At 71.6% G+C, this 57,671-nt stretch carries 47 protein-coding genes, 1 tRNA gene and 1 pseudogene (1 of these 49 running past the window's edge); 25 read left to right on the top strand and 24 right to left on the bottom strand.

Features of this window, described 5'->3' with window-relative positions:
• Window positions 1-56: 56 nt before the first annotated feature.
• Window positions 57-1,169, bottom strand: a complete 1,113-nt coding sequence (locus IE272_RS10505; protein ID WP_006126041.1) for a LacI family DNA-binding transcriptional regulator — start codon at window positions 1,167-1,169, stop codon at window positions 57-59.
• A 405-nt stretch (window positions 1,170-1,574) separates the two neighbouring features.
• On the opposite strand from IE272_RS10505, the gene hisC reads away from it, so the two are divergent.
• From hisC to IE272_RS10530, 5 genes are all read left to right on the top strand, one after another.
• A complete protein-coding gene (gene hisC / locus IE272_RS10510) occupies window positions 1,575-2,654 on the top strand; it encodes a histidinol-phosphate transaminase (RefSeq protein ID WP_050359880.1) in 1,080 nt (359 codons plus the stop codon).
• A 259-nt stretch (window positions 2,655-2,913) separates the two neighbouring features.
• A complete protein-coding gene (locus tag IE272_RS10515; protein WP_050359881.1) occupies window positions 2,914-4,425 on the top strand; it encodes a cytochrome ubiquinol oxidase subunit I in 1,512 nt (503 codons plus the stop codon).
• Window positions 4,426-4,441: 16 nt separating this feature from the next.
• Window positions 4,442-5,443: a cytochrome d ubiquinol oxidase subunit II gene (cydB, locus tag IE272_RS10520; RefSeq protein ID WP_007453850.1), complete on the top strand. Its 1,002-nt coding sequence runs from the start codon at window positions 4,442-4,444 to the stop codon at window positions 5,441-5,443.
• 87 nt (window positions 5,444-5,530) lie between these two features.
• Complete coding sequence (gene cydD / locus IE272_RS10525) at window positions 5,531-9,058, top strand: thiol reductant ABC exporter subunit CydD (protein ID WP_190006694.1); 3,528 nt, start codon at window positions 5,531-5,533, stop codon at window positions 9,056-9,058.
• 101 nt (window positions 9,059-9,159) lie between these two features.
• Window positions 9,160-10,866, top strand: coding sequence for a sensor histidine kinase (locus tag IE272_RS10530; protein WP_050359883.1), 1,707 nt, complete (start codon window positions 9,160-9,162; stop codon window positions 10,864-10,866).
• Window positions 10,867-10,989: 123 nt separating this feature from the next.
• On the opposite strand, the gene IE272_RS10535 is transcribed toward IE272_RS10530, so the two are convergent.
• Complete coding sequence (locus IE272_RS10535; protein ID WP_056702175.1) at window positions 10,990-11,847, bottom strand: HAD family hydrolase; 858 nt, start codon at window positions 11,845-11,847, stop codon at window positions 10,990-10,992.
• Between the two features lie 148 nt (window positions 11,848-11,995).
• Here IE272_RS10535 and IE272_RS10540 point away from each other — a divergent pair, with 148 nt between their 5' ends.
• The gene (locus IE272_RS10540) at window positions 11,996-12,898 is read left to right on the top strand and encodes an LLM class flavin-dependent oxidoreductase (RefSeq protein ID WP_050359885.1); all 903 of its coding nucleotides are present in this window, start codon (window positions 11,996-11,998) and stop codon (window positions 12,896-12,898) included.
• A gap of 29 nt (window positions 12,899-12,927) precedes the next feature.
• On the opposite strand, the gene IE272_RS10545 is transcribed toward IE272_RS10540, so the two are convergent.
• From IE272_RS10545 to IE272_RS10560, 4 genes are all read right to left on the bottom strand, one after another.
• Entirely contained in the window at window positions 12,928-13,470 is a 543-nt protein-coding gene (locus tag IE272_RS10545; protein ID WP_050359886.1) for an RNA 2'-phosphotransferase, read from the bottom strand.
• Window positions 13,471-13,670: 200 nt separating this feature from the next.
• The gene (locus tag IE272_RS10550; RefSeq protein WP_190006696.1) at window positions 13,671-14,618 is read right to left on the bottom strand and encodes a MerR family transcriptional regulator; all 948 of its coding nucleotides are present in this window, start codon (window positions 14,616-14,618) and stop codon (window positions 13,671-13,673) included.
• Window positions 14,615-16,387 (bottom strand): SDR family oxidoreductase, encoded by a 1,773-nt coding sequence (locus tag IE272_RS10555; RefSeq protein WP_050359888.1) that lies wholly within the window; start codon window positions 16,385-16,387, stop codon window positions 14,615-14,617. The genes IE272_RS10550 and IE272_RS10555 overlap by 4 nt, the downstream gene beginning before the upstream one ends.
• A complete protein-coding gene (locus tag IE272_RS10560) occupies window positions 16,384-17,244 on the bottom strand; it encodes a M24 family metallopeptidase (protein ID WP_056702183.1) in 861 nt (286 codons plus the stop codon). Before IE272_RS10560 ends, IE272_RS10555 begins: the two co-directional genes overlap by 4 nt.
• Window positions 17,245-17,607: 363 nt before the next feature.
• Here IE272_RS10560 and IE272_RS10565 point away from each other — a divergent pair, with 363 nt between their 5' ends.
• From IE272_RS10565 to IE272_RS10585, 5 genes are all read left to right on the top strand, one after another.
• Window positions 17,608-18,603, top strand: a complete 996-nt coding sequence (locus IE272_RS10565; protein WP_056702185.1) for an ABC transporter ATP-binding protein — start codon at window positions 17,608-17,610, stop codon at window positions 18,601-18,603.
• Window positions 18,593-19,501 (top strand): ABC transporter permease subunit, encoded by a 909-nt coding sequence (locus IE272_RS10570; RefSeq protein ID WP_190006697.1) that lies wholly within the window; start codon window positions 18,593-18,595, stop codon window positions 19,499-19,501. The genes IE272_RS10565 and IE272_RS10570 overlap by 11 nt, the downstream gene beginning before the upstream one ends.
• Window positions 19,498-20,409 (top strand): ABC transporter ATP-binding protein, encoded by a 912-nt coding sequence (locus tag IE272_RS10575; RefSeq protein WP_190006698.1) that lies wholly within the window; start codon window positions 19,498-19,500, stop codon window positions 20,407-20,409. Before IE272_RS10570 ends, IE272_RS10575 begins: the two co-directional genes overlap by 4 nt.
• A 30-nt stretch (window positions 20,410-20,439) precedes the next feature.
• Complete coding sequence (locus IE272_RS10580) at window positions 20,440-21,159, top strand: ABC transporter permease (RefSeq protein WP_050359893.1); 720 nt, start codon at window positions 20,440-20,442, stop codon at window positions 21,157-21,159.
• A 302-nt stretch (window positions 21,160-21,461) separates the two neighbouring features.
• Window positions 21,462-22,157, top strand: a complete 696-nt coding sequence (locus tag IE272_RS10585; RefSeq protein WP_190006699.1) for a hypothetical protein — start codon at window positions 21,462-21,464, stop codon at window positions 22,155-22,157.
• Window positions 22,158-22,227: 70 nt separating this feature from the next.
• On the opposite strand, the gene IE272_RS10590 is transcribed toward IE272_RS10585, so the two are convergent.
• From IE272_RS10590 to IE272_RS10630, 9 genes are all read right to left on the bottom strand, one after another.
• Window positions 22,228-23,043 (bottom strand): HAD family hydrolase, encoded by an 816-nt coding sequence (locus tag IE272_RS10590; protein ID WP_056712002.1) that lies wholly within the window; start codon window positions 23,041-23,043, stop codon window positions 22,228-22,230.
• Window positions 23,040-24,317: a serine--tRNA ligase gene (serS, locus tag IE272_RS10595; protein ID WP_190006700.1), complete on the bottom strand. Its 1,278-nt coding sequence runs from the start codon at window positions 24,315-24,317 to the stop codon at window positions 23,040-23,042. Before serS ends, IE272_RS10590 begins: the two co-directional genes overlap by 4 nt.
• Window positions 24,318-25,014: 697 nt before the next feature.
• Window positions 25,015-25,950: a prephenate dehydratase gene (pheA, locus tag IE272_RS10600; RefSeq protein ID WP_050359897.1), complete on the bottom strand. Its 936-nt coding sequence runs from the start codon at window positions 25,948-25,950 to the stop codon at window positions 25,015-25,017.
• Between the two features lie 152 nt (window positions 25,951-26,102).
• Window positions 26,103-27,449 carry an iron uptake transporter deferrochelatase/peroxidase subunit gene (gene efeB, locus IE272_RS10605; RefSeq protein ID WP_190006701.1) on the bottom strand — a complete coding sequence of 449 codons (1,347 nt, stop codon included), beginning with the start codon at window positions 27,447-27,449 and terminating at the stop codon, window positions 26,103-26,105.
• 5 nt (window positions 27,450-27,454) lie between these two features.
• Complete coding sequence (locus tag IE272_RS10610) at window positions 27,455-29,377, bottom strand: copper resistance CopC/CopD family protein (protein ID WP_190006702.1); 1,923 nt, start codon at window positions 29,375-29,377, stop codon at window positions 27,455-27,457.
• A gap of 11 nt (window positions 29,378-29,388) precedes the next feature.
• Complete coding sequence (locus IE272_RS10615; protein ID WP_190006703.1) at window positions 29,389-29,835, bottom strand: copper chaperone PCu(A)C; 447 nt, start codon at window positions 29,833-29,835, stop codon at window positions 29,389-29,391.
• The gene (locus tag IE272_RS10620) at window positions 29,832-30,491 is read right to left on the bottom strand and encodes an SCO family protein (RefSeq protein WP_050359901.1); all 660 of its coding nucleotides are present in this window, start codon (window positions 30,489-30,491) and stop codon (window positions 29,832-29,834) included. Before IE272_RS10620 ends, IE272_RS10615 begins: the two co-directional genes overlap by 4 nt.
• Window positions 30,492-30,536: 45 nt before the next feature.
• Window positions 30,537-31,283: a YcnI family copper-binding membrane protein gene (locus tag IE272_RS10625; protein WP_050359902.1), complete on the bottom strand. Its 747-nt coding sequence runs from the start codon at window positions 31,281-31,283 to the stop codon at window positions 30,537-30,539.
• 149 nt (window positions 31,284-31,432) lie between these two features.
• A complete protein-coding gene (locus tag IE272_RS10630) occupies window positions 31,433-32,296 on the bottom strand; it encodes a hypothetical protein (protein WP_190006704.1) in 864 nt (287 codons plus the stop codon).
• A gap of 293 nt (window positions 32,297-32,589) precedes the next feature.
• On the opposite strand from IE272_RS10630, the gene IE272_RS10635 reads away from it, so the two are divergent.
• On the top strand, window positions 32,590-33,111 hold the full coding sequence (locus tag IE272_RS10635) for an ATP-binding protein (RefSeq protein WP_050359904.1): 522 nt from the start codon (window positions 32,590-32,592) through the stop codon (window positions 33,109-33,111).
• A gap of 36 nt (window positions 33,112-33,147) precedes the next feature.
• Here the strand turns inward: IE272_RS10635 and IE272_RS10640 are convergent, their stop codons facing one another.
• Both IE272_RS10640 and IE272_RS10645 read right to left on the bottom strand, forming a co-directional pair.
• Window positions 33,148-34,626: an aminopeptidase P family protein gene (locus tag IE272_RS10640; RefSeq protein WP_050359905.1), complete on the bottom strand. Its 1,479-nt coding sequence runs from the start codon at window positions 34,624-34,626 to the stop codon at window positions 33,148-33,150.
• 138 nt (window positions 34,627-34,764) lie between these two features.
• Complete coding sequence (locus tag IE272_RS10645) at window positions 34,765-36,252, bottom strand: PP2C family protein-serine/threonine phosphatase (RefSeq protein WP_190006705.1); 1,488 nt, start codon at window positions 36,250-36,252, stop codon at window positions 34,765-34,767.
• A gap of 623 nt (window positions 36,253-36,875) precedes the next feature.
• On the opposite strand from IE272_RS10645, the gene IE272_RS10650 reads away from it, so the two are divergent.
• On the top strand, window positions 36,876-37,619 hold the full coding sequence (locus tag IE272_RS10650; protein WP_050359907.1) for a bifunctional DNA primase/polymerase: 744 nt from the start codon (window positions 36,876-36,878) through the stop codon (window positions 37,617-37,619).
• Between the two features lie 251 nt (window positions 37,620-37,870).
• A complete protein-coding gene (locus tag IE272_RS38645; protein ID WP_229897261.1) occupies window positions 37,871-38,557 on the top strand; it encodes a hypothetical protein in 687 nt (228 codons plus the stop codon).
• A gap of 305 nt (window positions 38,558-38,862) precedes the next feature.
• On the opposite strand, the gene IE272_RS10660 is transcribed toward IE272_RS38645, so the two are convergent.
• The 3 genes from IE272_RS10660 to IE272_RS10670 all read right to left on the bottom strand — a co-directional run bounded on the left by IE272_RS10660 (window position 38,863) and on the right by IE272_RS10670 (window position 41,582).
• Window positions 38,863-39,828, bottom strand: coding sequence for a DUF5926 family protein (locus IE272_RS10660; protein WP_050359908.1), 966 nt, complete (start codon window positions 39,826-39,828; stop codon window positions 38,863-38,865).
• A 173-nt stretch (window positions 39,829-40,001) separates the two neighbouring features.
• Window positions 40,002-40,661 (bottom strand): ATP-binding protein, encoded by a 660-nt coding sequence (locus tag IE272_RS10665; RefSeq protein WP_079044210.1) that lies wholly within the window; start codon window positions 40,659-40,661, stop codon window positions 40,002-40,004.
• Between the two features lie 84 nt (window positions 40,662-40,745).
• Window positions 40,746-41,582, bottom strand: a complete 837-nt coding sequence (locus IE272_RS10670) for a glycerophosphodiester phosphodiesterase (RefSeq protein WP_098891012.1) — start codon at window positions 41,580-41,582, stop codon at window positions 40,746-40,748.
• 201 nt (window positions 41,583-41,783) lie between these two features.
• Here IE272_RS10670 and IE272_RS10675 point away from each other — a divergent pair, with 201 nt between their 5' ends.
• Both IE272_RS10675 and IE272_RS10680 read left to right on the top strand, forming a co-directional pair.
• Window positions 41,784-43,502 (top strand): trypsin-like peptidase domain-containing protein, encoded by a 1,719-nt coding sequence (locus tag IE272_RS10675; RefSeq protein ID WP_190006706.1) that lies wholly within the window; start codon window positions 41,784-41,786, stop codon window positions 43,500-43,502.
• 86 nt (window positions 43,503-43,588) lie between these two features.
• A tRNA-Ser gene (locus tag IE272_RS10680) sits at window positions 43,589-43,675 on the top strand.
• A 187-nt stretch (window positions 43,676-43,862) separates the two neighbouring features.
• On the opposite strand, the pseudogene IE272_RS10685 reads toward IE272_RS10680, so the two are convergent.
• Both IE272_RS10685 and IE272_RS10690 read right to left on the bottom strand, forming a co-directional pair.
• A pseudogene (locus IE272_RS10685) lies at window positions 43,863-44,036 on the bottom strand (UTRA domain-containing protein); the annotation flags it as partial.
• Window positions 44,037-44,164: 128 nt separating this feature from the next.
• Entirely contained in the window at window positions 44,165-45,379 is a 1,215-nt protein-coding gene (locus IE272_RS10690; protein WP_190006797.1) for an amidohydrolase family protein, read from the bottom strand.
• Window positions 45,380-45,480: 101 nt separating this feature from the next.
• Between IE272_RS10690 and IE272_RS10695 the strand changes: the two genes are divergently transcribed.
• Entirely contained in the window at window positions 45,481-45,945 is a 465-nt protein-coding gene (locus tag IE272_RS10695; protein WP_007453917.1) for a MarR family winged helix-turn-helix transcriptional regulator, read from the top strand.
• Window positions 45,946-46,281: 336 nt separating this feature from the next.
• Here IE272_RS10695 and IE272_RS10700 read toward each other — a convergent pair whose 3' ends face one another.
• The gene (locus IE272_RS10700; RefSeq protein WP_190006707.1) at window positions 46,282-47,241 is read right to left on the bottom strand and encodes a bifunctional DNA primase/polymerase; all 960 of its coding nucleotides are present in this window, start codon (window positions 47,239-47,241) and stop codon (window positions 46,282-46,284) included.
• A gap of 335 nt (window positions 47,242-47,576) precedes the next feature.
• Between IE272_RS10700 and IE272_RS10705 the strand changes: the two genes are divergently transcribed.
• The 8 genes from IE272_RS10705 to IE272_RS10740 all read left to right on the top strand — a co-directional run bounded on the left by IE272_RS10705 (window position 47,577) and on the right by IE272_RS10740 (window position 55,546).
• Window positions 47,577-47,891 (top strand): hypothetical protein, encoded by a 315-nt coding sequence (locus IE272_RS10705; RefSeq protein WP_073867247.1) that lies wholly within the window; start codon window positions 47,577-47,579, stop codon window positions 47,889-47,891.
• Between the two features lie 246 nt (window positions 47,892-48,137).
• Window positions 48,138-49,382 carry an acyl-CoA dehydrogenase family protein gene (locus IE272_RS10710; RefSeq protein WP_190006708.1) on the top strand — a complete coding sequence of 415 codons (1,245 nt, stop codon included), beginning with the start codon at window positions 48,138-48,140 and terminating at the stop codon, window positions 49,380-49,382.
• Window positions 49,379-50,371, top strand: a complete 993-nt coding sequence (locus IE272_RS10715; RefSeq protein WP_229897262.1) for a bifunctional MaoC family dehydratase N-terminal/OB-fold nucleic acid binding domain-containing protein — start codon at window positions 49,379-49,381, stop codon at window positions 50,369-50,371. Before IE272_RS10710 ends, IE272_RS10715 begins: the two co-directional genes overlap by 4 nt.
• A gap of 1 nt (window position 50,372) precedes the next feature.
• A complete protein-coding gene (locus IE272_RS10720; protein WP_190006709.1) occupies window positions 50,373-51,416 on the top strand; it encodes an acyl-CoA dehydrogenase family protein in 1,044 nt (347 codons plus the stop codon).
• Window positions 51,413-51,850, top strand: a complete 438-nt coding sequence (locus tag IE272_RS10725) for a MaoC family dehydratase (RefSeq protein ID WP_190006710.1) — start codon at window positions 51,413-51,415, stop codon at window positions 51,848-51,850. The genes IE272_RS10720 and IE272_RS10725 overlap by 4 nt, the downstream gene beginning before the upstream one ends.
• Entirely contained in the window at window positions 51,847-53,013 is a 1,167-nt protein-coding gene (locus IE272_RS10730) for a lipid-transfer protein (protein ID WP_050359920.1), read from the top strand. Before IE272_RS10725 ends, IE272_RS10730 begins: the two co-directional genes overlap by 4 nt.
• A 170-nt stretch (window positions 53,014-53,183) precedes the next feature.
• Complete coding sequence (locus IE272_RS10735) at window positions 53,184-53,747, top strand: SigE family RNA polymerase sigma factor (protein ID WP_030077401.1); 564 nt, start codon at window positions 53,184-53,186, stop codon at window positions 53,745-53,747.
• Between the two features lie 146 nt (window positions 53,748-53,893).
• A complete protein-coding gene (locus IE272_RS10740; protein WP_190006711.1) occupies window positions 53,894-55,546 on the top strand; it encodes a long-chain fatty acid--CoA ligase in 1,653 nt (550 codons plus the stop codon).
• Window positions 55,547-55,672: 126 nt separating this feature from the next.
• Here IE272_RS10740 and IE272_RS10745 read toward each other — a convergent pair whose 3' ends face one another.
• On the bottom strand, window positions 55,673-57,671 hold the final stretch of the coding sequence (locus tag IE272_RS10745) for a PAS domain-containing protein (protein WP_190006712.1). It continues 2,162 nt past the right edge of the window; 1,999 of the gene's 4,161 nt are visible here — the last part of the coding sequence; its start codon lies beyond the right edge, outside the window — the gene reads right to left on this strand; its stop codon occupies window positions 55,673-55,675.

Consider the following 57,671-nt stretch of genomic DNA (forward strand, 5'->3'; position numbering starts at 1 on the left):
GTGGTGAATCCGGGCGCACGTACGGTTCACCGGCCGATTGGTCCGAAAAGAGCCGATCAATCCCCGCTGGGGGAGCGCGGCGCGCTGACCGTGGTGCGCGGTGGACGTCGTTGCGAGGAGGTCCGGACGATGAGCTCCGTCGGTATGACCTGCTCCACCGGCCCGTCGTGCTCGACCCCTTCGATGGCGTCGATGAGGAGCTGGACGACGGCCGTGCCGATGCGGCGGGGCTTCAGCGAGAGGGTCGTGATGGGCGGCTCGGTGGCCGCGTACACGGTGGACTCGCTGCAGCAGACCAGCAGCAGGTCCTCGGGGACCCGCAGCCCGTACCGTCGTGCCGCCGCGAGGAGATCGGTCCCGTTGGGGTCGAAGAGCCCGTAGACCGCGTCGGGGCGGTCCGGGCGGGCGAGCAGCCGGTCGGCGGCGACCGCCCCCGCGCACGGATCGTGGGCCGGGTAGGACTCGTAGACGGGATCCTGGCCGACCCGCTCGCACCAGTGGAGGTAGGCGGTGGTGGACAACCGGGTGTACGTGTCGGTGGTGTTGCCGGTCAGCAGGCCGATACGGCGCGCTCCGGCGGCGGCGAGATGGTCGAGGAGGTCGAGCACGGCGGCCCGGTGGTCGTTGTCGACCCAGGCGGTGACGGGGAGCGTCCCGGCCGGCCGGCCGTCCGAGACGACGGGCAGCCCCTGGCGGACGAGTTCGGTGACGACCGGGTCCTGGTCGGAGGGGTCGATGACGACGGTCCCGTCGAGCGCGACGTTCGACCAGACGTCGTGCCGGGAGGTGGCGGGAAGGATGACGAGGGCGTAGCCGCGGGCGAGCGCCGCGGAGGTCGCGGCTCTCGCCATCTCCGCGAAGTACGCGAATTCGGTGAAGGTGAAAGGTTCATTCCCGTACGTGGTCACGGTCAGGCCGATCAGACCCGACTTGCCCGTACGGAGGGTTCGGGCCGCGGCGGACGGGCGGTAGCCCAGGCGCTCGGCGACCTCGCGGACATGGCGGCGGGTGGCGTCCGGGAGCCTGCCCTTGCCGTTGAGCGCGTCGGAGACAGTCGTGATCGAGACTCCGGCCGCGGCGGCCACGTCACGGATCCCCGCCCGTCCTGGCCGGCCGCTGCGCCGGGGGGTCTCCGTCCGGCTCACCTGGTGCTTCCCTGCTGCTGTCATGGCGAGCCGATAGTAGGGCTCCGAGGGGTGGTCGGTCCGGTCGCATATGCGCACGTTGACAGGCACGTTTCTGCAAGGTCACTACCCATCAGAATCCTTATAATGCAAGGCAGTTGGCCGTTGTTGCATATGTGTTTCAGGTACTGAAGGGCGGCAGCCTGCTGAATGTGCGATGTCTCGAAGAGGTCTCAACTCACCACTTCGGGGGACGCGCGCCACGGCGCGAGCCACCGGCGCGCGCCGGAACGGGAAACGCTCCCCCCGTGCGAGGCGCCGGACCGGCCCCGTGCGAGGCCCCATTACCGGGCACTGCGGTCGATTTCCCGCTCGGGCCATTCGCAGCGGGGCCCAATCCTCATAAGGTGTGCAGTATTGCTGTGAACGGACGGTCGAGGAGGACCTGCGGTGAGCGAGACGAGCCCCAAGCTGCGCGCCGAGCTGGACGGCGTTCCCGCCTATGTGCCGGGGAAGCCGGCGGCGGCCGGCGGACCGGTCGCGTACAAGCTGTCCTCCAACGAGAATCCCTATCCGCCGCTGCCGGGGGTACTGGAGTCGGCGCTCGCCGCCGCGGGGAACTTCAACCGCTACCCGGACATGGCGTGCACCGGCCTGATGAACGAGCTGGCCGACCGTTTCGGTGTGCCCCTCGCGCATCTCGCCACCGGCACCGGGTCGGTGGGGGTGGCCCAGCAGCTGCTCCAGGCCACTTCCGGACCCGGCGACGAGGTCATCTACGCCTGGCGGTCCTTCGAGGCGTACCCGATCATCACGCAGGTCAGCGGCGCGACCTCGGTGAAGGTCCCGCTGACCGACGGTGAGGTGCACGACCTCGACGCCATGGCCGGGGCGATCACCGACCGGACCCGGCTGATCTTCGTCTGCAATCCCAACAACCCCACCGGCACGGTGGTGCGCCGGGCCGAGCTGGAACGGTTCCTCGACCGGGTGCCGAGCGATGTGCTGGTGGTGCTCGACGAGGCGTACAAGGAGTTCATCCGCGACGCCGACGTGCCGGACGGCATCGAGATCTACCGGGACCGGCCCAATGTGGCGGTGCTGCGGACCTTCTCCAAGGCGTACGGTCTGGCCGGGCTGCGGGTCGGCTTCGCGGTGGCCCACGAGCCGGTGGCCGCGGCGCTGCGCAAGACCGCCGTCCCCTTCGGGGTGAGCCAGCTCGCCCAGGACGCGGCGGTGGCCTCGCTCCGCGCGGAGGACGAGCTGCTGGGCCGGGTGGGCTCGCTGGTCGCCGAGCGCACCCGGGTGAGCGCGGAGCTGGTGCGCCAGGGCTGGACGGTGCCGGAGTCGCACGCGAACTTCGTCTGGCTGCGGCTCGGCGAGCGGACCCTCGACTTCGCCGGGGCCTGCGAGCGGGCCGGAGTGGTCGTGCGGCCCTTCAAGGGTGAGGGCGTCCGGGTCTCGATCGGCGAGAACGAGGGCAACGACCTCTTCCTGAAGGCGGCGGAGGCGTTCCGCGCGGAGCTGTAGGCCCCGCACGCGCCTGTACGGCCGGGTGGCCCCGGACCTCGATCGTGAGGTCCGGGGCCCTTTGCGTGGGTGCCGGGGGCCGGTTTCGGGGGCGGGGGCCGAAAAGGGGTACCCCCGGCGAAGGGTCCGAAAGCGTGTGCGCCATAATTGCTTGTGAATGTGAACGCGTTCACAAGCGTGCCCTGCTTCCTCCCGTAATCGGTCGGATCAAAGGGGCATAGTGCCGGTATGACCACGGCGATGTAAGGAGACTGACGACGTGGACCTCGCTCTGGCGCCGGAGACCCTGGCGCGATGGCAATTCGGCATTACCACCGTCTACCACTTCCTCTTCGTCCCCCTGACGATCTCTCTCGCCGCGCTCACCGCCGGCCTGCAGACCGCCTGGGTGCGGACGGAGAACGAGAAGTACCTCAGGGCGACCAAGTTCTGGGGCAAGCTGTTCCTGATCAACATCGCCATGGGCGTCGTCACGGGCATCGTCCAGGAGTTCCAGTTCGGCATGAACTGGTCCGACTACTCGCGCTTCGTCGGCGACATCTTCGGCGCTCCGCTCGCCTTCGAGGCGCTGATCGCCTTCTTCTTCGAGTCCACCTTCATCGGGCTGTGGATCTTCGGCTGGGACAAGCTGCCGAAGAAGATCCACCTCGCCTGCATCTGGATGGTCTCGATCGGCACGGTCCTCTCCGCCTACTTCATCCTGGCGGCCAACTCCTGGATGCAGCACCCGGTCGGCTACCGGATCAACGAGGAGCGCGGCCGCGCCGAGCTCACCGACTTCTGGCGGGTGCTCACCCAGGACACCGCGGTCACCCAGTTCTTCCACACCATCACGGCGGCGTTCCTGGTCGGCGGGGCCTTCATGGTCGGCATCGCCGCGTTCCACCTGGCCCGCAAGAAGCACATCCCGGTGATGCGGACCTCGCTGCGCCTGGGCCTGATCACCGTCGTGGTCGCCGGACTGCTCACCGCCGTCAGCGGCGACAGCCTCGCCAAGGTCATGTTCCGGCAGCAGCCGATGAAGATGGCCGCCGCCGAGGCCCTGTGGGACGGTCAGGAGCGGGCGCCGTTCTCGATCTTCGCGTACGGGGACGTCAGCAAGGGCCACAACTCCGTGGAGATCTCGCTCCCCGGGATACTGTCCTTCCTCGCCAACAACGACCCGAACTCCTATGTCCCCGGCATCAACGACATCAACAAGGAGTCGCAGGAGAAGTACGGGCCCGGCGACTACCGTCCCAACATCCCGGTCGCGTTCTGGAGCTTCCGGTGGATGATCGGCTTCGGTATGGCCTCCTTCGGCCTCGGCCTCCTGGGGCTCTGGCTGACCCGGAAGAAGTTCCTGCTGCCACCGGCGCTGCGGACCGGTGAGGACGAGGTGCCGCATCTGGTCCTCTTCAAGAACAAGGCGCTGAGCCCGAGGCTCACCAAGCTCTACTGGGTCGTCGCGCTCTGGACCCTGCTCTTCCCGCTGATCGCCAACTCCTGGGGCTGGATCTTCACCGAGATGGGCCGCCAGCCGTGGGTCGTCTACGGGGTGCTCCAGACCCGTGCGGGGGTCTCCCCCGGTGTCTCGCAGGGCGAGGTCATCACCTCGATGATCGTCTTCACCCTGCTGTACGCGGTGCTCGCCGTGATCGAGGTGAAGCTGCTCGTGAAGTACATCAAGGCCGGGCCGCCGGAACTCACCGAGAACGACCTGAACCCGCCCACGAAGATCGGCGGGCACGACGAAGAAGACGCCGACCGGCCCATGGCCTTCTCGTACTGAGCACAGGAGCTGAGAGATGGAACTCCACGACGTCTGGTTCGTGCTCATCGCCGTCCTCTGGACCGGCTACTTCTTCCTGGAGGGATTCGACTTCGGCATCGGGGTCCTCACCAAACTGCTGGCCCGCGACCGCAAGGAGCGGCGGGTCCTGATCAACACGATCGGTCCCGTCTGGGACGGCAACGAGGTCTGGCTGCTCAGCGCCGGCGGCGCGACCTTCGCCGCCTTCCCCGAGTGGTACGCCACGCTCTTCTCCGGCTTTTACCTGCCGCTGCTGATCATCCTGTTCTGCCTGATCGTGCGCGGCGTCGCCTTCGAGTACCGCGCCAAGCGGCCCGAGGAGCGGTGGCAGACGAACTGGGAGACCGCGATCTTCTGGACCTCCCTGATCCCCGCGGTGCTGTGGGGCGTGGCGTTCGGGAACATCGTGCGGGGAGTGAAGATCGACGCCGACATGGAGTACGTCGGCAATTTCTGGGACCTCCTCAACCCGTACGCGATCCTCGGCGGCCTCGTCACGCTCACCCTCTTCACCTTCCACGGGGCGGTGTTCGCCGGCCTCAAGACGGCGGGCGACATCCGGGTCCGGGCCCGCGCACTGGCGCTGAAGCTGGGGCCGGTCACCGCGGTGCTCGCACTGGGCTTCCTGGTCTGGACGCAGGCCGACAACGGGGACGCCTGGAGCCTGGGAGCCATGATCGTGGCGGTGGTGGCGCTCCTGGCCGCGATCGGGGCCATCGCCAAGGGCCGTGAGGGCTGGTCGTTCGCGTTCTCGGGCGTGACGATCGCGGCGGCGGTCGCGATGCTCTTCCTGACGCTCTTCCCGAACGTCATGCCGTCCTCGCTGAACGACGCCTGGAACCTCACGGTCACCAACGCCTCGTCCAGCCCGTACACGCTCAAGATCATGACCTGGTGCGCGGGCATCGCCACGCCCGTCGTGCTGCTCTACCAGAGCTGGACCTACTGGGTCTTCCGCAAGCGCATCGGCACCCAGCACATCGCCGACGCGCACTGACTCCGCTGAGCTGCCGCGGGCCCCGCGAGGCCCGCGGCAACTCACCGTCCCGCAGCGTTCACCGACCCCGCCGGGGGGATGTTTCACGTGAAACCGATCGATCCGCGTCTGCTCCACCACGCACGCGCCACCCGCCTCTTCCTGGCGGCCGTGGTGGCCCTCGGCCTGGTCGGCGCCCTGTTGGTGATCGCCCAGGCGATGCTCATCGCCGAGATCGTGGTGGGCGGCTTCGAGGGCGGACTCACGGTCACCGCGCTGCGCACCCCCCTGCTTCTGCTCGCCGCGGTCGCCCTCGGGCGGGCGCTCGTCGCCTGGCTCACCGAACTGGCGGCGCATCGCGCCAGCGCGGCCGTCAAGTCCGAACTGCGCGGCCGACTCCTGGAGCGGGCCGCGCGACTGGGCCCCGACTGGCTGACCGGGCAGCGCACCGGTTCGCTCGTCGCGCTGGCGACCCGGGGCATCGACGCGCTCGACGACTACTTCGCCCGCTATCTCCCGCAGCTCGGACTCGCGGTCGTGGTGCCCGTGGCGGTGCTCGCCCGGATCGTCACCGAGGACTGGGTGTCGGCGGCGATCATCGTCGTCACGCTCCCGCTCATCCCGCTCTTCATGATCCTGATCGGCTGGGCCACCCAGTCCCGGATGGACCGTCAGTGGCAGCTGCTGTCCCGGCTCTCCGGGCACTTCCTGGACGTCGTCGCCGGGCTGCCGACCCTGAAGGTCTTCGGGCGGGCCAAGGCCCAGGCCGAATCGATCCGCACGATCACCTCCGACTACCGCCGCGCCACCCTGCGCACCCTGCGGATCGCCTTCCTGTCCTCGTTCGCCCTGGAACTGCTGGCGACCCTGTCGGTGGCCCTCGTCGCCGTCACGATCGGCATGCGGCTCGTCCACGGCGAACTCGACCTCTACACCGGCCTGGTGGTCCTGATCCTGGCCCCGGAGGCGTATCTGCCGATCCGCCAGGTCGGAGCGCAGTACCACGCGGCGGCCGAGGGGCTGTCGGCCGCCGAGGAGATCTTCACGGTCCTGGAGACCGAACCCCGGGCCTCGGGCACCGAGGACGTCCCGGACACGCTGCGCCTGGAGCTGGCGGGCGTGACCGTACGCCACGAGGGCCGCGCCGAACCCTCGCTGGACAGCGCGTCGCTCACCGTGGAGCCGAGGGAGACCGTCGCCCTGGTCGGCCCGAGCGGCGTCGGCAAGTCCACCCTGCTGAACGTGCTCCTCGGGTTCGCCGTACCCGACGAGGGGCACGTCCGCGTCGGGGGCCGCGACCTCGGTGACCTGGACCTCGAACGCTGGCGCAGCCGTATCGCCTGGGTCCCCCAGCGCCCCCACCTCTTCGCGGACACCATCGCCGAGAACGTCCGCCTCGCCCGGCCCGACGCCGACGACGAGGCGGTCCTCACGGCGCTGCGGGACGCGGGCGCGTACGACTTCGTCGCGGCGCTGCCCGACGGGGTGCGGACGGCCCTGGGCGAGGACGGCGCGGGGCTCTCCGCGGGCCAGCGCCAGCGCCTCGCCCTCGCCCGGGCGTTCCTCGCCGACCGGCCGCTCCTGCTGCTGGACGAGCCGACCGCGAGCCTGGACGGCGAGAGCGAGGCGGGCATCGTCGACGCCGTACGGCGGCTGGCCGCCGGGCGGACCGTGCTGCTGGTCGTCCACCGCCCGGCCCTGCTGGCGGTCGCCGACCGCGTGGTGACGCTGGAGCCGCGTACGGGGGGCCCTGCGGAGCCGTACGCGAAGGCGCTCGCGGGCGTCGCCGCCCCGGGGCCCGCGGTACCCGAGCCCCTCGCGGGCGGTGAACTCCTCGACACCCGCCGGGCGGACGCCGCCGACCCCCTCGGGGCGACCGGCAGCCGCCCCGGACAGGTGCTGGCCCGGGTTCGCGAGGCGGCCGGGGCACAGCGCGGGCGGCTGACCCTGGCCCTGCTGCTCGGCAGCCTGGCGGTCGGGTCGGCCGTGGGGCTCATGGCGGTCTCCGGCTGGCTGATCTCCCGCGCCTCCGAAGAGCCGCCGGTCATGTACTTGATGATGGCCGTCACCGCGACCCGCGCCTTCGGCATCGGTCGGGCGGTCTTCCGCTACGCCGAGCGGCTCGTCTCGCACGACGCCGTCCTGAAGCTTCTCGCCGAACTGCGCGTCGCCGTCTACCGGGGCCTCGAACGCATCGCCCCCGGGGGCCTGCGCACCACGAGGCGTGGGGACCTGCTGTCCCGGCTCGTCGCCGATGTGGACGCGCTCCAGGACTACTGGCTGCGCTGGCTGCTGCCCGTGGGCACCGCCGTCGTGGTGGGGACCGCGGCCGCCGGGTTTACCGGCTGGCTGCTCCCGGAGGCGGGCGTGATCCTGGCCGTCGGGTTGCTGGTCGCCGGAGTCGGCGTCCCGCTCGTCAGCGGCGCCTGCGCCCGCCGTACGGAACGTCAGCTCGCACCCGCCCGCGCCGCCCTGGCCACCCGGGTCGCCGACCTCCTCGGCTCCACCGCCGAACTGACCGTCGCGGGGGCGCTGCCCGCCCGGCAGACGCGGCTGCGCGCGGCCGACACCCTGCTGACCCGGATCGCCTCCCGCGCCGCCGCCGCGACGGCACTGGGCGGCGGTCTGTCAGCCCTGGTCTGCGGGCTCACCGTGGTGGCGGCCGCGACCGTCGCCGTCCCCGCCGTGCAGGACGGCCGGCTGTCCGGTGTCGCGCTCGCCGTGGTGGTCCTGACCCCGCTCGCCGCCTTCGAGGCCGTGACCGGGCTGCCGCTGGCCGTGCAGTACCGCCAGCGCGTCGCCCGGAGCGCGGAGCGGGTGTTCGAGGTGCTGGACGCCCCCGTGCCCGTACGGGAGCCCGAGACCCCCGCCGAGGAGCCCGCGTCCCCGTTCCCGCTGGAGGTACGGGGGCTGAGTGCCCGCTACCCGGGGGCCCGGCACGACGCCCTGGCCTCGCTCGACCTGACGCTGACACGAGGGCGGCGCATCGCGGTCGTGGGCCCCTCCGGCTCGGGCAAGACGACGCTCGCCCAGGTCCTGCTGCGCTTCCTGGACGCTTCGTCGGGGACGTACCGGCTGGGCGGCGTCGAGGCCTCGGCGCTGGACTCGGACACGGTCCGGCGTTCGGTCGGGCTGTGCGCCCAGGACGCGCACGTCTTCGACAGCTCGATCCGCGAGAACCTGCGCCTGGCCCGCCCCGGGGCGACCGACGCCGAACTGCGCGACGCGCTCGCCCGGGCCCGGCTCCTGGACTGGGTGCTGGCCCTGCCGGAGGAGCTCGACACCCCGGTGGGCGAGCACGGCGCGCGGCTCTCCGGCGGCCAGCGCCAGCGCCTCGCACTGGCCCGCGCACTGCTCGCGGACTTCCCCGTGCTCGTCCTGGACGAGCCGGCCGAACACCTCGACCTGCCGACCGCCGACGCCCTCACCGCCGACCTGCTGGACGCGACCCGGGGCTGCGCGACGGTACTGATCACCCACCGGCTGACCGGCCTCGACACGGTCGACGAGGTGCTGGTGCTGGACGCGGGCAGGGTCGTGCAGCGCGGACCGTACGCCGAACTCGCCGCCGAGGACGGGCCGCTGCGCCGCATGCTGGAGCGTGAACGGGAGACGGTCGGGGCGGGGGTCCGATAGCGGCGACGGCGCCGGACCGGGCCCCGGACGACCGGCGCCCCTTCAGCCGTCGAGCGCATTCTCGACTTTCGCCCCCTATCGGTACTAACTAGGCTCGGGCCATGGCAGAGCCCGACCCGAAGGACTCCCTCGACGCCGCCACCCGGGCCACCCGCAGCCTCCAGGGTCTGTCCACCGAGCTGACCGCGCGGGTGCCGCAGCTCCTGGAGGCGATGCGTTCCGTCGGCGCCGGGCTGGAGCTGCACTCCACCCTGGACCGGATCTGCGAGACGGCGGCCGAGCTCGCCCACGCCCGGTACGCCGCCATCGGCGTCGTCGACGAGCAGGGCGAGGGACTGTCGGACTTCGTCACCTACGGCGTTCCGCAGGAGGTGGCCGAGGCGATCGGGCGACGCCCCGACGGCCACCGGGGCCTGCTCGGCGCGCTGATCCACGACCCCGCCCCGGTCCGTCTGGCCGACCTGTCCACCGATCCGCGGTCCGCGGGTTTCCCGCCGGGGCACCCCCGGATGCGGACCTTCCTGGGCGTGCCCATCCGGGTCCAGGGGGAGATCTTCGGCAACCTCTACCTCACCGAGAAGCAGCACGGCGCGGAGTTCAGCGACTACGACCTCCACATGGTCCGGGTGCTCGCCACGGAGGCCGGGATCGCCATCGGCAACGCCCGGCTGTACGAGGCGGCGCGGCAGCGGGAGCACTGGATCGACGGTTCGGTCGCCGTCACCACGGCGCTGCTGTCGGGCGGGGACGCGGACGAGGCGCTGTCCGTGGTCGCCGAACACGCCCGCCGGCTGGCCGACTCCGCCGCCGGGATCGTGCTGCTGCCCGCCGGGGAGGGCGGCCTGGAGATCGTCGCCGTATCGTCGGACGACCCCTCGTCCTCGCTCGGCGTGATCATCCCGGCCCGGAGCACCGTGGTGGCGAAACTCCTCGCGGGCGAGGCGGTGTTCATCGACGACTCGGCCACCGACAGCCGGATGATCACCAGGCTGGCCGACCGGTTCGGCCCCAGCATGATGCTGCCGCTCCACAGCGGCGGGCGGGTGCTCGGTGCGCTGGCCACCCCCCGGTCGCGGGGCGCGCGCCCGTTCACGGAGACCGAGCGGACGCTCGCCACCCAGTTCGCCTCCCAGGCGGCGCTCGCGCTGATGATGGCCGAGGCGCAGCGGGACCGGGAGCGCCTCGCGGTGTACGAGGACCGCGACCGGATCGCCCGTGACCTCCACGACCTGGTCATCCAGCGGCTGTTCGCCACCGGGATGATGCTGGAGAGCGCCCAGCGCAGGTCGGTGGTGCCCGAGGTGCGGACCGGTGTGGGCCGGGCGGTCGACGAACTGGACGTGACGATCCAGGAGATCCGCACGGCCATCTTCGCGCTCCAGCAGGAACCGGCCGAGGCCCCCTCGGGGCTGCGCACCCGTGTGCTGCGGGAGATCAACATGGCGGCCGTCCCGCTCGGCTTCAAGCCCTCGCACCGCTTCCTGGGCCCGGTGGACTCGCTCGTCGGTGAGCTGACCGGAAAGAACCTGGTCGCCGCGTTGCGCGAGGCACTCTCCAACGCGTTCCGGCACGCGCGGGCGTCGCTGATCGATGTGGTCGTCGACGCGACGGCGACCCTGCCGGACGGGCGGGGAGCGGTACGGCTCTCGGTCGCCGACGACGGGGTGGGCATCCCGGAGGGCGGCCGCCGCAGCGGACTGCGCAACCTGGCCCGCCGGGCCGAGTCCCTGGGCGGATCGAGCCGGATCGACCCGGGGATCGGGGAGGACGGCGGCGGTACGACGGTGGTGTGGGAGGCGCCGCTGTGAGGGCGGCCCGACGGTGACCCTGCCGGACGGGCGGGGCGGGCCGTGCTTGGCGGGCCGGGCGGGCCCCGCCGGGCCCGCTGGCCGGTCTGCTGGCGTGCTGGCGTGCTGGCGTGCCGAAAGGTTTCAGCGGGTCTCTGCGCGGGCGGCGAGGATCCGCTCGATGACGACCGCCACCCCGTCCTCCTCGTTGGTCGCGGTCCGGCCCGAGGCGGCGGCCACCGCGTCCGGGTGGGCGTTGCCCATCGCGAAGGAGGCGCCGGCCCAGCTGAGCATCTCGATGTCGTTGGGCATGTCGCCGAAGGCGACCACCTCGGCGGGCGAGATGCCGCGCTCGGCACAGCAGGCGGCGAGCGTGGTGGCCTTGGAGACGCCGTGCCCGCTGACCTCCAGGAGCGCCGAGGGGCTGGAGCGGGTGAAGGCGGCCCGGTCGCCGGCCGCCGTACGGGCCAGGGCGAGGAAGGCGTCGGGGGCCAGCTCGGTGTGGTGGGCCAGCAGCTTGAGCACGGGCGCGCCGGTGCCCGGGGCCTCCTCGTGCAGCAGCTTCTCGGCGACCGCCACCGTGGCACCCGGGTCCAGATGGAAGGGCGGGTAGGCCGGTTCGTAGTTGATGCCGGTGGTCATCTCGACGGCGAAGGAGGTGCCGGGGGCCGCCTCGCGCAGGGTGCGTACGACATGCAGGGCTGCCGCGCGCTCCAGCGGCCGTACGGAGAGCAGCTCGCCGTCCGTCCGCAGGTCGGTGACCACGGCGCCGTTGGCGCAGATCGCCGTACCGTGGCTCTGGACGTGGTCGCGCACGACGTCCATCCAGCGGGCCGGCCTGCCGGTGACGAAGAAGACCTCGATCCCGGCCTCCTCGGCCGCCGCGAGGGCCGCGACCGTACGCGCGGACAGCGTCTTGTCGTCGCGCAGCAGGGTGCCGTCGAGGTCGGTGGCGATCAGCCGGGTCACGGCGGGAAGAGGCGTCTCGGTCACTGAGGTCACCGGGCCATTCTCGCCCACAGAGGTGCACGGGCGTGCGGAGGGTCGCACATCTGAGTAGGCGGGACGCTGATCTGCGGAAAAGTCCCCTGGCATATGCCAAGGCCATCGGGCGGTCGTCACGCGTGCGTACGGTCGTAGGCTCAGGGGCATGAGTCCCCGCCTGAGCACCGTGATCCTTCCCGTCCATCGCTGGCACGAGGGCGGTCGCGACCGCTGGCAGCACGCGGAGGAGCTGGGATTCCACACCGCCTACACCTACGACCACCTGTCCTGGCGAACCTTCCGGGACGGCCCGTGGTTCGGGGCGCTGCCCACGCTCACCGCCGCGGCGACGGCCACCGAACGTCTGCGGCTGGGCACCCTCGTGACCTCGCCGAACTTCCGCCACCCGGTCACGCTGGCCAAGGAGCTGATCTCCCTGGACGACATCTCGGGCGGCCGGATCACGCTCGGCATCGGCGCCGGCGGCAACGGATTCGACGCCACCGCCCTGGGCCAGGAGGCCTGGACCCCGCGTGAACGCGCCGACCGCTTCGCCGAGTTCGTCCCGCTCCTGGACCGGCTGCTCACCGAGGACGCGGTGACCGAGCACGGGACGCACTACACCGCGGAGGAGGCCCGCAACATCCCCGGCTGCGTCCAGCGCCCCCGGCTGCCCTTCGCGGTCGCCGCGACCGGGCCGCGGGGACTGAAGCTCGCCGCCCGCCACGGACAGGCCTGGGTCACCACCGGCGACCCCAAGCTGTACGAGAACGGCACCCCGGAGGAGTCACGGGCCGCGCTGCGGGCGCAGAACGAGAAGCTGACGGCCGCCTGCGCGGAGATCGGCCGGGACGCCTCCGCCCTGGACCGGATCCTGCTCACCGGCTTCACACCGGACCGGAACGGCCCGCTGGAGTCCGTGGAGGCCTTCGTCGACTTCGCGGGGCGCCACGCGGAGCTGGGATTCACCGAGATCGTCATCCACTCCCCGATCCCGGACTCGGTCTTCGACGTCGACCCGAAGGTCTTCGAGCGCATCGTGACCGAGGCGCCCGCGCAGCTCGCGTAAGCCCCTGGGTCCCTGGGGCGCGCCCTCTCTCAGCCGCGCAGGCGCAGGAACTGCGGCGGCACGGCGTCGGCGAGCCAGACACCGTTGGCGCTGACCCGGAAGACATGGCCGGCGCGGTGCATCGCACCCGCGTCCACGGTGAGGACGAGCGGGCGGCCGCGTCGGGCGCCGACCCGGGTGGCCGTCTCCCGGTCGGGGGACAGGTGGACGTGGTGGCGGGCCATGGGGCGCAGGCCCTCGGCCCGGATCGCGTCCATCACCCGGGCGACCGTGCCGTGGTAGAGGTACGCGGGCGGTTCGGCCGGCGGCAGGTCCAGGTCGACGGCGACGGTGTGGCCCTGATTGGCGCGGATGCGGCCGCCCTCGACGGTGAAGCGGCGCTTGTCGTTGGCGGCGACGACGTGGTCGAGTTCGGCGCGGGAGAAGGCGAATCCGTGCCGGGCCGCGGCGCGCAGCAGCTCCTCGACCGCCACCCAGCCGTTCTCGTCGAGGGTGAGGCCGATGCGTTCCGGCTGGTGCCGCAGATGTTTCGAGAGGTACTTGGACACCTTGACGGTGCGACGTTCGTCCATGGGTGCCAGAGTGCCCGTGGCGACCGAGTCCGTGCATCCGTATTTCGGCTCGTCGGCTCGTCGGCATGTCGCCTCTTCGCCTCGTCGGTTCTTCGTTCTTCTGCGCTTCTTCGGTTTTTCTTCTCCATCAGGTTTGATCCACAGTCAACTTGAGTTATCCACAGGGTATTTGATGGTTCTGTGGACAACTCGCCTGCGCTTTAGGGTCTTTCGTTAATTATGCCCTTTTTGGCGTGAGTTGCTGTGAGGTCGTCCAACGTGCGTGCCTGTACTTCTCGTTCGGTGGCCGCCGCCACGAAGTCCGCCACTCGCTCCGCACCAACCAGCTCCTGCACGGCCTGTGTTGTCCGAGCCGGGAGCAGCACGGGGCGGGTCGCGTCCTCGGCGATCGCCGTCTCCTCGGCGCCGAGGTGGTGATGCAGATGGCGCGTCGCGAACGTCCGCATGGCGCGGGCCAGTTCGGCGTCCACCGTCTGCTGTGCGAGCGGCCGCAGGCGACGCACGAGCGACGCCGCCTCGGCCGCGTCGGAGTCGGTGGGCGGCCGATGGCCGAGATAGCGGGCGAAGACGTGCTCGGTGGTGAACTCCAGGAAACGGGAGGCGATGTGCTCCACCTGACCGCGAAGTTCCCTCAGATGACCCGAGATCGCGGGCAGCGGGACCCCCGCCCCGTACAACTCGACCGCCACGGCCAGCTCTTGCGGACTCGGTACGAGGAACTCGTCGTCCCGGCCGGGCACCCGTTCCAGCACGCCGAGCTCCACCGCCTCGGCGATGGCCTCGTCGTCCTGCCGGCCGCCGAACCTCGCGTCCAGCTCCCGGCGGCTGATCCGGTCGGCCTCCTCGTCCGTCCACGGGCCGTGCACCTCCGCGACCAGACCGAGCACCCCGCCGAGCCCCCGTCCCGCGTCCCACGCCTCCAGCAACTCCTTGATGCTGGCCAGGGTGTAGCCCCGGTCGAGCAGGTCCGCGATCTGCCGCAGCCGGGCCAGATGGGTCTCCCGGTACACATTGGCCCGGCCGCGCCGCTCGGGCGTCGGGAGCAGCCCCCGGTCCTGATAGGCGCGGATCGTGCGCACCGTGGCCCCGCTGGCGTGGGCCAGATCCTCGATCCGGTACTCGGCGGCCTGTGCCCCGGTCCCGGTCACAGCGGGGGCTTCAGCCGGGCGACGGAGCGCAGCGCCCCGGGGCTCAGCCGGGACAGCAGCCGCGCGCCACGGGCCTCCGGGGTCACCGGAACCACCGCCTGGTTGCGCACGACCGCCCGCAGGATCGCGTCGGCGACCTTCTCCGGCGGGTAGTTGCGCCGTCCGTAGAGCCGGCTCGTCCGCTTCTGCAGCCGCTCCTCCTCCGCCGCGTCGGCCCCCGCGAAGCGCGTGGTGGCGGTGATGTTGGTGTTGACGATGCCTGGGCATATCGCGCTCACCCCGATCGACTTCTCCGCCAGCTCGGCCCGCAGGCATTCGCTGAGCATCAGCACGGCCGCCTTCGAGGTGCTGTACGCGGGCAGCACCCGGGAGGGCTGGAAGGCCGCGGCCGACGCCGTGTTGACGATGTGGCCGCCCTGGCCCCGGTCCGCCATCTGCTTGCCGAAGATCCGGCAGCCGTGGATGACCCCCCACAGATTGACGTCGAGGACCTTCTTCCACTCCTCGCTCGTGGTCTCCAGGAAGGAGCCGGACAGCCCGATCCCCGCGTTGTTGACCAGGACGTCGACGATGCCGTACTCGGCGGCGACCCGGGCGGCGAGCTTCTCCATCGCGGCCTCGTCGCTGACGTCGACCACCTCGCCCCAGGCCGCGGGCGCCCCGATCAGCCGCGCCATCTCCGCGGTCCGGGCGGCCCCTTCCGCGTCCCGGTCCACGGCCACGACCCGGGCGCCCGCCTCGGCGAACGCGAACGCCGTGGCCCGCCCGATCCCGGAGGCCGCGCCCGTCACCAGGACCAGCTGACCGCCGAACCGCTGCGCATAGGGACCCTGCGCCACCGCCTGCTGCGCGGGCGCACCCTCCCGCCCGGCGGACTCGTTCGCGGTGACGAACTCGTCGACCCAGGAGGCCAGCTGGTCCGGCCGGGTGCGGGGCACCCAGTGCTTGGCCGGCAGCGAGCGGCGCACCAGCGTGGGAACCCAGTCCTCCAGCCCGTCGTAGAGCCGCTCGGAGAGGAAGGAGTCCCCGGTCGGCGTGATCAGCTGGACGGGGGCGTGGGCATAGGCGTCCGTGCGGGGCCTGCTCAGCCGGGCGCGGACGTTGTCGCGGTAGAGCCAGGCCCCGTGCGCCGCGTCGTCCGGCAGGGAGGCGGTGGGGTAGTCGCCCGCGGGCACCTTCTCCATGCGCTCCAGGATCCGGGGCCACCGCTTCCCGAGCGGGCCGCGCCAGGCGAGCTCCGGAAGGACCGGCGTGTGGAGCATGTACACGTACCAGGATTTCGCGCCCTGGCCGAGCAGTTGGCCGACCCGGCGCGGGGTGGGGCGGGTCATCCGGCGCTTGATCCAGTGCCCGAAGTGGTCCAGGGACGGCCCGGACATCGAGGTGAAGGAGGCGATCCTGCCCTCGGTCCGGCCGACCGTGACGAACTCCCAGGCCTGGACGGACCCCCAGTCGTGACCGACCACGTGCACCGGCCGGTCCGGACTGACCGTGTCGATCACCGCCAGGAAGTCGTCGGTCAGCTTCTCCAGGGTGAAGCCGCCGCGCAGGGGTTTCGGGGCGGTCGACCTGCCGTGCCCCCGCACGTCGTACAGCACCACGTGCCAGTGCTCGGCCAGCCGGACGGCGACGTCCGACCAGACCTCCTTGCTGTCCGGATAGCCGTGGACCAGCACCACGGTCGGCCGGCCCGCGTCGCCCAGCTCCGCGACGCACAGCTCGACGCCGCCCGTGACCACGCGTCGCTCACGCGCTTGGGACAGATTCACGCCGCCACCTTCTCCTCGGCCCAGCGCCGCACGTGCGGCAGATCGTCGTCCAGCCAGAAGGCACTCTGCTCGGGGTCCCTGGAGTCGGTGACGACCAGGATCTCCTCGAACTTCGCGCCCGTACCCCGGAATCCGAGGTGGGGTTCGACCGCCCACAGGCCCGGCTGCGGCGGGTGGTCGGAGAAGCGGTAGGGGCTCCACAGCGGCGACCAGCCGTCGCGGTGACCGTGCAGGGCGTCACTCACCAGCCCCTTGAGGGCCTGGGTGCCGAACCCGAACACCCGTGGCGACCAACGGCGCTCGGCGACGCGGTCGACCTTGTGGGCGATCACGCCGAAGGGATAGGCCCGGTGTCTGTTCGCGTATCCCTGCGCGGTCATGAGGCGTTCGACGTCCTCGTAGATCTCGCGCAGCGAACGGCGCTCGCGCACCTCCCGCAGAATCAGCTCGCGGTGGGCCTCCAGATCGCCCAGCAGCCTGTCGTGCAGCGGGTTGAGGCCCAGGCACCCCGAATATCCGACATCGGCGGTGAAACCCTTGTACACCGGGGCCATGTCGAGGATGAACGGCATCCCCGGCTCCAGCTTCCGGTCGGTCGGGAAGAACTGCAGCGGCACCTTGAACCCGGCGAACGCCGTGCGGTCCCCGAACCAGGCGAACGGGAGGTGGAACCAGTCGCGCACGCCGCGCTCGCGCAGCCACACGCGCTGCATCCGGGCCGCCTCGCGCTCGGTCACCCCCGACCGCAACTGGCCGGCGACCGCCTCCGCGCAGGCATAGGCCAGGCGCTGGACTTCCCTGAACCCCCGCAGCTCCGGGGCGATTTCGTGCTGCACTGCCGAGGCCTTGCCGGTCATGCCACCGTCCGTTCCCTGCCGTGTGCGGTACGTGCCCGTAACGTGACACTGATGAATGTGACAATGTCCGGCGGCTGCGTCAAGGGGGCTGCACGACCTGTGGACAACCGCGGGCGCCCGTCTGTGGAAAACTCCGCCCCGCTCGCGGGAACCCGTACCGCAGGCTCCCGGACCGCAGGCTCCCGGTGAACCCCGGCCGCGCCGCCCGCCCCGGAGCTCCGGCCTCGTCCTTCGCGGGGTCCCCCTACGGGCGCGTACGCCTGGAGTCTGAGGCGTATCCAGCCGTCAGGGCTGACGACCCCTGTGGTCCGCGCCACTAACGTCATTTCCGTGACAGCCGTAATCGCTACCGAAGCCCTGAGCATGCGGTTCCCCCGCGTGACCGCGCTTGACCGGCTCACGTTGGACATCGGACCGGGTGTGACCGGTCTGGTGGGTTCCAACGGAGCCGGCAAGTCCACACTGATCAAGATCCTGCTGGGTCTTTCTCCCGCCACCGAAGGCCGGGCCGCAGTGCTCGGGCTCGACGTCGCGACCAGCGGCGCCGCCATCCGGGAGCGGGTGGGATACATGCCCGAGCACGACTGCCTGCCGCCCGACGTCTCGGCGACCGAGTTCGTCGTGCACATGGCCCGCATGTCGGGGCTGCCGCCGACGGCGGCCCGCGAGCGCACCGCCGACACCCTGCGCCACGTCGGCCTGTACGAGGAGCGCTACCGCCCCATCGGCGGCTACTCGACCGGTATGAAGCAGCGGGTGAAGCTGGCCCAGGCACTCGTCCACGACCCCCAGCTGGTCCTCCTCGACGAGCCGACCAACGGCCTGGACCCGGTCGGCCGTGACGAGATGCTCGGCCTGATCCGCCGGATCCACACCGACTTCGGCATCTCCGTGCTGGTCACCTCGCACCTCCTGGGCGAGCTGGAACGCACCTGCGACCACGTCGTCGTCATCGACGGCGGAACCCTCCTGCGCTCCAGCTCCACCAGCGACTTCACCCAGACCACCGCGACCCTCGCGGTCGAGGTGACCGACAGCGACACGCACCCCGACGGAACGGGCGCGCTGCGCAAGGTCCTCACCGACGCCGGAGTCACCCTCATCGGCCACGACGGGATCGACACGGAAGGGCTGCCGGGCGCGGGCCACATCCTGCTGATCGAGGCGGCCGGCGAGGACACGTACGACCTGGTCCGCGACAGCGTCGCCGGGCTCGGGCTCGGCCTGGTCCGCATGGAACAGCGCCGCCACCACATCGCCGAGGTCTTCCGTACCGAACAGGGCGGGGCGCACAGCACCGCCGTCCCGGCCGCCGCCGGGGCCGTACAGCAGAAGGGAAGCGGTCGCGATGAGCACTGAGACCGGGACCGCGGCCGGGCGCGACGCCTCCCGGATCCACAACATCGGCTACCGCTCCTACGACGGACCGCGGCTCGGCCGGGCCTACGCCCGCCGCTCCCTGTTCTCGCAGACGCTGCGGGGCTCCTTCGGACTGGGCCGCTCCGCCAAGTCCAAGGTGCTGCCCATGCTGCTGTTCGGCGTGATGGCGCTGGTCGCGGCGATCCTGGTGGCGGTCTCCATGGCCGCCCCGGACGCCAGCAAGCTGGTGGTCAAGTACACCTCGTACGCGATCTACCTCCAGGCCGTCATCGGCCTGTTCATCGCCGCCCAGGCACCGCAGGCGGTATCCAGGGACCTCCGTTTCAAGAGCGTCCCCCTGTACTTCTCGCGGCCGATCGAACGCACCGACTACGTGCTGGCGAAGTTCGCGGCCACCGCCGCCGCGCTCTTCATCCTCACCGGTGCGCCGCTGCTCATCCTCTATGTGGGTTCTCTGCTCGCGAAGTTCGACTTCTCCGATCAGACCAAGTGGTTCGGCCAGGGACTGGTGTCGGTGGCGCTGCTGTCCGTGCTGTTCGCCGGTCTCGGCCTCGTGATGGCCGCGCTGACTCCGCGGCGCGGCTTCGGCGTCGCCGCGGTGATCGCCCTCCTGACCATCACCTACGGCGCCGTCTCCACGGTCCAGGCCATCGCCTGGGAGACCGGTTCGGAAGGGGCCGTGCAGTGGCTCGGCCTCTTCTCGCCGATCACGCTGATCGACGGCGTCCAGACCGCGTTCCTCGGCGCTTCCTCCGCCTTCCCCTCCGGGGAAGGCCCCGGCACCGGCACCGGCGTGGTCTATCTGTTCGTTGTTCTCGCGCTCGTCGCCGGCTCGTACGCCGTTCTGATGCGCCGCTACCGGAGGGTCGGGCTGTGACCACCATCGAGATCGACCACACCTCGCGCTGGTTCGGCAACGTGGTCGCCGTCAACGACGTCTCCATGACCGTGGGACCCGGCGTCACCGGACTCCTCGGCCCGAACGGCGCCGGAAAGTCCACCCTGATCAACATGATGGGCGGCTTCCTCTCCCCCTCGACGGGGAAGGTCACGCTCGACGGCCGGCCGATCTGGCGCAACGAGGACGTCTACAAGAAGATCGGCATCGTCCCGGAGCGGGAGGGGATGTACGACTTCCTCACCGGCAAGGAATTCGTCGTCGCCAACGCCGAACTCCAGGGTTTGGGAGGGGCCGAGGCGCAGAAGGCGCTCGCCACGGTCCAGATGGAGTACGCGCAGGACCGCAAGATCTCCACGTACAGCAAGGGCATGCGCCAGCGGGTGAAGATGGCCTCCGCGCTGGTCCACGAACCCTCGGTGCTGCTCCTGGACGAGCCGTTCAACGGAATGGACCCGCGCCAGCGGATGCAGCTGATGGAACTGCTGCGACGGATGGGGGACGAGGGGCGCACGGTTCTGTTCTCCTCCCACATCCTCGAAGAGGTCGAGCAGTTGGCCTCGCACATCGAGGTGATCGTGGCGGGCCGTCACGCCGCGTCCGGCGACTTCCGGAAGATCCGCCGGCTGATGACGGACCGGCCGCACCGCTACCTGGTGCGCTCCAGCGACGACCGGGCCCTCGCGGCCGCGCTCATCGCCGACCCGTCCACGGCGGGCATCGAGGTCGACGTGACCGAGAAGGCGCTGCGCATCCAGGCCGTCGACTTCGGGCGGTTCACCGAACTGCTGCCGAGGGTGGCCCGTGAGCAGGGCATCCGGCTGCTCACCGTCTCGCCGTCCGACGAGTCCCTCGAATCGGTCTTTTCCTACCTCGTAGCGGCCTGAGTAGTGGCCTGAAAGGAGCTGTGCACCGTCATGTACGACCCCACAGTCGCCCGGCTCACCTACCGGGCCCTGCTCGGCCGGCGCCGCGCCGCCATCCTGTTCGTCCTGCCCGCACTGCTGCTGGTCATCGCCGCGGCCGTGCGCATGTTCGCCGGAGCCGATGACCAGATCGCCTCGGACGTCCTCGGCGGTTTCGCCATCGCCACGATGGTGCCGCTGATCGGCGTGATCGCGGGCACCGGGGCGATCGGCCCCGAGATCGACGACGGCTCGATCGTCTACCTGCTCTCCAAGCCGGTGAAGCGGCCCACGATCATCTTCACCAAGCTGATCGTGGCCATCGCGGTGACCATGGTGTTCTCCGCCCTGCCGACGCTCCTCGCGGGCCTGATCCTCAACGGCAACGGCCAGCAGGTCGCCGTCGCCTACACGATCGCGGCGCTGGTCGCCTCGATCGCGTACAGCGCCCTGTTCCTGCTGCTCGGCACGGTCAGCCGGCACGCGGTCGTCCTCGGCCTGGTCTACGCGCTGGTCTGGGAGGCCCTGTTCGGCAGCCTGGTGCCCGGCGCGCGGACGCTGAGCGTCCAGCAGTGGTCCCTGGCGGTCGCCCAGAAAGTCGCGGGCGACGGCGCGGTGACCTCGGACGTCGGCCTGCCGCTCGCCACGGTCCTGCTGGTCGCGGTCACGGTCGTCGCCACCTGGTACGCGGGCCAGAAGCTGCGGACGCTGAAACTGGCGGGCGAGGAGTGAGGCTCCTGGCCTGAGCCTCGCGAGCCCCGACGACCTCCGCCCTTTCGACCATGGGCGGGGGTCGTCGTACGAGCGGACAGATGTGCGCGTAACCGTACGTTTATCGGGTCGTTGGGCAGGGTGCGTGGAGGCAACTGGAATCCGTGGCGTCGTAGCGATCGTGAAATCGGGGAATGCCGGCACCGGGTGAGGCCCAGCCCACCGGACCGGTCATCGAGTGAGTGGCAACCGTGAGCGTCCTCCACCCCTGAAGCCCGGGGTGTGGGCCGTCCTCGTCGTTCCCTCGCACGAAAGGCACACCCATGCCCACGGAAGTCGCCCTGCTCGAATCGCGCGCGCTGCGCGTGGAGCAGATGGGGCGCGTCGATGTCCTCGACAAGGTGAAAGGCCTTGTCATGCTCCCGGACGGAATTCACGTTCGCACAGAGAACGTGGCTCGTTACTTCGAAGTATCCACAGAGGCCGTGAAGAAGGTGACCCAGAGGCACCGGGCGGAGGTCGAGGAGAACGGCCTCATTCTGCTGCGAGGCTCTGAGCTGCGACTCTTCCATAGGGACATGTTGTCCCTATGGAAGGGGGCGGGGGTGGAAAGTTATCCACAGGCGGCGACGCAATTGACCCTTTACACCCGCCGCACCGTCCTCAACGTCGCCATGCTTCTTCGCGACAGCGACATCGCCCGCTGCGTGCGTACGTACCTCCTCGACGCTGAGGAGGCGCTGCGCACCCGGTACGCCTCCCTCGACCAGCGCGTCACGCGCATCGAGAGCTGCCTCACCGGAGTCGGCAGCGCGCTGCAGGAGCTCGGGCCGGTGCTGGTGCGGATGTCGGAGCGGCTCGACAGTCTGGACCGGAAGGTGGAGGTGACGCACCAGGTGATCGGGGCGATGAGTCTGCGGCTGGCGGACCTGTCGCAGGACGTCGTCCGCCTGGACGGGAGGCTGGACTCCTTCGCCCGGCAGCTGAAGGATCTGCGCCGCCGTAGCGGGCAGCGCTGAGACCGGCGGCCCGGCACCGTGGGAAACGGTGCCGGGCCGCTGTCGCGCTGTCCGGTGGCGGTCGGGCGTGCTACTGCACGGGCGCCGAGCGGAGCAGTTCCTCCAGCACCACCGCGATGCCGTCGTCATCGTTGGACGCCGTGATCTCGTGGGCGACGGCCTTCAGGTCGTCGTGGGCGTTGGCCATGGCCACGCCGTGACGGGCCCAGCCGAACATCGGGATGTCGTTCGGCATGTCGCCGAAGGCGATCGTGTCGGCCGCCTTCACGCCGAGCCGACGGGCGGCCAGCGAGAGACCGGTCGCCTTGCTCAGGCCCAGCGGCAGGATCTCGACCACGCCGGCCCCGGCCATGACCACGTCGACCAGGCTGCCGACCGCCGCCCGAGCGGCGAAGGCCAGCGCGTCGTCGTCCAGCTCCGGATGCTGTATGTAGACCTTGTTGAGGGGGGCGGTCCACATCTCGGTGGCGTCGTCCACGAAGACGTACGGGAGCGGCCCTTCCTGCACCCGGTAGCCGGGGCCCACGAGCACTTCGCCGTCCAGTCCGTCGCGGCTGGCCGCCAGGTGCAGCGGGCCGACCTCCGCCTCGATCTTGGACAGCGCGAGACCGGCGAGCTGCCGGTCCAGGGTCAGCGAGGTCAGCAGCTTGTGCTCGCCCGCGTGGTAGACCTGCGCGCCCTGACCGCAGACCGCGAGCCCCTCGTAACCGAGGTCGTCCAGGATGTGCCGGGTCCAGGGGACCGCACGTCCGGTGACGATGATGTGCGCGGCTCCGGCCGTCGTGGCGGCGGCCAGAGCCTCGCGGGTGCGCTCGGAGACCGTGTCGTCCCCGCGCAGCAGCGTGCCGTCGAGGTCGGTCGCGACGAGCTTGTAGGGGAAGGTCACTTGGCGACCGGTTCCAGGACCTCGCGCCCGCCCAGGTACGGACGGAGCACCTCGGGGACCCGGACCGAGCCGTCGGGAAGCTGGTGGTTCTCCAGGATCGCCACGATCGTGCGCGGTACGGCGCAGAGCGTGCCGTTCAGCGTGGCCAGCGGCTGGACCTTCTTGCCCTCGCGCATCCGGACGGACAGGCGGCGGGCCTGGAAGCCGTCGCAGTTCGACGCGGAGGTCAGCTCGCGGTACTTGCCCTGGGTCGGGATCCACGCCTCGCAGTCGAACTTCCGCGAGGCGGAGGCGCCGAGGTCACCGGTGGCGACGTCGATCACCTGGAAGGGCAGTTCGAGGGCGGTGAGCCACTGCTTCTCCCAGTCCAGGAGCCTGCGGTGCTCGGCCTCGGCGTCCGCCGGGTCGACGTACGAGAACATCTCGACCTTGTCGAACTGGTGCACGCGGAAGATGCCGCGGGTGTCCTTGCCGTACGTGCCGGCCTCGCGGCGGAAGCACGGGGAGAACCCGGCGTACCGCAGGGGCAGCTTGTCGGCGTCGATGATCTCGTCCATGTGGTACGCGGCGAGGGGGACCTCGGAGGTGCCGACCAGGTAGTAGTCGTCCTTCTCCAGGTGGTACACGTTCTCCGAGGCCTGGCCGAGGAAGCCGGTGCCCTCCATGGCGCGGGGGCGGACCAGTGCCGGGGTCAGCATCGGGATGAAGCCGGCCTCGGTGGCCTGCGCGATCGCCGCGTTGACGAGGGCGAGCTCCAGGAGCGCGCCGACGCCCGTGAGGTAGTAGAACCGCGAGCCGGAGACCTTGGCCCCGCGCTCCATGTCGATGGCGCCGAGCGCCTCGCCGAGCTCCAGGTGGTCCTTGGGCTCGAAGCCCTCGGCGCCGAAGTCCCGGATGGTGCCGTGCGTCTCCAGGACGACGAAGTCCTCCTCGCCGCCGACCGGCACGTCCTCGTGGACGATGTTGCCGAGCTGGAGCAGCAGCCGCTTGGCGTCCGCGTCGGCCTCGTCCTGGGCGGCGTCGGCCGCCTTGACGCCGGCCTTGAGCTGTTCGGCCTTCTTGAGAAGTTCGGTGCGCTCCTCGGGGGTGGCCTTGGGAATCAGCTTGCCGAGGGACTTCTGCTCGGCACGGAGTTCGTCGAAGCGGACGCCGGACGACCTGCGCAGCTCGTCGGCGGAGAGCAGGGCGTCGACGAGGTCGACGTCCTCTCCACGGGCGCGCTGGGAGGCGCGAACACGGTCGGGGTCCTCACGGAGCAGGCGAAGGTCAATCACCCCTCCAGGCTACCGGTGCGCGGATCTCGCACTCGAACCGATATTGCTGAGCGTGTCACTTTGACCGAATTGCCGGAATTGATATTTCTGAGGGGAATCCCTGAGGAATCGCGGGGCGCGGAAGGCGGTGTCCATGCCGACGCCCGCGCCGGCGGCGATGTCGATGTCGCGCCGGAGTGGGGAAGGGCGTCAATAACGGCGGTTAACTCCCCTGAACAGGGCAGAAGGTGCGGTCCGCCTTGACGTACCCGCCTTGGGCGGGACGGGAGTTGGGGGACGGCCCGGCCGCTGTTGTCCACAGGGGTCTCCGCCTCGGAATAGTTATCCACAGGCTGTGTGGAAGTTCTGTGGATGCCGGAGGGCATTCTTCCGGAACTCGGACGAAGCCCCGTGGAATCCCCACTCAAACCCGCTCCGCGTGCTCGTTCGGGTGGGAATTCGTCGCCCTAAAGAGTTGATCAAGGGAATTGGGGCGACAAGGGCGCCTCGCACCACCTCGTGGCTCTGTGGACGACTCCGGGACGGCTGGGTTGATTTGTCGACGATGTCGCATTGGGGTGTCGACTTGTCCCCAGGTCGAGAGCCCCCCTGTGGATAACTCTCCGGAGGGCGTGACTATCTGTAGATCGCACCGCTGCGGAGCGCGCAAAGAGGCCGCCCCGGAGGCCTTCGCGCCGGGACCCCTCCTGCGCTTCCGTCAGATCCGGCCGTCCTGGCTGCGCGCCAGCCAGTCGGAGGCTTCCGTGAACGCCGCGTCCGACGTGCCCGCACGCAGCGGCCGCACCTCGTCCGGGGAGACGCCCGCCCGCGGATACGAGCCGAGGAACCGCACCTTCGGGCTGATCCGCCTCAGCCCCATCAGGGCCTCCCCGACCCGTCGGTCCGCGATGTGTCCCTCGGCGTCCACGGCGAAGCAGTAGTTGCCGATGCCCTCGCCGGTCGGGCGGGACTGGATCAGCATCAGGTTGACGCCGCGCACCGCGAACTCCTGGAGCAGCTCAAGGAGGGCGCCGGGATGGTCGTCGCCCAGCCAGATCACCACGGAGGTCTTGTCAGCGCCGGTCGGTGCGGAGGGCCGGGCCGGCCGGCCCACCAGGACGAACCGTGTCTGGGCGTTCTCCGCGTCGTGGATCTCCGTCACCAGCGGCTCCAGGCCGTAGGTCGCGGCGGCGAACTCCCCGGCGAACGCGGCGTCGTACCGCCCCTCCTGGACCAGCCGGGCCCCGTCCGCGTTGGACGCCGCCGACTCCCACAGGGCCCCCGGGAGGTGGGTCGCCATCCAGTTGCGCACCTGCGGCTGGGCGGCCGGGTGCGCGGTGACCGTCTTGATGTCCGACAGCTTGGTCCCCGGCCGTACCAGCAGCGCGAAGGTGATGGAGAGCAGCACCTCGCGGTAGATCATCAGCGGTTCCCCGCCGGCCAGCTCGTCCAGCGTCGCGGTGATGCCGCCCTCGACGGAGTTCTCGATCGGCACGAGCGCCGCCGCCGCCTCGCCGCTGCGTACGGCGTCCAGGGCGGCCGGCACGGACACCATCGGGACGAGTTCCCGGGTGGCGGCTTCCGGGAGCGTGCGGAGGGCGACCTCGGTGAAGGTGCCTTCGGGACCGAGATAGGCGTAGCGCGTGGCTGACATACGGTCACCCTAATGCGCCCCGAGAGCCCTGCCGCGCTGTCTCAGAATGCGGTCGGGAGGGCGCGGTCGGGCCGCGCCCCGAGCGTTCTCCGGCCGCGGCCGGGAGGCGCCCCGAGCGTTTCCCGGCCGCGGCCAGGAGGACGCCGACACCCCTACGACTCCAGCAGCCGCTGTCCCACGTACTCGCCCTCCGCCGCCCCGCCCGGGACCGCGAACACCCCGCTCGCCTCGTGCCGGAGGAACGGCGACAGCGCGTCGCCCCGGTCGAGCTTGCGCTGCACCGGCACGAAACCGCGGAACGGGTCCGCCTGCCAGCAGATGAAGAGGAGCCCGGCGTCCGGAGTGCCGTCCTCCGCGATGCCGTCGTGGTACGAGAAGGGGCGGCGCAGCATGGCGGCCCCGCCGTTCTTCTCGGGCGAGGAGATCCGGGCGTGGGCGTTGTCGGGGATCACGAGCCTGCCGTCCGGGCCGGCCTTGTCGAGGTCCATCTCCGTGGTCTCGGTCCCCCCGCTCAGGGGCGCCCCGTCCGCCTTGCGTCGCCCGATGACCCGCTCCTGACGCTCCACCGGAAGCTTCTCCCAGTCGTCCAGGAGCATCCTGATCCGGCGGACGACCGCGTACGAACCGCCCTCCATCCACTCCTGCGGCTTGCCGGGGGACGCGGGAACGAAGACGCGCCGGTCGAAGTCCTCGTCGGCCGGCTTCGGGTTGCCGGTCCCGTCGATCTGGCCCATCAGGTTGCGGGCGGTCATCGGCCGGGCGGTCGCGCCGGGGGTGCGGTTGAAGCCGTTCATCTGCCACCGCACCCGTGCCGTGCCCGCGGCCTCCTTCTGGAGGGCCCGCAGCGCGTGGAAGGCGACCAGCGCGTCGTCCGCGCCGACCTGCACCCACAGGTCGCCGTTCGACCGCTCGGCGTCGAGGGCGTCGGCGGAGAACGCGGGCAGCGGGTCGAGCGCGGCGGGCAGGCGGGCGGTCAGACCGGTGCGCGCGAAGAACGTACGGCCGAAGCCGAAGGTGACGGTCAGGGCCGACGGCCCGGCGTCCAGGGCGATCCCGGTGTCGTGCCCGGGGCCGTCCGGCCCACCGGCCGCGGGGCGGCCCGCCATCAGCTCCTTCGCCACCGCGGACCAGCGCCGCAGCAGTGCTGCCGCCTCCTTGCGCCCGGCGCCCGCCGCCAGGTCGAAGGCGACGAGATGGCCCCGGGCCTGAAGCGGAGTGGTGATCCCCGGTTGATGTTTCCCGTGAAACATCGCCTCGGTCGACCCGACGGTCGTCAGCGCGGCCGTCTCCTCGGGGCGGGTGGCGGCGTACCCGGCGGCCCCGCCCCCGGCTCCCAGTACCAGCCCCGTGGCGCCCGCCGCGCCCGCCGTGCCGAGCAGCCGCCGCCGCGATACGCCGGTGCCTCGGGCGCTGCCGCCGCCGGGGGAGCCGGGGGTGGCGCCGCCCGGGGAGCCGGTGGCGGCGGTCTCGTCCGGGATCTGCTTCTTGGTCTTGCTCACCGTGCTCAGCCGATCTTCGCGTTCTTGTCGATGGTGACCTGGTCGATGTCCGACGTCCGTACCGTCACGTCGATCTTCCAGTCCCCGGCCATCGGAATCTGTACACCGCTCGCCGTCCAGTGCCCCTCGGCCAGCCGGTTCGGGACGACCGGCAGCGGGCCGATGTCCTTCGACTCCAGGGTGAGGGCCAGCTTCAGCTCGGGGACGTCCATCGGCTCGCCGTCGCTGCCGTCGATCCACACATGCAGATCGTTGGATCCGGTGCGGCCGGGGTCGAGGTCGATGCGGACGGTGCCCTTGCCGTTCCGGCCGCCGGTGTCGAACGGCATGCTCAGGTTGACCGGGCCGCCGGCGGCGGGAGCGCTGGCCGCGGTGGCGCCGCCCGCGGCCTCCTCCTCCGTACGGCCCGGTTCGGTGGACGTCAGCATGGTGGTGACGGCCAGCAGGACGACGGCGACGGCGGCTTCGGCCAGGACCGAGCGGCGCAGCCCGGAGCGCTCCGGGTCGGCGTCCCGTATCCGCTTCTTCTTCGTCGCGGTCAGGACGGCCCGCTGACGGGCCAGTTGCGCGGCGCGCTCGGGGGCGACGTCGTCGGACGCCTCGTCCGGCGCGGTGCTCTCCTCCGCTGCCTTCTTCTTGCCCCCCGACGGGGCGACGGCGGTGTCCGTCAGCCGTCCCGTCCAGCGCCGGGAGAACCAGGCGACCGCGAGCAGGACGGCGATCAGCGCCACCTTGATGATCAGCAGCTGCCCGTAGCGCGTCCCGGTCAGCGCCGACCAGGAGCCGACCTGCCGCCAGGACTGGTAGATCCCGGTCGCGGCCAGGACCACGACGCTGCTGAACGCGACCGCCGAGAAGCGTCGTACGGCGGCGCTCCCGATGTCCGGCGTCCGGTACAGCGCCACCAGGAGCGAGGCGAGCCCGCCGAGCCACGCGGCGACGGCCAGCAGGTGCGCCACGTCCACCGGCATGGCGATGGACGCCTGGATGCCGGTCGAGGCGTGCTCGGACATCGCCCAGGTGGCGGCGATGCCCGCCGCGACCACGCCGCCCCCGACGGCGAGGCCGAAGGTGAGGTCCTTCCTTTCCTGCTCGTCCTCGCGCCGGGCGTACGTGCCGAACAGCACGGCGATGAACAGGGCGGCGGCCCCGAGCAGCAGCAGCCGGGAGACGAGGGCGGCGCCGGGCTTGGTGTCCAGCACGGACTGGAGCCCGGCGAGGTCGAAGGCGTCGGCGAACTTCCCGCTGCCGGTGTACGGGTTGCGCAGCAGCAGCATGACCAGGGTCGCCGCGGTCAGCGTGAGCCAGCCGCGCACCACGAGCCGCTGCATCGGCAGGGCGGACGCGCCGCCCCGCCAGCAGATCAGGACGAACGCGCTGCCGCCGACGAGCAGCACGAATCCGCCGTACGCGGCGTAGCGCGCGATGTCGTAGACGACGCCGACCGGGCCGCCGCCCGCCTCCTGGGAGGACAGGGCCACCGTGGTCTCGGACGGGGCGCCGATGGAGAACGTGAACGCGCCGGAGATGGGGTGGCTGTCGGCGGAGATCGCCTGCCAGGCCACCGTGTAGGTGCCGTCCGGCAGGCCGGAGTGGAGCGCGACGCCGTAGCGGACGGTGCCGCCCTCGGAGAGATCGCGCGGTTCGGCTTCGGTGTCGGCGCGTTTGCCGCTGGGGTCGAGGACCCGGATGGAGTCGTCGCCCACGGCGATGGCCTCGGAGAAGCTGAGGGTGACCTCCTTGGGCGCGGTGTCCACCACCGCCCCGTCCTGCGGGTCGCTCCCGGTGAGGGCGGCGTGCGCGGACGCCGGGCCCGCGCCGGCCAGCAGCAGCCCGAACACCAGGCTGACCAGCGCGGCGAGGAGTGCGGCGGCGGCGACGGGCCGTCGTATCGGGGACGGTCCGGCGTACGGGGCGGTGGCAGACATCGTTCAGTCCCTCACTGCTTCTTCGGGTTGTGGGTGGTTTCCTTCACCGGCAGGTCGACCGTGATGGGGCCGGCCTTCTCGAAGTGCAGCTCGACGGAGACCTTCTCGCCCTGCTTGGGCTTCTGCTTGAGCTTCATGAACATGATGTGGTTGCCACCGCGTTCGAGGTCGAGCTCACCGCCCGCGGGCACCTCGAACGAGGAGACCTTGCGCATCTTCTGGTTCTTCGTCTCGTGGATCGTGACGTCGTCGGAGAGCGGACTGGTCACCGAGGTGAGCCGGTCCCCGGTGTCGCCGTTGTTCTGGACGACGAGGAAACCGGCGGCCATGTCGCTGACGGGCTGCGGCAGATACGCGCCGACGACCTTCAGGTCGGGCGCGCTGTCCGACGAGCACCCGGCCAGCGTCAGCCCCGTGGTGAGGGCCAGGACGCCGGCGAGGGTCGCACGGCGGTTCACGGAGCCTCCCCCTTGAGCAGCTTGGGGAGGTCCTTCGTGTACTCCTCGGCCGTGGTGTCCTCGCCGTAGAGCACATACCCCTCGTCCGTCTTCGGGGAGAAGGCGATGACCTGGGCCCCGTGCATGGAGACGACGGTCCCGTCCTTCTCCTTCTTCGGCGCGTCGATGCCGATGCCGATCTGCCGCGCCCCGGCCTGGATGGTCGGGAAGTCGCCGGTGAGACCGGTGAAGGAGGGGTCCTGGGCGGAGAGCCACTTGCCGAGCGAGGCGGGGGTGTCGCGCTCGGGGTCGGTGGTGACGAAGACGACCTGGAGCTTCTCCTGGTCGGCCTTGGGCAGCTCCCGCTTGGCGAGGGAGATGTTGCTCATGGTCAGCGGGCAGACGTCGGGGCATTTGGTGTAGCCGAAGTAGATGAGCGTCGGCTTGCCCTTGGTCGCCTCGCGGAGGTCGTACTCCTTGCCGTGGGTGTCGGTGAGGACGAGGTTCGGCTTGGTGAACGGCTGGTCGAGGACGGTCGCGGCCTTGTTCTTCGGCGCGGCGCTGACGTCGGCGATGGATGAGGACTCCGCCTTGTCGTCAGCGGTGCCGCAGGCGGAGAGGGCCAGTGCGGCCGCGGCGGCGAACGCCACGGCCGTCACTGCTTTGGTAGTGCGCATGGGATGAGGTGTCCTGAACGTGGTGCGGGTGAGGGAACCGGCCGGTCAGGCCGAGCGGCGACGTCCGGCGAGCACACCGAACGCGATGCCCCCGATGCCGATGACGATGCCGATGATGCCCAGCGTGCGGGCGGTGGTGTCGCTGGACGAGGAGGACGCGACGGTGCTGCTCTTCTCGGACGACGCGTCGGTGTCGGCGGCCTTGTGGTCGTCGGCCTCCTTGGCGTCGTCGGCCGCGCCGCCGTGGTGGTCCTCGGCGGCGGCGGTCAGCTTCAGGACGGGGGCCGGGCTGTCGGGCTCCTCGCCGCCCGCCGCGGGCTCCTCGATCCAGCGGACGACTTCCTTGTTGTCGTACGTCTGGATCGCCTTGAAGACGAGCTGGTCGGCGTCCTCGGGAAGCGCGCCGACGGAGACCGGGAACTGCTGGAAGTAGCCGGGGGCGATCTCGCCCTCGTCCGCGGTCCAGGTCACCTTGGAGACGGCCTCGGTGATCTTCTTGCCGTGCACCTCAAGAGGCTTGTCGAGCTTGCTCTTGGTGATGTCGATCTTCCAGCCGGGGACGGCCTGCGGGGTCACGGACGACAGCGGGTGATCGGCCGGGAAGTTCACTTCGAGCTTCACCGTCGAGGCCTGGTCGCGCTCGTTGGGGACCTTGAAGTTGAGCGTGGCGTATCCGCCCTTGGCGGCCTCGCCGACCGGCTGGACGCTGACGTGGGCGGCGGCCGGGCCGGCGATCAGCAGGACGGTGGACGCGGCGACGCCGCCGGCGAGGGCGATACGGGAAAGCTTCATGGCAGGAATCTCCACAGGGGAAACGGAACACGGTGGTCCGGCGCGCGGGTGCGCGGCGGCATCACGACACCTCGTGGTCCGGTTCCGTGGGCGTACGGTGCACAGGAAGGTGCACGGACGGGTCCCGCGGGTTCGGTGGAGGCGTCGCGTCAGGCTGCGAGGGCGTACGGGGCCGGAGGCCCGCGCCTGATCACCAGATGTTGCAGAGGATCCCCGACGGCCGGTACCGGCACCTCGTCGGAGTGGCGCGGAACGCGCGGACCGGCCAGGAGCTGCTCGCGCGCCCCGGCCCGCAGGGCGCGGACGAGCGCGAGCGCGGCCCGCAGGGACCGCAGCCGGGCCCCGGCCGCCAGCGCCTGGGCGCTGTGGGCGGAGAGCCGGGCCAGTCCGAAGAGGGCGATCTCGCCGCGTCGTAGCAGCCAGCCGGTGGCGAGCGCGACGAGGACGTGGGCCAGGAACATCGGCAGGCTCGGCAGCAGCGCGGACACCGCGGCGCAGACCTGCGCGATGCCGGAGGCGCCGTCCGGGGCCGCCGACGCGGCGGTCCCGACCGCTCCGGCCCCGCCGTCCGCGAGATGACCGTGGGTCCCCGCGAGCGTCGACGGGTCGATGCCGGCGGAGGAGACGATGCGGTGGGCGTCGGTCGCGTTCAGCTGCGCCGGTCCGGCACCGCAGACGAGGCCGGCGGCGAACCGGATGAGCGGGTTGTCGCCGCCCGTGGGCGCGGCGGCGGCCGGGGCCCGGTCGTGGTTGCCGTACGCGAAGAGCATGTGCAGGAGGATCTGCCCGCCGGCCAGCGCGCCCACGATCGACGGAAGGGAGCGTTCCCGTCCGGCGAGGACCGTGGCGAAGCCGAGGATGCCGAGGAATCCGGCGAGCAGGGTCCACGCGGGGACGGGCGCTCCGGCGGCGAGCGCGTGTCCGGCCGCGGACAGCACGACGCAGGCCGCGGTGAACACCGCGGCCCTCATGAGCCGCAGACCGGCTCCGGCGTGTGCGAGAGGCGTGGACATGGCCGGGACATCATCGCACTGCACCCCCCTGCGCCGTACGGCAGGTCCGGAAGATCAGGCTCCGTCCCCAACCGTGCTTGTTGGGCCCGTTCGCGGGGGATGTACGGACCGGGGGCGCGCACCCCGGGGCACCGGACGCACGCCCGGTGACCTGGTGCCGGGCGGGTTTATACACCGGGTGGCCGAAAATCCACATCCGCCGAATGAGGGCTCTCCCACCCGATCCGTGCTTACGAAGTGCCGAGGGCGGCAATACGTATCGATACGTCGAGCCGCAGCCAGGAGGCTGAAAGATGAGCATCTGGTGGTCTCTCCATTTGCGGCGCGAAGCCGCGAGCGTCCCGCTCGCCCGTCGTTTTCTGCTCGGCACCATGGAAACCGCAGGGGTGGATCCGGACATCTCCTTCGACCTGTCGGTCGCGCTCAGCGAGGCCTGTGCGAACGCCGTCGAGCACGGCGGCGACCGTACGGCTCTCGGGGAACCGGGGGATACCGGGTACGGACGCCCTGCCGCGGACTCCGGGCAGTACCGGGTCACGGCCTATCTGGACGGCGAGAAATGCCGTATCGAGGTCAGTGACTCGGGGCCGGGCTTCCCCGCCCGGCGCGCGCTTCGCCCAGCCGCACCTTCCGAACAGCAGCACACCCGGCCCGCGCTTCCCGCGCGGGACGCCGAGGCCGAGAGCGGCCGGGGTCTCGACCTCATCCAGCAGCTCTCGGACCACGTCCAGTTCGGCAACCGGCCGGGCCACGGCGCCGTGGTGCGCTTCGACAAGGTCCTGAAATGGCGCGAGGGCGCGCTGCTCACGGTGTAGTGAGCAGCGCGCCCTCGTGAGAGGTACGGCAGTGGGTCAGCCCTTCAGCCGCGCCATCCAGGCCTCGACCTCGTCGGCCTGGCGGGGCAGCGTGTCGGAGAGGTTCCGGTTGCCGTCCTCGGTGACGAGGATGTCGTCCTCGATCCGGACGCCGATGCCCCGGTACTCCTCGGGCACGGTCAGGTCGTCGGCCTGGAAGTACAGACCCGGCTCCACGGTCAGGCAGACACCCGGCTCCAGGACACCGTCCACGTACGCCTCGGTGCGCGCGACGGCGCAGTCGTGGACGTCCATGCCGAGCATGTGGCCCGTGCCGTGGAGGGTCCAGCGGCGCTGGAGGCCGAGCTCCAGGACCTTGTCCACGTCCAGGTCGCCGAGCAGACCCCACGCGACGAGCTTCTCGGCGAGCACGCGCTGCGAGGCGTCGTGGAAGTCGCGGAAGGTGGCGCCGGGCTTCACGGCGGCGATGCCCGCCTCCTGGGCCTCGTACACCGCGTCGTAGATCTTGCGCTGGAGCGGCGAGAACGTGCCGTTGATCGGCAGGGTGCGCGTCACGTCGGCCGTGTAGAGGTCGTTGGTCTCCACGCCGGCGTCCAGGAGCAGCAGCTCGCCGGAGCGGACGTCGCCGTCGTTGCGGACCCAGTGCAGGGTGGTGGCGTGCGGACCGGCGGCGCAGATCGAGGCGTAGCCGATGTCGTTGCCCTCGATGCGGGCACGCAGGAAGAACGTGCCCTCGATGAAGCGCTCGCTGGTCGCCTCGGCCTTGTCCAGGCTCTTCACGACGTCCTCGAAGCCGCGCGCGGTGGCGTCGCACGCCTTCTGCAGCTCGGCGATCTCGAAGGCGTCCTTCACCAGGCGGGCCTCGGAGAGGTAGACGCGCAGCTCCTCGTCGCGCTCCGCGGTGACCTTGTCGGTGAGGGCGGACTCGACGGACGGGTCGTGCCCACGCACATTGCGGACCGGGCCGGTGGCCTCGGTCAGGGCGGCGGTCAGCTCGCGGACATCCTTCGTGGGGATGTTCAGCAGCTGCTCGGCCTCGGAGAGGGAGTTCCGCCGGCCGACCCACAGCTCGCCCTGGCCGTCGAGCCAGAACTCGCCGTTCTCCCGGTTGGAGCGCGGCAGCAGGTACAGGGTCGCCTCGTGGCCGCCGCCCTTCGGCTCCAGGACGAGAACGCCGTCCTGGGTCTGGTCGCCGGTGAGGTACGCGTACTCGGTGGAGGCGCGGAAGGCGTACTCGGTGTCGTTGGAGCGGGTCTTCAGGTTGCCCGCGGGGATGACCAGGCGCTCGCCGGGGAAGCGGGCGGAGAGCGCGGCGCGCCGGGCGGCGGTGTGCTCGGCCTGGGCGATCGGCTGCAGGCCGTGCTGCTCCGTGTCGGCCCAGCCGGACTTCATGTTGTCGGCGAGCTCGTCGGAGATGCCCGGGTACAGGCCGTTCTTCCGCTGCTTGACCGCTTCCTCTGCTTCGTTCTCCTCGGTCTCCTGCTCCGGGTTCTCCGGGATGAGCTCCTCAGACACGATGTGTTTCTCCTTGAGTACGACACTGGACCACAACCCATCGTACGGGCGTACGGAAGGGGGCACAGGGCCGAAGGACCTCTTACCGGAGAGACCGCCGGCGGATCGGTCGAAGGGGCGGCGGACCGATGTGGGCGGTCAGTCGAAGTGGGCGGCGAGGATCACGACGTCCTCGGCGGAATCGCTCCGGTCGAGGCCGTCGGGGAGCATCGTGCGCAGGACGTGGTCGGCGACGGCCGCCGGATCGTGCCGGTCCGACTTCGGTACGGAGGCGGCGGCGGAGTGCAGCCGGGCGAAGGCGCGGTCCATCGCGTCCCCGGTACGGCGCAGCAGCCCGTCCGTGTAGAGCAGCACCGTTTCGCCGGGTGCCGGGCTGAACTCCACGCTCGGCGCCTCCCAGCAGGCGAGCATCCCCAGCGGGGCGGAGAGTGTGGTCTCGACGAACTCGCAGCGCCGTTCGCCGAGGACCAGGGGCGGGGTGTGTCCGGCCCCGGCCAGCACGACCTTGCGGGCGGCGGGCTCGCAGTAGGCGAAGAGGGCGGTCGCGGTCCGCGCGGGCTCGGTGAGCCGCAGCAGCAGTTCCAGGTCGGAGAGGACGGCGACGGGGTCCTCGCCCTCCATCACGGCGTACGCCCGCAGGCTGGCGCGCAGCCGGCCCATGGCGGCCATGGCGCTCGGTCCCGACCCGCCCACGGAGCCGACGGCGAGGCCGAGCGTGCGGTCGGGAAGCGGCAGCGCGTCGTACCAGTCGCCGCCGCCCCGGGGGCCGGTGCGGTGCCGGGCGGCGAGCTGGACGCCGGGGATCCGGGGCAGCCGGCTGGGCAGCAGCTCCTCGGCGACGGCGGCGACGTCCGCGCGGGCGCGCTCCAGCTCGATCAGACGGGCCAGGTGTTCGGTGGCGTAGCGCGCGTAGAGGCCGGCGAGGTGGCGCTGCTTCTGCGCGGGCTCGGCCGGTTCGTCGTAGAGCCAGACGGCCGCGCCGAGGCGGCCGGCCGCCTCGGAGGCGAGCGGGAGGGCGTAGCTGGCGGCGTAGCCGAGCCGGGCGGCGACCTCGCGGTGCCGGGGGTCCAGGTCCTTCTCGCCGAGCAGGTCGGGGCTGGTGACCCCGTCGACGGTGTCCGGCAGCCCGTCGAGGACGCGGCCGAGCGCGGTGGCCGCGCGCGGCACGGTCTCGATGTGGCCGAGCTCGGCGTGGCTGAGTCCGAGGCCGAGGGTGGCGGAGGGGCCTTCGCCGTTCGCCGGTTCCAGAACGAGAAGTCCGCGGCGGGCTCCGACGAGGGCGGCTCCGGCCTGCAACAGCTCGTTCAGGGCGTCGTCGAGGGTGTTCGTCCCGGCCAGCCGCTCGGTGAGTTCGTGCAGGGTCGTGAGGTCCGAGACCCAGCCCGCGAGCCGGTCCTGGATGAAGGGTCCGGGCGGTCCCGGAACCTCCGTCAGGGGAGCGGAAGTGTGCGTTGAAACCGGAACTTCTGGATCGATTCCAGCCACTTTCGGCAGGTGTGGGGCGCTCATGGCAGCCAGCTTTCCGACCGGTGCGATTCGTCGAATAGCATCGCAAACCCCCATGTGATTCTGCGCCACTATCAATGCATCCACATGTACACGCACAAGTAACCCGATGTCCAGCATTGTCCCTTCGGGTGCCGGGTGATTCGCGCTCTCCCAGTGTCGGTTAACTTGGCCGAAAATTGCACCCTATGGACGCTATTTACGATCGACTGGGGCTGCTCAACAGGGGGTACCTCCGGGGTCAAGTCGCCGGAGGAGCGTCATTCCGGGCATGCTGGGTACGTAAACGGTGATGCGCGGGTGCGGTTGTGATCGCCCAGGAACCCGGCAGCGGGTTCGGGCGTCCTTACCCGTGAAGGTGACGCCCCCGCCCCGGACGGCGGGGTTCGCACCGGGGACGGCAGGCGAGGCGCATGCCGCCCACGCCCAGCGATCACCGGCCCGGCTCGACCCGCTCGGTTCGACCCGCACGACTCCGCCGGGGCAGCACGAATCCGCTCGGGCAGTTCGGCCCCGCTCGGTTCGACTCCGCTCGACTCTGCTCGGTTCGGCTCTGTTCCACCCCAGATCGGTTCTATTCGGATCGGTTCCACTCGGCTCGGCTCGACTCACGCTCGGTATCGACGGCACGCCCGTACCGCAGAACTGATGAGCACGTACGCACAGCGATGAGATACGCACGTGGTGTCACACACGCGTGGTGTCATGTGGACTCGGCGTTCAACGGAAAGGAACGAGCGCTCATGCGCGAGATCCTCGGAAGGCGACGCAGGCTCCGGCTCCGGCGCAAGGAGGGGACCGCCCGGCTCGACGCGGCCCTGACCTGCGCCACCGTATGGCAATGGCCCGTGCTCCCCGGAGTGGGGACGGCGCAGGCCGGCCCGCGCGGCGAGAGCGGCGGCCTCGGCTGCGCCTGCCCCGAACCCGACTGCGCCGTACCGGGCGCACACCCCTTCGAACCCGGCCTGCTGGCGGCCACCACGGACGAGCGCATGGTGCGCTGGTGGTGGACCCACCGGCCCGCCGCCCCCGTCATGCTGGCGACCGGCGGCCGTGCGCCCTGCGCGGTGAGCCTGCCCGCCGTGGCCGGCGCCAGAGCGCTGAGCGCCCTCGACGTCCTCGGCATGCGGCTCGGCCCCGTCGTGGCGACGCCCACCCGGTGGTCCCTGCTGGTGGCCCCGTACACCCTGGAACGGCTCGGCGAGCTGCTGTACGCGAAGGACTGGGTGCCCAGCTCGCTCCGGTTCCACGGCGAGGGTGGCTATCTCGTCCTGCCGCCGTCCCGGACCGGCGCGGGCCAGGTCCGCTGGGAGCGGCCCCCCGCGCGGCTCGGGGCCTCCGACGCCGCCCCGGTCTCCCACGGACGGGCGAAGGGCGGGGCTCCCGCGGTCGCCGCGCCCTGGCTCCCGGACGTCGAAGCGGTCCTGGACGCCCTGGTCGAGGCGAGCACCGGCGCTCCGGGCGGCGGCAGCCGACTGGCCCACTGACCGCCGCACGCTGACCTGCCCACGGGAATCACGGCGCCCAGGCGGTGTCCGGCCCGCGGCGTTCGGCTCGCGGTGCCCGGCTCGCGGTGCCCGGCTCGTGGTGCCCGGCTCACAGCGCCCGGCTCACTCGAACGGGTGTGAGCCGGGCCGGATCCCCGGTAAACGGGTGCCGCGCGAGCCGGCGGCGCCCATTGCGCCGATATCGTCGCCCCGTCGTCAGGAATTCCGCGCAGTCGCCAGGTGGGGCCACCATGAATGTCCGCGTGATCGGCCTCATGGCCGCCGCCGTGTTCGCCTGCCTGGTTCCGCTGGTCGCTTCCGCGGATCCCGCCGTTGCTCCGGATGCCGTATCGGGTGATCCGGCCGAGGCGAAAGCGTCTGGCGGATCGCCAGAAAGCGCGCGGACAAAGACTTTTGATGACCTGTCCGGAGAAAGCTCCGCCGCCCTTTCTCCGACGTTGCTGAAATCGCCATCGGGAATGAGTGCGGAAGCCGGATCTCTGTCCGAGTTTGATCGTTCCCCCTCTTTTGAGGGCGGCGATCTCAGGAAAGGCGGAGGCGGTGAGGGCGGTGGACGGCACCCGGAGGTGGTGGTCCGGTGCGGCCCCGAACTGGTCGCGCCGGAGGGCGTCGAGGCGCAGACCTGCGTCCTGACCCAGGGCGGCGGGGTCTGGGCGCGCGCCTACTACCGGAACGCGACCGGGGAAGAACTCCGGCCCGTGCTCTCGCTGATGGGGCCGGGCGGGCGGACCGTGGAGCTGCATTGCGCGCCGGCCACGGACGACGAGCCGGGCAGCTGCGAGACGCCGCGCGTCCCCTCCCTGGCTGTGCCCCGGTCCGCCACGGCGGTCGCGGAGTTCGTGGGCGCCGGGCCGGTGGACGAGGCGCCGCTGCTGCTTCGGGCCGGATCCGAGCGGGCGCCGGACGCCAGGGACTGACCGGGCCTGCGGAAAGGGCGCCGGACTCCGATGTGACGGACTCCGGTGTACGGACTCCGGCGCGGCGGGCGAGGTTTCAGGAGCGGTGTGGCCTCCGCACCCGGGGGCGTCACAGGGCGGGCCGCAGCCGGAAACGAAGACGCCCGGTCGCTGGCGACGGGGGATGCACCAGCGACCGGGCTTCTAGAACCGTAACAAGAGATCTGCCGTTCGCAAATTCGATCTCGCCTGTAGGGACGCCGATTTACTTACGAGTACGGCGAGTTGTGACGCGGGTCACCGTCAACGGCGTTCTGTCGTCACTGTCAGCTGAGGGTCACCTGGCGATTGGTGAGACCGCCCCGGGCGCGGCGCTCCTCGGGGGTGAGCGGGGCGTCGGACGCGAGTGCCGTCGCCAGTCGCTCGGCGAACTCGACGGCGGGCTTCTCGCACGCCTCGGCCCCCATCGAGCTGGGCAGGTCCCAGACCGGGACCATGAGCCCGTGCGCCCGGAACGACCCGACCAGACGGGTGTCGTCGCCGAGCGAGGAGGAGCCCGCGGCGTGCAGCCGGGCGAGCGCGTCGAGGAGCTGCTCCTCGGGGTGCGGCATGACCCAGCGCAGGTGGTTCTTCTCCGGGGTCTCGCACCAGTACGCGGCGTCGACGCCGGACAGCAGCGTCGTCGGGATCGCGGCGGCGTTCGCGCGCTCCAGGGAGGCGGACACCTCCGGCGTGGCGTTCTCCGCGTCCGGAACCCAGAACTCGAATCCGGAGTGCACGTTCGGCTCGAAGGCGGCGTCCGGGGCGAGGAGATCCTGGAGGCGCGGACCGTCGGCCGGCACGCGGCGGGCGGCGACCGGGGAGCCGGGCTCGGCATCCAGGGCGCGCTGGAGGGTGTCCGCGAGGTCGCGGCTGAGGTCGCCGGAGGAGGTGTCGTTCTGCAGGGCGAGCAGGACGGAACCGTCGTCGCGGCGCAGTGCGGGCCAGGCCATCGGCAGGACCGTCGCGAGCGTCACCGACGGAACTCCCTCGGGCAGCCCGTCCTTGAGGGTCAGTTCGACCGTGGCGGCGGGCACCAGCTCGCGCAGCGCGACCCAGTCGCACTCGCCCGCGAGTCCCTCGAAGGGGCGGTGCACGAGCTCGGTCACGGCCTGGGCGGCGGCGCGTCCGTGACACGCCTTGTAACGGCGGCCCGATCCGCACGGGCAGGGCTCACGGGCCCCGACGACCGGGATCTCACCGTCCTTGAGCTGCTGCTTCCCGGCCTTGGACTGAGGGCGCTTCTTGGCCATGGTGGGCATTCTCCCGATTGCTACAGTGCGGACTCGGCGCGAGCCTAGCCGCCCGGGGAGCCTCGCTCGTCCCCCGTACGTGCTCGGCGCACGCCGTCCGCGTGCTCGGGGCCACACCATCGGTGTGCGGGGCCCGCGTCGTCCGTGCGCCGTGCCCCGCGTCGTCCGTGCGCTCAGCCCACGTCGTCGAAGGCCTCGGAGAGGTCCAGGCCCTCGAACCCGGTGAGCCCGTCGATGCCGTTCGCGTCGATGCCGTTGGCACCGGAGCCGTTCGGGCCGGAGCCGTTGCCGCTGATGCCGGGCGGCTTCTTCGAGGAGACCAGGGCCCAGACGGTGACCTCGCCGGACGAGTCGTCCCGTACGCCCCATTCCTGGGCCAGGGCGCTGATGATGTTGAGGCCCCGGCCGCCGCGTGCCGTCACCGAAGGGGTGGCCGGAACCGGGCGGGTCGGGCCGCCGCCGTCCGTGACCTCCACGGTGAGCGCTCCGGCGGTGTCCACCCGCCAGGCGGCGCGGATGTCTCCGTCGCCGACGTCGGTGTGCCGCCCCAGCGGCCTGCCGTGCCGGCAGGCGTTGCTGAGGAGTTCGGAAAGGATCAGAACAGCGTCGTCGACGACGGCGTCCGACACCCCGTTGCCGCGCAACTGTTCACGCATCCGGTGTCGTGCCTGCCCCACGCCGGCAGGGCCATGAGGAATGGCCATGCTCGACGACGCGGGCACTTCTTGTGCCACCACCAACGCCACCCCCGAGACCTCCTTTGCCCCACGCCACGGGTTGGATGCCCCACTGAGCTGCACCGGAAACCGGCCAATGCACTGTCGGTGACGCACTCGTAACGATCGAACGCGCAGCGAGTGCGCCGGTGCACACCCCGTAACGGCCGAGGTCGGAGCCCTGGTGGGTCCTCATCCGTACTAAATGCGGCCCAGTTGGGACAGAACTTGCTTCGGGCGGTTGGTGATGATCGCCTCGACGCCGAGTTCGGCGCACAGGTCGACGTCGGCCGGTTCGTTCACGGTCCACACGTGCACCCGGTGCCCCGCACGGTGCAGCCGTTCGATGTACCCGGGGTGGCTGCGCACGATCCGCATGCCCGGTCCCGCGATCCGGGCCCCGGCGGGCAGCCGCCCGTCGCGCATCCGGGGCGTGACGAACTGCATCAGGTAGACCGTCGGCAGCGTGGGCGCGGCGGCCTGGACGCGGTGGAGGGAGCGGGCGGAGAAGCTCATGACGCGGATGGGCGAGGGGCCGTCCGCGGGCGGGTCGGCCAGCCCGAAGCGCTTCAGGAGATGCAGCAGCCGCTCCTCGACCTGCCCGGCCCAGCGGGTGGGGTGCTTCGTCTCGATGGCCAGCTGCAGCGGCCGCCCGGTGGCCCGGACCTCGGTGAAGAGCTCCAGGAGCCGTTCCAGGGTGAGTACGGAGGTGAGCTCGCCCGGCACCGGATCCCAGTCGGGCGACTCCTCCCGGTCCTTCCAGGAGCCGAAGTCGAGGGCGGCGAGGTCGGCGAGCTCCAGCGCCGACACGGCGCCGCGCCCGTTGGACGTACGGTTCACCCGCCGGTCGTGGACGCAGACGAGGTGGCCGTCGGCGGTGAGCCGGACATCGCATTCCAAGGCGTCGGCACCGTCCTCGATCGCCTTGCGGTAGGCGGCCAGGGTGTGCTCGGGGGCATCGTCGGATGCCCCGCGGTGGGCGATGACCTGGATGGAGGTGTGCGCGCTGCGCTGCCGTGCGTGGGTCACCCGCGCCATGGTGTCACCGCCACGGGGATGGCTGAGCACATGTCACCCTGGAGGTCTGTTTTGTCGGATGTAAAGATTGGTGTGCGGATGCACAGGTCCTGCTTACAGTGGCCCGACGTGTTGTGGGAAAAGCTGACCGTAGACACGTGCACAGCGGATTTCTTGCCGAACGCCGACTGGATGCCGAGTGGAACCGAGGAGTAAAGAGCTGTGAGCACCGAGAACGAGGGCAACGAGGGCAACGCGGTACCGGCCGCGCCGTCCGTTCCGTCCGCACCTCCCGGGCCGGCCGCCACTCCCGAACCGGCGACCGACGGAGCCACGCCGCCGCCGGCCTCGGCCCAGGACCAGGCCCAGGACGGCGCGCACAGCACGGCGCACGACCCCGTGCACGACACCGCGCACCTTCCCGTGCACGACACCGGCGCAGGGGAGGCCGCCCCGCACGCCCCCGGCGCGGGGGCCCCGGCACCGGGAGCACCGGCGCACGCCGAAGCGCCGCGCCACGACCCCACGCACCAGGGCGCTCCGGTCACGCCCGCATACGCCCAGGGCGCCCACCCGACGCCGTCCCAGCCGCCGCAGCCGCCGCAGCACTCCCCGTACGGAGCGGCGCCCGGATACGGAGCGGAGCCCGGACTCCCCGCGGGCGCGGCGTCCTGGCCGCCGCCTCCGCCCGCCGTCCCGTCGTACGCCGACGGGGGCGCCGGTCACGCGTCCGGCGGTATCGGCGACGGCAGCGGCCACGGCCCGGTCTGGGGCGCTCCGGTGCCGCCCGGCTCCGAGTCCCCGAGCGGAAAGAGCGGCAAGGGCCGAGGGAGCGGCCTGGTGGCGGCCGTGGCCGTCGCGGCCCTCGTCGCCGGTGGAATCGGCGGAGCCCTCGGTTTCTGGGCGGCCGACCGGAACAACGACGGCAACGGCGGCGGCTCGACGACCATCTCGGCGTCGGACACCCCGAGGGACCTGAAGCGCCCGGCGGGCACGGTGGCCGGGGTCGCGGCGAAGGCGCTCCCCAGCGTGGTCACCATCGACGCGCAGGGCGGCGACGGCGAGGGCGGCACGGGTACCGGCTTCGTGTACGACAAGGAAGGCCACATCCTCACCAACAACCACGTGGTGGCCTCCGCCGCGGAGTCCGGCGAACTGTCGGCGACCTTCTCCGACGGCAAGAAGTACGCCGCCGAGGTGGTCGGCCGGGCGCAGGGCTACGACGTGGCCGTGCTGAAGCTCAAGAACCCGCCCGCGGGCCTCGCCCCGCTGCCCCTGGGCAACTCGGAGGGCGTCGCGGTCGGCGACTCGACGATCGCGATCGGCGCGCCCTTCGGCCTCTCCAACACGGTCACCACGGGCATCATCAGCGCGAAGAACCGCCCGGTGGCGTCCGGGGACGGCTCCAGCAACAAGAACTCGTACATGAGCGCCCTGCAGACCGACGCGTCGATCAACCCGGGCAACTCCGGCGGCCCGCTGCTGGACGCGACGGGCGCGGTCATCGGCATCAACTCCGCGATCCAGTCGACCGGCGGAGGCCTCGGCCAGTCCCAGGCCGGCTCCATCGGTCTCGGCTTCGCGATCCCGATCAACCAGGCCAAGAACGTCGCCGAGCAGCTGATCAAGACCGGCAAGCCGGTCTACCCGGTGATCGGCGCGACGGTCACGATGGAGGAGAAGACGGGCGGCGCGGCGATCTCCGCCGAGGGCGCGGGCGGCACCCCCGCCGTCACCCCGAACGGCCCGGCGGCCGACGCGGGCCTGAAGGCGGGCGACGTGATCACGAAGTTCAACGACACCGTGATCGACAGCGGCCCGACCCTGATCGGCGAGATCTGGACCCGCAAGCCGGGCGAGAAGGTGACCCTGACCTACGAGCGCGACGGCAAGACGGCCACGGCCGAAGTCACCCTGGGCCAGCGCGAGGGCGACAGCTGACCGGCTAGGCTGTCCCACGCGTCGAACCGGCCCCACGCGGGCCTGACGGCCCATCGGCTTGCACAGCGACCGGACCGCCGACGCGGGGTGGGTTGCCCGAGCGGCCTAAGGGAACGGTCTTGAAAACCGTCGTCGCAGCGATGTGACCGTGGGTTCAAATCCCACACCCACCGCAGGCGAGAGGCCCCTGACCAGTACGTAGGGTCGGGGGCTTCTGCCATGCCCGTTCCCCGCCGGGCACCGCTGTTCCCCCTGGTTTCCCGCTCCATCGGGCACGGAAGGGGCACGCGGGGGGCACGGCTGGGCCACGGCTTTGGAGCTGCCGGGGTCAGTTCGTCAGCGGTTGATCGGGATGACGGCGTACGGCTCCCAACTCGTCGACAACTGGACCGGCTTCCCGTCCGCAAGGAACACGCACGTCGTATGCACGCACAGCTCCCCCTCGGCGATCCCGAGCCGCGTCGCGATCTCCGCCGGGGCCGGCACCTTCGCGTCGGTCCGGCTCTCCCGGTCGCCCTGTCGGCGAAGGGCCACTACGCCCGGCCGGTGCCGGTCGGGATGATCAGGTGGCGACGGCTGCGGATACCTGGCTCAGCGGCGATGACGCGACTGATCCCGTTGTCTGAGTTGGCGCCGAGAGGATCGCGTCCCAGGGACTGTGGTCATGCCGCCATTCGGGTTCCGCGGCGCCAGACGGCACGGGTGTTGAGGGTGTCGCTGATGGTGCTGGTCGGGTCGCCGTCGACCAGTAGGAGGTCGGCGCGGAGGCCCTCGGCGATGCGGCCCCGGTCGCTCAGGCGGAAGCGGCGGGCCGTGGCCGCCGTGGCCGCGCGCAAGGCCCGTGCGGGTGTGAGGCCGGCTGTCACCAGGTACTGCAGTTCGTGGTGCAGGCTCGCTCCGTGTGCCAGGCCCCCGAAGAACGTCTCGGGCATGGAGACGTCGGTTCCGGCGAGCACGTCGACACCGGCAGCGTCCAGTGCGCGCACGGTGTCGTAAACGTCGTGGAGCTTGCCCTGCGGGTAGCGGTCATAGCTGGAGCGCAGGGTCCGGTCCCAGTCGGCGTCGAGGCGTGCGGCGACCCGGGGGTCGTCGGCGAGTTCGCTGCCGGTGATTCCCATCATCGAGGCGTTGAGAGTGATGCAGGGGATGACGAACATGCCCGCGTCCTTGATCAGGCTGATGATCTCGGCGGTGTGCGGCCGGTCCATGAACACGTGGGTGACGCCGTCGATGCCGGCTTCGGCGGCCATCCTGGTGGCGTCCACGGTCAGCGCGTGGGCCACGGTCAGGGCGCCGTACTTCTTGGCTTCGGCGACACCGGCGTGCACGGTGGCCCGGTCGAGGGTGGGCAGCCCGGGGTGTCCCTCCACGCTGCCGTCGTCGATCATGAACTTGATGAAGTCGGACCCCCGGGCGAGGAGCTGCGGCACGAAGGCGGCGGCCTCCTCGGGCGTGGTGGAGAACGGCATCAGGGGCATGACCGGAGGAAGGTCCCACTTGGGCCGAAACCCTTCGGGCATCAGCTCGCTCGGGTGACCGCCGGGCGGTGTGATGGCGAAGCCGGAGGAGCGCACGTCGGCCTGTGTGTCGTCGTCGGTGATGGCCCCCCGGTTCTCCCGGGTGTTCATCCCCTGCATCTCCAGTTCGGTCGTCACCCCGAACCGCAGGGCGAGCGCCAGGGAGCCCGGGGCGGAGTGGACGTGGGCGTCGATGAGTCCCGGCAGCAGTGTGGCGCCGCTGCCGTCGACGATCTCGCTGCCCTCGGGAGCGTCGCCGCCGACGCGGGCGATCCTCCCGCCGTCGATGACCACGGTCCGCACGCCGACCGCCTTCTCCCCATCGAAGATCTGCGCGTTGGTGATCGCGGTGAGCGCCATGGCGGTCCGCCTCTTTCCTGGCTCGTTCAAGATTTACATACCTGATGCTATGGACTTATTGAATGGTATGCAAATGTGCCGGCCGGGCCTAGAATCGGCACATGAGCAGCACCTCCTCCGAGCAGCCCCCCGACGACCGGACGCTGGATCAGATCGGTCCGGCGCTGTCCCGCCTGCGGCGACGCGCACCGGCAACGGGCAAGGATCTCTCCCGCAACCTCGTGCTCAACGTCATCGCCGACGCGCCGGGCGAGACGACCGTTGGCGGGCTTGCCGCCGAGATGGGCGTCGCGCAGCCGGTGGCCAGCCGGACCGTCGCCGCCTGCATAGCGGAGGGGCTGCTGCGGCGGGCGGCATCCCAGTCCGACGGACGCCGCACCGTGCTCGAACTCACCGAGCACGGCGAAGCCGAACGCAACCGCTTCGCCGTCGAACAGCGAGAAGCGTTCCTGGAGATCACTGCCGCCTGGTCACCGGAGGAGCGAACCCAGTTCGCACGGCTCCTGACCCGATACGGAGTCGACGCCACTGCCTGGTCCAGGAAACAGACCCCAAGCCGCGATTGAACGAGCAGCGCCCCGAGACCGAGCAGCACCCCGAGACCGAGCCACGGCCAGGAGCTCAGGTGCCGATGCGCTGACGCCCTGACCAGCACGTATGGCCGGGGGCCTCTGCCATGCCCGTTCCCCGCCGGGCACCGCTGTCCCCCTGGTGACGGATAGGGTCGTGGCCATGGGGGATGGGAAGACCCGCACGTGCGTTTGGTGCGAGAAGCAATTCACGCGGCGTTCGCTGTGGCGGGCGAAGCGCTACTGCAAGCGGTGGCACCAATGCGTGCACTACGGCGCGATACTGGTGGGCTCCTTGTTCTCCTGAACGATCGAAAGTCTTGAGAACCCCCGTCAGGCCGCGCCGTCCGTCTCCCCGCCCCGTCCCGAGGTCAGCCGTGCCGCCGAGGCGATCGCGGCGCGGGCCTCGTGTTCCGGGAGTCCGGTGCGGACGGCGGCGGCGGTGAGCGCGTCCGCCAGGGCGTCGCCGAAGCCGTGTTCGTAGGCGCGGCAGGCCGCCCAGAACAGGCGGGTGTTGCGCTGGCCCTCGTGGGCGGCCAGGACGAACTGCACCAGGCCCTCCCCGCGACGGGCCGCGCTCGCCGGTGCGCCGGGGGCCGGGCCCGTGCCGGTGGCCGGTCCGGACGCGGGGCCCGAGGCCGAGCCCGTACCCGGGCGGGCGGTGCGGCCGGGCGGTGGGGTCAGGAGGCGGAGAAGGGCGCGGGGGCAGGGGGCCGGGGTGAGGTGGGCGGTGCCGGGGGCCAGGCGGTAGCGGCCGTGGGCGGTGACCGAGCCGGGGCCGACCAGATAGCCGCCGCTGCCGCGGATGTCGATGCCCGGGGCGAGGCGGCCGGCGGAGTTGGGGACCGTCGCGTCGGCGGGCCCGGTCAGCCAGAGGTGGCGGCCGCCGCTCGGGGTGAGCACCGTGACCGTCGGCGGGATGGTGAACAGGTGCTGGAGGGCCAGCTGCCGCAGCGCGCCCGCCGCGTCGCTGCCGTACGCGGGGTCGACGTCCAGGTCGATGCCGATGAGGCGGTGCGGAGCCCGTCCGCAGGCGATGCCGTAGCCGGTGGCCCGGGGCGCGGCGGCGAAGAGAGCGCGGACGGCCGACGGATCGGTGGTGGCGTCGTGCACCCCGTGTCCCGGCAGCCCGCATTCACCCCGGCAGTGCGCCGGCGGCTGCTCGCCCCGGTGCGGGGAGCGCAGGGCGGGGAGCTTGGTCGCGGACAGGGGGAAGACGGGGAGCCCGCGTCCGGCGGCGGCGAGGGCATGGGCGAGGGCCAGGGTGGGGGTCTGCCGGTCGATGGTGGCCATGCTTTCAGTTTCGTACATGCGTTCGAATAAAGGAAGGGGGAGGTCGGGGGGTGGGGTGGAGGTGTCCGGGGAGGGGTGGGTGGCGGAACGCTTCTTCCCAGGTGCGCCAACGGGTCGCCGGGATCACCTCGCTGACCTGGGCTTTCGCGCGGCTTAGGAGGTTTATCCGCTCTTCGTCATACGTGAGGGGGAATCGGGAGGTGGTGAGGGGTTCGCCGGGGGCGCGCTGGGCAACTCTGGTCTCGCGACGTTGTGAACAGCACCGGGGTGGTCGGCCAACTCCCCCGGGACCAGCCGAATATGAAGCCGCAATTCCGTTTCCTGGAGGAAATGACATGGCAAGTATCCGTACCGCTCGTGCCCTCGCCGCTGTCGCTGCTCTGCCCCTGGCCGTCGCGCTCTGCGGTGGGGTCGCCATGGCGGACAACGGCTCCTTCGCGAACGACGGATCGAACGCGGCTGTGGCGACGGTCGGCGGAAGCGGTGTCGGCGGCATCAACACCGGGAACTCGTCCACCACCCAGCAGCAGGCGGTCGGGACCGGTGCGTCGAACCAGAACACGTCCGCCCAGGTGAACGACTCGGCCTTCGTGCCGATCGACCAGTCGGACCACAGCGTCGCGGTGAACTTCACGCCCATCTTCTGGTGATCCTCCTCGGGCGACACGGGTGACGTGGTCGCCGGGACCTTCCGGGGGGTGGGTTCCGACAGGCCGAACAGCAGCCCGCACGAAGGCACTTCGGTGTCCTCGTGCGGGCTGCCGCCGTCTTGACAGGGGTCAGTATCTGACGGACAGTCAGAAACGTCGGAACGCGGGCCACCGGACGCCGGGTACGCCGGTCGCCGGTCGGAAGCGCTCCGGCTTTTCCGTATCCGCAGCTCTGGAGGCCCCTCCGTGCATCTCGCTCCGACGGAACGCCAGCAGCGGCTCCGTGCCGAACTCCGTGCGTACTTCCGCGCGCTGACGCCCGACGCGACGCCCGACGCGGCGCCCGACGCGACGCCCGACGCGGCGCCCGACGCGGCGGACGATGGGCAGGGCGGGGGGAGGGGCACGGGAGGCGTGCCGGACGCGGATGAACAGCGGCGGCTGCTCCGCCGGATCGGCGCCGACGGCCTGCTCGGTCTCGGCTGGCCCGAGGAGTACGGCGGCCGGGGCCGGGGCCCCGACGAGCAGTTCGTCTTCTTCGACGAGGCGTACCGGGCCGGCGCCCCGGTCTCCATGGTCACGCTCAACACCGTCGGCCCGACGCTGATGGCGTACGGGACCGAGGAGCAGAAGGCCTACTTCCTGCCCCGCATCCTCGGCGGCGACCTCGTCTTCGCGATCGGCTACAGCGAGCCCGAAGCGGGTACGGACCTGGCTGCGCTGCGGACCCGTGCCGTGCGCGACGGAGACGACTGGGTCATCGACGGCCAGAAGATCTTCACCAGCAACGCCCAGCAGGCGGACTGGATCTGGCTCGCCTGCCGTACGGACCCCGAAGCCCCCAAGCACCGCGGCATCTCGATCATCCTGGTGCCCACGGACTGCCCCGGCTTCTCCTGGACGCCGATCCGGACGGTGGGCGGGGTCACCACCACCGCCACCTACTACGACGGCGTACGCGTCCCGGCCACGAACCTCGTCGGCGCGGAGAACCAGGGCTGGCGGCTGATCACCAGCCAGCTCAACCACGAACGCGTCGCCCTGGCCGCGATCGGCATGCAGGCCGAGGACTTCTACGAGGAGGCCCTCGCCCACGCCCGTACCCCCGATCCCGTGACCGGGCGCCGGCGGATCGACGAGCCGTGGGTGCGCGCCCGGCTCGCGGAGGCGTACGCCCGGCTCGCGGCGACGCGCCTGCTGAACTGGCGGCTGGTCGACGCCGTCGGCGCCGGGGCGCCCTCCCCCGGAGAGGCCAGCGGAGTGAAGTTCGCGGGCACCGAGAGCGCCGTCGAGGTCTACCGGATGTGCCAGGAGGCCGTCGGCGACGCCGCCCTGCTCCGGGGTGGCTCTCCCGGCTGCTTCGGGCCCGGCGGTGAGCTGGAGCGGATGAACCGCGCGGCGCAGATCAACACCTTCGGTGGCGGCGTCGGCGAGGTGCAGCGCGAGATCGTCGCGACGGTCCGGCTCGGGATGACCCGGAGCAAGCGATGAGCGATCGGGAGGATGACGTTCAGCAGCACGAGGCCCGGGAACCCGATGTTCAGGAGCACGAGGCCCGGGATCAGCTGTACGAGCAGCTCGCCGCCTACGAAGGCCGCGCCGCCGCCACCGGGGGCAGGGGCAAGGACCCGGTCAACGAGCCCATGATCCGGCACTGGTGCGAGGCGATGGGCGACACCTCCGCCGCCTACCGGGGCCCGGACCCCGTCGCCCCGCCCACGATGCTCCAGGCGTGGACGATGGGCGGGCTCTCCGGGCACACGGACGGAACCGGGCGCTCCGCGGCGTACGACGAGATGTTCGCCCTGCTCGACGGCGGCGGCTACACCTCCGTCGTCGCGACCGACTGCGAGCAGGAGTATCTGCGGCCGCTGCGCCCCGGCGACCTGATCACCTTCGACACGGTCATCGAGTCCGTCTCCCGGCGCAAGACGACCAAACTCGGCACCGGCTACTTCGTCACCACCCGCACGGACGTCCGTGCCGACGGCGAACCCGCCGGAACGCACCGGTTCCGCATCCTCAAGTACCGCCCCGCACAGCGGAGAAAGCCCGTCGGGCCCGCCCTGCGCCCCCGGCCCGTGATCAATCGCGACAACGCCGGATTCTGGGCCGGGGTCGCCGAGCACCGGCTCCTCGTCCAGCGCTGCACCGACTGCGCGACCCTGCGCCTCCCCTGGCTGCCCGGCTGCAACGCCTGCGGCGGCGCGGAGTGGGACACGGTCGAGGCGGGCGGGGAGGGCACGGTCTTCAGCCATGTCGTGATGCATCACCCGCCGTTCCCCGCCTTCGGCCCGACCGGCGAGGGCGGACCGTACGCCGTCGCGCTGATCGAGCTGGCCGAGGGCGTCCGCATCGTCAGCAACGTGATCGGTGTGCCGTACGACAAGGTCCGCGTCGGCATGCCCGTACATCTGGAGTTCCTCCGTACGGACCCCGACCTGGAACTTCCGGTCTTCCGGGCGAGCGAAGGCGGTTGAGATGGACTTCACCCCGAGCGAGGAGCAGTCCGCCGCGCAGGGACTGGCCGCGAGCGTCTTCGGCGACCTGTCCACGCACGATCGGCTGGCGGCGGCCGGCACGGGCACGGACGCGGAGTTGTGGAAGGAGCTGTGCGCGGCGGGACTGCCCGGCGCGGTCGAGGACGTCGGGCTGCTCGGCCTCGTCCTGCTGCTGGAGGAACAGGGCCGGACCACCGCCCAGGTGCCGTTCGCGGCCTCCTGTGTGTACGGGCTGCTCGCGGTCGCCGAGCACGGGACGCCCGAGCAGCGCGAGCGCCTGCTTCCGGGCCTGCGCGACGGTACGGCGGTGGCGACGGGCGCGTTCCCGGCGCGGGGCGGCGTACACACCTCGGACGGTGCGCTGTACGGGGCCGTGCCCTGGGTGCCGTGGCTGCGCGACGCCACCCTGGTGCTGGTCGCGGACGCCGACCGGGCCCTGTGGATCGTGGAGGCGGGCGCTCCGGGCGTCGAGGTGACCCCGGTGGAGACGACCGCGCCCTGGGCGGCGGGACGGCTGGTTCTCGACGGCGTACGGGGGGAGCGTCTGGGGGGCGGGCCGGAGGCGTACGCGGCCGTCCTCGCCGCCGCCCGTACCGCGTTCGCCGGACTTCAGGCCGGGGTGTGCGCGGGCTCGCTCGCGCGCGCGGTCCAGCACACGGTCACCCGCGAGCAGTTCGGGCGCCCGCTCTCCACCAACCAGGGCGTCCTGCTCCGCGCCGCCGACGCCCACATGGACACCGAGGCGATCCGGGTCACCGCGTACGAGGCCGCCTGGCGGCACGACGACCGGAGGCCGTACGCAGCGCAGGCGCTGACCGCCGCCTGGTGGGCCTCGGAGGCGGGCAAGCGGGTCGTCCACGCGGGCCAGCACCTGCACGGCGGTACCGGGGCCGACCTCAACCACCCGGTGCACCGGCACTTCCTCTGGGGCCGCCAGCTCGACGCGTATCTCGGCTGCGGCGGCGAAGTCCTGGAGGAGCTCGGCCTGTTGCTCGCGGCGGGCCGTCAGGAGGAGGCGTCGTGACACAGGCGTACCGCGTCGGCGACGAGCTGCCGCCCCTGGACATCCCCCTGACCCGGACCCTGATCGTCGCCGGGGCCATCGCTTCGCGCGACTACCAGGACGTGCACCACGACGCGGACCTGGCGAAGGAGAAGGGCTCGCCCGACATCTTCATGAACATCCTCACCACCAACGGGCTCGTCGGCCGCTACATCACCGACCACTTCGGCCCGGCCGCCGTCCTCCGCAAGGTCGCGATCCGTCTCGGCGCTCCCAACTACCCGGGCGACGTCATGCGGTTGACCGGCCGTATCACCGAGCTGTCCGGACCGGCCGGCGAAGAGCCCGTGCGCGCGACGATCGCCGTCACCGGCGACAACGGCATCGGCCGCCACGTCACCGGCACGGTCACCCTGGCCCTCCCGGCCCGGAGCGACGAAGGGGCCGGAGCATGAGCATCCGTAGAGCCGACTCGCTCGGCGGGAAGGCCGCGATCGTCGGCATCGGGGCCACCGAGTTCTCCAAGGACTCCGGCCGCAGCGAGCTGAAGCTGGCCGTCGAGGCCGTCCGCGCCGCCCTCGACGACGCGGGCCTCACCCCCGCCGACGTGGACGGGCTCGTCACCTTCACCATGGACACCAGCCCCGAGATCACCGTCGCCCAGGCGGCCGGGATCGGCGAGCTGTCGTTCTTCTCCCGGATCCACTACGGCGGCGGCGCGGCCTGCGCCACCGTGCAGCAGGCCGCCCTGGCGGTCGCGAGCGGGGTCGCGGACGTCGTCGTCTGCTACCGGGCCTTCAACGAACGCTCCGGCCGCCGCTTCGGCTCCGGCGTCCAGCGGCGCGAGCCCACCGCCGAGGGTGCGGCGCTCGGCTGGAACCTTCCCTACGGGCTGCTCACCCCGGCCTCGTGGGTGGCGATGGCGGCCCAGCGCTACCTGCACGCGTACGGCCTCGACCCGGAGGTCTTCGGGCACGTGGCGGTGGTCGACCGGCGGCACGCGGCGCGGAACCCGGCGGCGTACTTCCACGGGAAGCCCATCACTCTCGCCGACCACGCCGCCTCCCGCTGGATCGTGGAGCCGTTGCGGCTGCTGGACTGCTGCCAGGAGACGGACGGCGGTCAGGCCCTCGTCGTCACGAGCCTGGAGCGCGCCCGGGACCTGCCCCGGCCGCCCGCCGTGGTCGTCGCGGCGGCGCAGGGCGCGGGCCGGTCGCAGGAGCAGATGACGAGCTTCTACCGGGACGGGCTGACGGGCCTGCCGGAGACCGCCGTGGTCGCCCGGCAGCTCTGGCGCAGCTCCGGGCTGTCCCCGGCCGACATCGACGTGGGCATCCTCTACGACCACTTCACGCCGTTCGTCCTGATGCAGCTGGAGGAGTTCGGTTTCTGCGGTCCCGGCGAGGCCGGGGCGTTCGTCGCGGCGGACACCCTGCCCCTGAACACCCATGGGGGTCAGCTGGGGGAGGCGTACCTCCACGGGATGAACGGCATCGCGGAGGCCGTCCGGCAGATCCGGGGGACCTCGGTGAACCAGGTGGCGGGGGCGGCGAGGTCGCTGGTCACGGCCGGTACGGGGGTGCCGACGTCGGGCCTGGTCATCGGTGCGGATGGCTGAGCGGCGACGCCCGGCCCCCGGGGGCTCTCGGGGGCGGACCCCTAAGGCCGGGCGGAGGCCCGTCCACCTTCAGGAGGTGCAGGGTGCACACCCCCTACAACCTGAGGCGGACGACGCTTCGGGACCTGGGGCCGATCCCCTCGGCGGCGCTCGCTCCTAGCGTGGGATACATGACCACGCCAGTCTGCACGGGCGCCTCCAGGGCGGCCTCTGCCACCGCCGCCGGCCACCCCCACACGCCCTACGCGTCGTTCTCCTCGTACGTACGGGCCCGTGGGCCGGTCCTGCTGCGTACCGCGCGCTCGCTCACCGCGAACCCGTGCGACGCGGAGGACCTGCTGCAGACCGCGCTCGCCAAGACGTACGTGGCGTGGGAGCGGATCGAGGACCACCGGGCGCTGGACGGCTATGTCCGCCGGGCGCTGCTCAACACCCGCACCTCGCAGTGGCGCAAGCGCAAGGTCGACGAGTTCGCCTGCGAGGAGCTGCCCGAGCGGGAGGCCTTCCCGGCGCCGGACCCGGCCGAGCAGCAGTCGTTGCACGACGCGATGTGGCGAGCGGTGCTCAAGCTCCCGGACCGCCAGCGCGCGATGGTCGTCCTGCGCTATTACGAGGACCTGAGCGAGGCCCAGACGGCGGAGGTGCTCGGCGTGTCGATCGGTACGGTCAAGAGCGCCGTCTCCCGTGCCCTCGGCAAGCTCCGCGAGGACCCGGAGCTGACGCCGGTCCGCTGACTCCGGCCGGCGCGGCCGCTCCGCCGCGAGGGCCCCGGACCCGGCTTTCCCGACAGGAATTTTCCCGCGAGTAGTGACATACCGCTTGGTATGTGCGCAGAATCAGCGGAACCTTACTGCCGCGTAGCGCCTACCGGGAGGACGCCGTGCTGAGCACCATGCAGGACGTACCGCTGACTGTCACCCGCATCCTGCACCACGGGATGACGATTCATGGGAAGTCGCAGGTCACGACCTGGACCGGCGAACCCGAGCCGCACCGCGTCACCTTCGCCGAGATCGGCGCGCGCGCCACCCGGCTGGCCAACGCGCTCCGCGACGAGCTGGGCGTCGACGGCGACCAGAGGGTCGCGACGCTCATGTGGAACAACTCCGTCCACGTCGAGGCGTACCTCGCCATTCCCTCCATGGGCGCCGTGCTCCACACCCTCAACCTCCGGCTGCCGCCCGAGCAGCTCGCCTGGATCGTCAACCACGCGGACGACAAGGTGGTGATCGTCAACGGCTCGCTGCTGCCGCTCCTCGTGCCGCTGCTGCCCCACCTGCCGAGCATCGAGCACGTGGTCGTGTCCGGCCCCGGCGACCGCTCCGCCCTCGCCGGTGTCACGCCGCGCGTGCACGAGTACGAGGAACTGATCGCGGGCCGCCCCACCACGTACGACTGGCCGGAGCTGGACGAACGCCAGGCCGCGGCCATGTGCTACACCTCCGGGACCACGGGTGACCCCAAGGGTGTCGTCTACTCGCACCGCTCGATCTACCTGCACTCGATGCAGGTCAACATGACCGAGTCGATGGGGCTGACCGACAAGGACACCACGCTCGTCGTCGTGCCCCAGTTCCACGTGAACGCCTGGGGGCTGCCGCACGCCACGTTCATGAGCGGCGTCAACATGCTCATGCCTGACCGCTTCCTGCAGCCCGCCCCGCTCGCCGACATGATCGAGAGCGAGCGCCCGACGCACGCGGCGGCCGTTCCCACCATCTGGCAGGGCCTGCTCGCCGAGGTCACCGCCAACCCGCGCGACCTCTCCTCCATGGCCAACGTGACCATCGGCGGCGCGGCCTGTCCGCCCTCGCTGATGGAGGCGTACGACAAGCTCGGCGTCCGTCTCTGCCACGCCTGGGGCATGACGGAGACCTCGCCGCTCGGCACCATGGCCCACCCGCCCGCCGGCCTGAGCACCGACGAGGAGTGGCCGTACCGGGTCACCCAGGGCCGCTTCCCCGCCGGGGTCGAGGCGCGGCTGGTCGGCCCCGGCGGCGAGCACCTTCCGTGGGACGGCGAGTCGGCCGGTGAGCTGGAGGTCCGGGGCCCCTGGATCGCTTCCGCCTACTACGGCGGGGCCGACGGCGAGCATCTGCGCCCCGAGGACAAGTTCAGCGAGGACGGCTGGCTGAAGACCGGCGATGTCGGCGTGATCAGCACCGACGGCTACCTCACCCTCACCGACCGGGCCAAGGACGTCATCAAGTCGGGCGGCGAGTGGATCTCCAGCGTGGAGCTGGAGAACGCGCTGATGGCCCACCCGGACGTCGCGGAGGCGGCCGTCGTCGCCGTGCCGGACGAGAAGTGGGGCGAGCGGCCGCTGGCGACCGTCGTCCTCAAGGAGGGCGCCGCCGGAACCGACTACGAGGCGCTGAAGGAGTTCCTCGCCGAGTCGGGCATCGCCAAGTGGCAGCTGCCGGAGCGCTGGTCGGTGATCGCCGCCGTGCCGAAGACGAGCGTCGGCAAGTTCGACAAGAAGGTGATCCGCAAGCAGTACGCGGAAGGCGAGCTGGACGTCACCCAGCTCTGACGTATCCCAGCTCTGACGTCACTCAGCTCTGAGGCTTCGGGCCCTGCTCCGGTTTCACGTGAAACAGGGCGGGGGCGGTACGGGAAACCCGTACCGCCCCCGCCCTGTTCGGCTCTCCGCAAGCCCCTAGTTGGTGCCGATCTTCGCCAGCAGGTCGACGATCCGCGACTGGACCTCGTCGCTGGTCGACCGTTCCGCAAGGAAGAGGACGGTTTCGCCCGAGGCGAGCAGCGGCAGATCGGCGTGGTCCATCCCGGCCGAGGTGTAGACGACCAGCGGGGTGCGGTTCAGCTGCCCGTTGGCCCGCAGCCAGTCGATGATCCCGGCGCGCCGGCGGCGTACCTGCATCAGGTCCATCACCACGAGGTTCGGCCGCATCCGGCCCGCCAGATCGACGGCCTCGCTGTCCGTCCCGGCGCGCGCCACCTGCATCCCGCGCCGCTCCAGGGTCTGCGTCAGCGCCACCGCGATCTCCTCGTGCTCCTCGATCAGGAGCACCCGCGAGGGATGCTGTTCGCTGTCGCGCGGGGCCAGCGCCTTGAGCAGGACGGCCGGGTCGGCGCCGTACGCCGCTTCCCGGGTCGCCTGCCCCAGACCGGCGGTGACCAGCACCGGGACCTCGGCCGCGACGGCCGCCTGACGCAGCGACTGCAACGCGGTACGGGTGATGGGACCGGTCAGCGGGTCGACGAAGAGCGCGGCGGGGAACGCGGCGATCTGGGCGTCGACCTCCTCGCGGGAGTTCACGATCACCGGACGGTAGCCCCGGTCGCTGAGCGCCTGCTGGGTCGGCACGTCGGGCGCGGGCCAGACCAGCAGCCGACGCGGGTTGTCCAGCGGCTCGGGCGGCAGCTCGTCGTCGACCGGGTGCGGGTGCGGCCGGTTGGCGACCTCGACCGCGCCCCCGGGCCCGTCCAGCGGCTCGGGACCCTCCGCCCCCTCGTCGGGCGCCCCTATGGCGTACGCGCGCCCCTCCGCGACGGGCGGCGCGAGCAGCTGCCCCTCGCCGTAGGCGGCGCCGGGCCCGCCCTGTGCCGGCTGACCCGGCCGGCCGGACTCCTGAGTCTGAGCCTGGTCCGGGCCCTGGTCCTGGGGATGGGGGTGGGGCGGGTTCTGCTGCGTCCCCGGCACGGAAGCGGGCGCGGGAGTGCCCGGCCGGTCCTGCTGGGGCGGGGCCTGCCGGCCGCCGGCGGTCCGGGCCGGGGCGCGGTCGCCCTCCGGCGGGGCGGCGAGCTTGCGGCGCCGGCCGGCCCCGCCGAGGCTCTGATGCGGCTGGTTCTGCTGGTGCGCGAGGTGCTGGGCGAACGGCACGCCCTGGCCCAGCGTTCGCACGCTGAAGGCCCTCCCCTGCGTCGAGTCGGGGTTGCTGCCGTCCGGCATCGGCTCCTCGGCGGGCAGCGGCTGCCGCCGCGCGTCCGGGGCCGGGACGCCCGCGTCACCGTCGGCCGGGTGCGCCACCGGATCGGCGACGGCCGCCACGCCGGTGGTGTGGGCGGTCCGCCCGGTGCCGGTGTGCGTGCTCTCTCCGGTGCCGGAGTGGGCGTTCTGGCCCGTGCCGCCCCACGACGCGAGGTCCGGCGCCGGGCCGGGAGCCTCCGGTACGCCGCCGTCGTGCGGGCCGGGAGCGTGGGCCGCTTCGGGTGCGACCGGGAAGCCCTGCCCGGAGGTTCCGTCCGTCTGCGGGCCGCTGTGCGCCGGGGCGACGGGGTGCGCCTGCGGAGGCGTGTGCCCGGCGTCCGGTGCGGTACGCGCGTGGTGCGTGCTCGCCCCGTCGCCGGGGGTCCCCGGGGCGTCGGGGGCGATCGGCGTCCGGTCCGCGTCGGCGGGCGGCAGGGCGAAGGCGGTCCGCGGTCCGGCCTCGGCCGCGGTGCGCTCCTGGGCGGCGGCCAGCGCGCGCCGGGCACGCCGCCCTCCGGGCTGCTGGGACTGGTCCGGGCCGGAGTGACCCCCGACGCCTTCAGCGCCGCTGTTGCCGCTGTTGCCGCTGTTTCCGGAGGCGAGGGCGGGGAGGGCCGGCTGGTCCTCCCGACGGGCCCGCCGTCCGGTGGGCGGAACGGGCTGTTGCGGGTCCACCGGGACGCCCTGCGGCGGCACGGTCTGCCCGAGCTGCGGGCGACCGCCGCCC

It is taken from the genome of Streptomyces anulatus, assembly GCF_014650675.1.
In the GTDB taxonomy this organism is placed as follows: Bacteria; Actinomycetota; Actinomycetes; order Streptomycetales; family Streptomycetaceae; genus Streptomyces; species Streptomyces anulatus.

What these genes read in the sequence shown, in the direction of transcription:
- IE272_RS10505 (WP_006126041.1), bottom strand. Translation starts at nt 1,169, where the DNA reads ATGACAGCAGCAGGGAAGCACCAGGTGAGCCGGACGGAGACCCCCCGG.
- cydB (WP_007453850.1), top strand. Translation starts at nt 4,442, where the DNA reads ATGGAACTCCACGACGTCTGGTTCGTGCTCATCGCCGTCCTCTGGACC.
- IE272_RS10530 (WP_050359883.1), top strand. Translation starts at nt 9,160, where the DNA reads ATGGCAGAGCCCGACCCGAAGGACTCCCTCGACGCCGCCACCCGGGCC.
- IE272_RS10540 (WP_050359885.1), top strand. Translation starts at nt 11,996, where the DNA reads ATGAGTCCCCGCCTGAGCACCGTGATCCTTCCCGTCCATCGCTGGCAC.
- IE272_RS10545 (WP_050359886.1), bottom strand. Translation starts at nt 13,470, where the DNA reads ATGGACGAACGTCGCACCGTCAAGGTGTCCAAGTACCTCTCGAAACAT.
- IE272_RS10560 (WP_056702183.1), bottom strand. Translation starts at nt 17,244, where the DNA reads ATGACCGGCAAGGCCTCGGCAGTGCAGCACGAAATCGCCCCGGAGCTG.
- IE272_RS10565 (WP_056702185.1), top strand. Translation starts at nt 17,608, where the DNA reads ATGCGGTTCCCCCGCGTGACCGCGCTTGACCGGCTCACGTTGGACATC.
- IE272_RS10570 (WP_190006697.1), top strand. Translation starts at nt 18,593, where the DNA reads ATGAGCACTGAGACCGGGACCGCGGCCGGGCGCGACGCCTCCCGGATC.
- IE272_RS10580 (WP_050359893.1), top strand. Translation starts at nt 20,440, where the DNA reads ATGTACGACCCCACAGTCGCCCGGCTCACCTACCGGGCCCTGCTCGGC.
- IE272_RS10585 (WP_190006699.1), top strand. Translation starts at nt 21,462, where the DNA reads ATGCCCACGGAAGTCGCCCTGCTCGAATCGCGCGCGCTGCGCGTGGAG.
- pheA (WP_050359897.1), bottom strand. Translation starts at nt 25,950, where the DNA reads ATGTCAGCCACGCGCTACGCCTATCTCGGTCCCGAAGGCACCTTCACC.
- IE272_RS10610 (WP_190006702.1), bottom strand. Translation starts at nt 29,377, where the DNA reads ATGTCTGCCACCGCCCCGTACGCCGGACCGTCCCCGATACGACGGCCC.
- IE272_RS10620 (WP_050359901.1), bottom strand. Translation starts at nt 30,491, where the DNA reads ATGCGCACTACCAAAGCAGTGACGGCCGTGGCGTTCGCCGCCGCGGCC.
- IE272_RS10625 (WP_050359902.1), bottom strand. Translation starts at nt 31,283, where the DNA reads ATGAAGCTTTCCCGTATCGCCCTCGCCGGCGGCGTCGCCGCGTCCACC.
- IE272_RS10630 (WP_190006704.1), bottom strand. Translation starts at nt 32,296, where the DNA reads ATGTCCACGCCTCTCGCACACGCCGGAGCCGGTCTGCGGCTCATGAGG.
- IE272_RS10635 (WP_050359904.1), top strand. Translation starts at nt 32,590, where the DNA reads ATGAGCATCTGGTGGTCTCTCCATTTGCGGCGCGAAGCCGCGAGCGTC.
- IE272_RS10645 (WP_190006705.1), bottom strand. Translation starts at nt 36,252, where the DNA reads ATGCTGGACATCGGGTTACTTGTGCGTGTACATGTGGATGCATTGATA.
- IE272_RS10650 (WP_050359907.1), top strand. Translation starts at nt 36,876, where the DNA reads ATGCGCGAGATCCTCGGAAGGCGACGCAGGCTCCGGCTCCGGCGCAAG.
- IE272_RS38645 (WP_229897261.1), top strand. Translation starts at nt 37,871, where the DNA reads ATGAATGTCCGCGTGATCGGCCTCATGGCCGCCGCCGTGTTCGCCTGC.
- IE272_RS10660 (WP_050359908.1), bottom strand. Translation starts at nt 39,828, where the DNA reads ATGGCCAAGAAGCGCCCTCAGTCCAAGGCCGGGAAGCAGCAGCTCAAG.
- IE272_RS10670 (WP_098891012.1), bottom strand. Translation starts at nt 41,582, where the DNA reads ATGGCGCGGGTGACCCACGCACGGCAGCGCAGCGCGCACACCTCCATC.
- IE272_RS10690 (WP_190006797.1), bottom strand. Translation starts at nt 45,379, where the DNA reads ATGGCGCTCACCGCGATCACCAACGCGCAGATCTTCGATGGGGAGAAG.
- IE272_RS10695 (WP_007453917.1), top strand. Translation starts at nt 45,481, where the DNA reads ATGAGCAGCACCTCCTCCGAGCAGCCCCCCGACGACCGGACGCTGGAT.
- IE272_RS10700 (WP_190006707.1), bottom strand. Translation starts at nt 47,241, where the DNA reads ATGGCCACCATCGACCGGCAGACCCCCACCCTGGCCCTCGCCCATGCC.
- IE272_RS10705 (WP_073867247.1), top strand. Translation starts at nt 47,577, where the DNA reads ATGGCAAGTATCCGTACCGCTCGTGCCCTCGCCGCTGTCGCTGCTCTG.
- IE272_RS10715 (WP_229897262.1), top strand. Translation starts at nt 49,379, where the DNA reads ATGAGCGATCGGGAGGATGACGTTCAGCAGCACGAGGCCCGGGAACCC.
- IE272_RS10720 (WP_190006709.1), top strand. Translation starts at nt 50,373, where the DNA reads ATGGACTTCACCCCGAGCGAGGAGCAGTCCGCCGCGCAGGGACTGGCC.
- IE272_RS10730 (WP_050359920.1), top strand. Translation starts at nt 51,847, where the DNA reads ATGAGCATCCGTAGAGCCGACTCGCTCGGCGGGAAGGCCGCGATCGTC.
- IE272_RS10735 (WP_030077401.1), top strand. Translation starts at nt 53,184, where the DNA reads ATGACCACGCCAGTCTGCACGGGCGCCTCCAGGGCGGCCTCTGCCACC.